Consider the following 57,374-nt stretch of genomic DNA (forward strand, 5'->3'; position numbering starts at 1 on the left):
ACGGCAGTTAAGCTCTTCAGCGCCGATGGTAGTTGGGGGTTTCCCCCTGTGAGAGTAGGACGCCGCCAAGCCATTTTAAAGATCAGCCATCCGGCTGGTCTTTTTTCGTTGAAAAAAAGAAAAACCAGTAGCTATAGTGGGTTTTTCAATTATGGAAACTTTTATAGAGACATACACGTATTGAAAATCTTCATCATACATTGTTAAAAGCAGCCCCGGTTCTCTTAAACTAGTTAAACTAATGTATGCGAACGATGGTTTTTGGGGAGAATGCAGGTATGGAGGTGGAGATGTTGGGAACAACAACAACCAAAACAACGGCAGGGGAATCGTGCGTGGTTTGTGAACAAATAAAAGGGATGGGAATACATCTATATACGACCTTTATTTGTGAAGAATGTGAAAGGGATATGATCGGGACGGATACAAATGATCCCCGGTACAAATATTACTTAAAGCAATTAAGAAAAATCACCAATCCTGAAATATTTTCGTGAAAAAATAGTTTATGGAAAGTTGGAGAGTCAGAGAATGAAGAAATGGATTGTTTCCTCATTCTCTGACTCTTTTTTTGGTTCTTTAGATGAATGCTGCATATCCGGTTTATGTTTTCATATTTTCCCTGCGTAATTGCGTTAAGGACATACATAATGGACTTAATTGCCTTTCTGTCGCCGCAATATGAGATAAATTTGAACTTATTTGATAAAATAATAAAATACTATGATTTGAGGGAAGAGAAAAATGAATCAATCACAGACACCATTGTTTGATGCAATGAGTGATTTTTATAAAAAAAAACCAATATCCCTTCATGTCCCAGGACATAAAAATGGGCAGGTATTCAGTAAAAAGGGCCAATTGCTATATAACCCACTGCTTGGTTTGGATGCTACAGAGATAAGCGGTTTAGATGACCTGCATGCTCCAGAAGGGGCCATTTTAAAGTCTGAGCAACTACTCGCTGATTTATATGGTGTACAGAGGAGTCATTTTCTGGTTAATGGGTCAACCGTAGGTAACATCGCGATGATCCTTGCGGTCTGCCGTGAAGGAGATAAGGTACTCGTCCAAAGAAACTGCCATAAATCGATTTTACATGGTTTGATGTTAGCGAATGTTCAACCGATCTTTTTACGACCGGACTTTTATGAGAAATGGGACATTGCTGGCAGTGTAGGATCAAAGTTAATGGAAGAAGCCTTAGGTGCCCATCCTGATGTAAAAGCTATCATTGTAACCTATCCGAATTATTATGGGCTCGGTGAGGATTTGACCGAAATCGTGAGACTTGCCCATCAAAGGGGAATCCCTGTGCTGGTAGACGAGGCGCATGGCGCTCATTTCCAGTTAGGAAGTCCGTTTCCTAAATCAGCTATATCGGCAGGTGCAGATGCCGTTGTTCATTCAGCACATAAAACATTGCCGGCTATGACGATGGGGTCGTATCTTCATCTAAATTCATCCTTAGTTGCTGCCGATGAAGTATCGTTCTATTTACAAATGCTTCAGTCGAGCAGTCCATCTTACCCAATTATGGGATCGCTCGATTTAGCCAGAGCTTACCTGGCCTCTTTTACATCAGAAGATAAAAATAGCCTAATTAAAAAGATATTAGATTTCAGAGGGGAATTAGCCACTCTACAATCAATAAGAGTATTAGAGGCGCCACCAGGCACTTCAGCAGACCCATTGAAAGTCGTCATGCAGTCAACAAAGGGTTTAAGTGGTTTTGAATTACAGCAGTTGTGTGAAGCCGAAGGGATTTTTACAGAACTGGCTGATCCTAATAATGTGTTAATGATTTTGCCCTTATTAAAGATGGGTACCGATTTTCCTTTTCCTGAAATCGTCCAAAATATAAAAAACGCCACTAAAGACAGAACTGGAAGCTGGAAAGCAAATCAAGTTGTTATCTTGCTTGATGAAAGGAGAATGACGGGGCTTGAAATGCCATACTCCGTCATGAAACAAAAAAAATCGAAACCGGCCGAACTAAGAAGTGCCATAGGTAAGGTATCTGCCGAGATGGTCATTCCTTATCCTCCGGGAATCCCTTTAATTATGTCCGGGGAAATGATTACTGCTGAGCATATAACCAACTTAAGGAGACTGCTTGACATGGGATCCAAATTTCATGGCGGTTCCTCCCTTTCAAACGGAGAATTAATCGTTTATGAAAGCGGTCAGGATGGTTAAAATGATATACTACATACAAAGAACTTTGGAGGTACATCGATGACACGCGGTATTTTTATAACAATGGAAGGGCCTGAGGGTGCTGGGAAAACAACAATCACCCAAATGCTAGGCAAGGCCCTTCAACAAGAAGGCTACCAAGTCCTATTAACACGTGAGCCAGGAGGAGTTCCCATTTCGGAACAAATTAGGGAGGTTATCTTGAATAAAGCGAATACAGCTATGGACTCGAGAACAGAGGCTTTATTATACGCCGCAGCAAGGCGTCAGCATTTAGTGGAAGTCGTCATGCCGGAGTTGGAACGAGGGGGAATAGTCCTCTGTGACCGATTTATAGATAGCTCGTTAGCCTATCAAGGCCATGCAAGGGGATTGGATATAGAAGAGGTTTACAATATCAATAAATTCGCAATTGGAGACATGATGCCGGATGTCACGTTCTTTTTTGACATCAACCCTGAAGAAGGATTGAGGCGCATCCAATCCAATGGAGAACGGGAAGTAAACCGGCTGGACCTTGAAGCACTGGACTTCCATAAAAAAGTATATGACGGGTATCAGTACATTATAAATAGATGGAAGAACCGATTCATTATCGTGGATGCAGGCCGTACAATTGATGAAGTTTTTGAAGAATCGAAAGCCGGCTTGCTAAACATTTTAGAAAAAAAGTTTTAATTACCATATTATTCAACCGGATACTATTCCGGGCATGGACTAGTTGTTATAATAGAGATATGAAAGAATTCAGAGTAACCGGAGGATGATGAGAATGAAAATGATCATTGCTGTCGTTCAAGATAAGGATAGTCATCGGCTGCTGAATGAATTAGTAGAAAATAATTTTGGAACAACCAAGCTTGCCAGCACTGGCGGGTTTTTAAAATCAGGTAATACGACATTTATGATCGGTACAGAGGATGAACGTGTTGACCAAGCTATCCAGATCATCAAACAAAATTGTCAATCACGATCCCAGTTAGTGTCACCTGTTTCACCGATGGGCGGGAATGCCGAGTCCTACGTACCTTACCCAGTGGAGATACAAGTAGGTGGTGCAACCATATTTGTACTACCGGTTGAAAACTTTTTACAATTTTAACGGTTAGCTGCATGGAGGTTCATTATGAAAATCAACCATGATATCCCCATTAAGTTAGATAAAGCGAGACAAGATGCCAAACAGTTCCAAACAGGAAACGGGAGATTTCAACAAATGGTCCAGACACAGGATCAAAAAATGCAAATCCAAACTTTAAACCGTTTGATAGGCGACATTGAAGGGGCTGGCCAGCGTTTAGTTCGGTCACGTACTTTTAGGGAATTGGCAAAATATAAAGCATTAGTGAAACGGTTTGTTAAGGAAGCGGTCGATTATGGACTGGTATTGAAGCAATCGACGAGCTGGAACCAATATGGTCAAAGTCGGCCATTGAAAACCGTGGAAACGATAGATGCAAGACTAGTCGAATTAAGCGAGGAAATTCTTAATAAAGAGAAAAGCTCGCTTGAAATATTAGAAATGATTGGTGAAATTAAAGGGCTTCTGATTAATTTATATACGTAAGTGAGTTGATGGTTTTGGATAAAACATGGCAGGATATGAGTCAAATTCAGCCACAGGTAATGACGATGCTGCAAAATAGCATAACGAAGAACAGAGTCGCTCATGCGTATTTATTTGAAGGGGAAAAAGGGACAGGTAAACAAGATATAAGTAAAACCTTTGCCAAAAGCTTACTATGCGAAGCACCAAAAGCAGGTTATGAGCCATGCGAACTTTGCAGGAATTGCAAGCGGATTTCAAGTGGAAATCATCCTGATGTCCATTTGATAGAAAAGGATGGTCTCTCAATAAAGAAGGAACAAATTAAAGAGCTTCAAGAAGAATTTTCGAAAAAAAGCGTAGAGGCCGATCGAAAGGTTTATATGATTGCCGATGCGGACAAAATGTCGGTTGGGGCAGCCAACAGTCTATTGAAATTTTTAGAGGAGCCCTCGGCCGATACGGTGGCAATATTGATGACCGAACAGCTTCAGAGGATTCTGCCGACTATATTATCAAGGTGCCAGGTGATTTCGTTCAAGCCATTATCCCCGGAGAATGTGAAGCGGAAGCTGGTAGAACAGGATTTAGAGCCACAGCTTGCTGCGGTTATCGCGCATATAACACAGAATGTGGAAGCCGGAATCGAGCTAAGCAATGATGAATGGTTTGTACAAGCTCAAAAAATAGTGGTAAAATTATATGAAGTGTTAAAACTCAATTCATTGAAGGCATTGTTGTACCTTCAGACGGATTGGTTTCCACACTTCAAAGAAAGAGAACAGGTTGACAGAGCTCTTGATTTGTTACTTCTTATATATAAGGATTTATTATACATTCAGTTGGACAAAAAGGACTTCGTTGTGTTCCAGAATAAACTGAAGGAATTTGAAACTCACGCTCTTCATCTTTCCCCAAGACGCCTTGCTGAACATATGGTGTGTATTTTGGAAGCAAAAAGAAAGCTGATGTCCAACACGAATCCACAGCTGTTGATGGAACAGCTTGTGCTGAATTTGCAGGAGGGATCATGATTTGTATGATGTTGTAGGTGTCCGTTTTAAAAAAGCGGGCAAAATATACTACTTTGATCCGGGTGAATTCGCTATTCCTAAGGACGATTTTGTAATAGTGGAGACTGTCCGCGGTGTTGAATTCGGTAGAGTTGTTACAGCCCGTAAACAAGTAGATGAAAACGATGTTGTCCTGCCATTGAAAAAGGTGCTACGGGTCGCTGATGCAAAGGATAAGCTTATTGTTGATGAGAACAAGGCAGCTGCAGAAGAGGCTTACTCTATATGTTGTCAAAAAGTCGTTGAGCATAAGCTGGATATGAAGCTAGTCGATGTGTCATATACTTTTGACAGAAATAAAGTCGTATTTTATTTTACAGCGGATGGTCGCGTGGATTTCCGTGATTTAGTTAAAGATTTAGCTGCCATATTCAGAACTCGGATAGAACTGCGCCAAATTGGGGTAAGGGATGAGGCCAAGATGCTTGGTGGCATTGGACCTTGTGGCAGAATGCTTTGCTGCTCCACATTTCTTGGAGATTTTGAACCCGTTTCCATCAAAATGGCGAAGGATCAAAATTTATCATTAAACCCTACAAAAATCTCAGGGTTATGCGGTCGATTGATGTGCTGTCTGAAATATGAAAATGATGAGTATGAAAGTGCGAAGGAAATGCTTCCTGATTTAGGTGAAATGATTAATACGCCTGGTGGCAAAGGCAAAGTAGTGGGGCTTAATATTCTAGAACGCGTACTTCAGATTGAACTAATCGAGCAGGAAAGAGTATTAGAGTATACTCTAGATGAGATTCTAAAAGAGGGAGCCGTTTCTATTCAAGCCACAGATTATTAAGGTGGTGGGAGAGCGTGGATAAGAAAGATATTTTTGAGTCGGTGACCAATATGGAAACCCAGATAGGCCAATTATATAAGCAGCTTGGAGAATTGAAGCAGAACTTAGCTGAAATTCTTGAGGAAAATCAGTCGCTCAAGCTGGAAAACGAGCACTTGCGTAATCGGTTAGGCCTTGTGGAAGTCGAAACTGCGCCTGCTACAGTAAAGGTTAAACAAAAGGTGAAAAACCGTACTGCTAGTGCGGACAAGGTTATGGATATCGGGGAAGGCTATGATAATTTAGCCCGTATCTATCAAGAAGGCTTCCATATTTGTAATCTGCATTTCGGCAGTTTACGAAAAGAAGGAGATTGCCTGTTCTGTTTATCTTTTTTAAATAAGAAGTGATAATGGAATAATATAAAAGAATGTTCCATCTCTTTTACGTGATAGATAGACCGTTTACAATATATAGTGATTCGGGGTCTGACGCATACTATGAGTCAGGCCCCTTTTTTGTACGATACAAATGTCGAAGCATGGGCCCTAAGCATGCTTTTTCTATACATAAATAGGAGGGTAACAGCAATGGTAGAACTTAAAGGAGACGAACGCCTGGATTATCTATTGGCCGAGAATTTAAGGATCATCCAGAGTCCATCGGTGTTCTCTTTTTCATTAGATGCCGTTTTATTATCGAGGTTCGTGAATGTTCCGATTCAAAAGGGGAAAATCGTGGATCTTTGCTCGGGGAATGGGGTCATACCATTGCTGCTGAGTACAAGAACGAAAGGGACAATTACGGGTGTTGAGATTCAAGAGCGTTTATATGACATGGCCCAGAGGAGCATGGACTATAATGGCGTATCCTCCCAAATCGAGATGGTTCATGGAGATATAAAAGAGATTCCAAAGCAGATTGGGTATAGCAAATATGATGTGGTTACTTGCAATCCACCCTATTTTCCGACGCCATCAATCGAGGAAATAAATAAAAATGAGCATTTTGCAATTGCCCGGCATGAAATCATGTGTAATCTTGAGGACGTCATGCGTGTTTCAAGTCAGTTGCTTCGTCAAGGTGGGAAAGCGGCATTCGTTCATAGACCTGGCCGCCTGATGGATATCCTGCGTTTGATGAGGATGTATAGGATTGAGCCGAAGCGACTGCAATTCGTTTATCCCAAAAGCTCGAAAGAAGCAAATACGATTCTTATTGAAGGGATAAAGGATGGGAACCCTGATTTAAAGATTCTTCCTCCCCTTGTCGTGTATAATGATCAAAATGATTATAATCCTGAAATCAGAAGGATTTTGTATGGAGAGGAATAAGCATTATTTTTATGTTTTGAAATGCAGGGACGGCAGCTATTACGCTGGGTATACAAATAACTTGGATCGTAGAATAGATGCTCATAATCAAGGCAAGGGGGCAAAGTATACGCGAGGGCGGACCCCGGTTGAATTGATTCATCATGAAATATTTGAAACCCAGACATTGGCCATGCAGGCTGAATATCAGTTTAAGCAACTGACAAGAAAACAAAAACAAAAGTGGATGGCAAAGGAGGATACATGATATGTGGCAGCAAAAGAGTTTTGAAAAAGAGGGATTGGAGCCAGCTCTATATCTGGTTCCTACGCCGATAGGAAACCTTGAGGATATGAGCTTTAGGGCTTTAAGAATCTTAAAGGAAGCGGATGTCATTGCTGCTGAGGACACGCGAAACACAAAGAAATTATGTAATTACTTCGAAATTTCGACACCTATCGTCAGTTATCATGAACATAATAAGGAATATAGCGGGAAGCAGATGCTAGAGAGGCTTCGATCAGGAGAGGTCATCGCATTGGTAAGTGATGCTGGTTTGCCGACGATTTCCGATCCGGGATATGAACTGGTTAAGGATGCGATTGCTGAGCAGTTTAAAGTCATACCGTTGCCGGGGGCAAATGCTGCATTAACGGCATTGATTGCATCGGGACTCGCTCCACAGCCTTTTTACTTTTATGGATTTTTACAGCGGGGTGCTAAGGAAAAAAAGCAAGAACTGGAAAAGTTAAAAAAGGTTGAATCGACATGGATCGTTTATGAATCGCCACATCGTTTAAAAGAAACATTGAAACATATGCACGATATTCTAGGTGACCGCCGTATAGTATTATGCCGCGAATTAACTAAGAAATTTGAAGAGTTCATTCGGGGGACGGTAGGTGAAGCATTGACGTGGGCGATGGAATCCGAGATCCGTGGTGAGTTCTGTTTAATAGTAGAAGGTGGGCAATGGTCGGAGGACGAATCAGAAGAAGTATGGTGGATGGCCCTTGATTTAGTCGGTCATGTTGACCATTATGTAGAAAACAAGCAGTTCAGTTCAAAGGATGCAATCAAGCAGGTGGCAAAAGATCGAAATATACAAAAACGTGATGTGTATCAAGCGTATCACATTGATATGGAATAAGGTTTACGATGGTAAATAAGCAAAAAAAACTTCCGAAGTCGGAAGTTTTTTATTTATATCACTTATTTAGAAGTAGCGAAGTTTTGTTGAATTTCTTGGATTAGTAATTCAGCACCTTCACGACTAAGAATCAATTTACCATTAGCAAGTGTAAGGTTGTTATCGGAAACTTCACCTGTAACTTGGCAAGTCATGTTTGGTTTGTATTTTTTCAAGATGATGCGCTCGTCATCAACATAAATTTCAAGAGCGTCTTTCTCAGCAATTCCCAATGTACGACGAAGTTCAATTGGAATAACGACCCGGCCTAACTCATCAACTTTACGAACAATACCTGTAGATTTCATATTGAAAATTCTCCTCTCAGATTACAATCTAGTACCCTATTTCTATTTTTTTCGTCAATATTCGACAAATTTTTTTATAAATATATAATACCAGCCATTCCCAAATACGTCAATGATTTATTTTCATTTTTTTGTAAAAAAAGAGTATGGCTGCATTTCCAAGGAACAAAAAGGGTTATAAAGAAAAAAAAGCGACCATGTCTTTGTAAATTTTAAAAATAATAGGCTACAAAGAACTACTCGCTTCACCACTATTCGACAAACTGTGCATGTAAGAATATCCTTCTCCTACTCTATTATATGACTAAATACAATTTAGTTTCAAAACAAAAGTTCTGAATTAAGGATAATTCTTCAAAAAAGCTATAACTTGTGAGTTGTTGCACAAAAAATGAATTTTAGGTATATTTTGTTGAGGTAAGAGGTAATGCTGACATAAGGGATGTTTACCCTTAAGCTTAATTGAGATTTTTATTCTATTAACATGGTGATTTGATTAGTGATTATTGTCGCATAGAATCGTATATAGCGTTAAAATAGAGATAATAGCTTTAAATATAGACTGAAGGTTTTTGGCCAGTCCTAAAGCCAGTTTTTCAAACGATGAGGAGGGAACGAAGTGCAAGATAAATTAAAAACATTTTATATCACGACACCCATATATTATCCGAGTGGTAATTTACATATAGGGCACGCGTATACGACAGTGGCAGGGGATGCCATGGCTCGTTATAAAAGGATGCGTGGCTTTGATGTCATGTATTTAACGGGCACTGATGAACATGGTCAAAAAATCCAGCGCAAAGCCGCGGAAGAAGGAATCACACCGCAGCAATATGTGGATAATATCGTATCGGGGATTAAAGAGCTCTGGGAAAAGCTTGATATATCTTATGATGATTTCATTAGGACAACAGAAGATCGTCATAAAGAGGTTGTAGCGAAAATCTTCAAAAGGCTATTGGATCAGGGTGATATATACTTGGACCAATATGAAGGGTGGTATTGTACACCTTGTGAATCTTTCTTTACGGAACGTCAGGTGGAAGAAAGCAATGGAAACTGTCCAGATTGCGGCAGACCGGTTGAAAAGGTAAAAGAAGAGTCTTATTTCTTTAAGATGAGTAAATATTCGGATCGATTACTGAAGTTTTATGAGGAAAACCCGGATTTCATTCAACCGGAATCCCGCAAAAACGAAATGATCAATAACTTCATTAAACCTGGACTGGAAGATCTGGCCGTTTCCCGTACGACGTTCGATTGGGGCATCAAGGTGCCAGGTGATCCGAAACATGTCATTTATGTATGGATTGATGCATTGACCAATTATATAACGGCATTAGGATATGGCACGGATAACGATTCTAAATACTTGAATTATTGGCCTGCTGATGTGCATCTGGTCGGAAAGGAAATAGTTCGCTTCCATACTATTTATTGGCCGATCATGTTAATGGCTCTGGATGTACCGCTTCCTAAGAAAGTCTTTGCCCACGGCTGGCTTCTCATGAAAGATGGTAAAATGTCCAAATCAAAAGGAAATGTAGTGGATCCTGTTACATTGATAGATCGATATGGCTTGGATTCTTTACGCTACTACCTATTGCGTGAAGTTCCCTTTGGTTCTGATGGAGTATTTACACCGGAGGGCTTTGTAGAACGAATCAATTTTGACCTGGCAAATGATTTAGGGAATTTATTAAACCGGACAGTGGCAATGGTCAATAAGTACTTTGATGGTGTGATTCCAAGTTACCAAGGATCGAATGGCGAATTCGAAAAGGCTTTGCTTGAAATGAATCAAGATACGGTAGGCAAGTATGAAGAAGCCATGGAAAACATGGAATTTTCAGTTTCGCTAACATCCATTTGGCAACTTGTGAGCAGAACTAACAAATTCATTGATGAAACTCAGCCATGGACTCTTGCTAAAGATGAATCAAGGAAAGAAGAGCTTGCTAGTGTCATGGTGCATTTGGCGGAATCATTACGCAGGACTGCAATTCTTTTGAAGCCTTTCTTGACGCAAACACCTGAAAAAATCTTTGCACAGCTTAACATCAAGGACGATGTTTTAAAATCTTGGGATAGCTTAGCGGAATTCGGTCAAATTCCTGCTGAAACAAAGGTTTTGAAAGGCGAGCCTATCTTCCCTCGTTTGGACATGGAAGAGGAAGTTTTATATATTAAAGAACAAATGCAGGGTGGAGCCCCTAAGGCCGAGGAAAAAGTGGAAGAGACTATTCCAGAGGTTGATGAAATCACTATTGATGACTTTACAAAAGTGGAGCTTCGTGTTGCCCAGGTCATGGAAGTGGAGCCGGTAAAGAAAGCGGATAAGCTTCTTAAACTGCAGCTTGATTTAGGCTATGAGAAACGTCAAGTCGTATCAGGGATTGCACAGCACTATAAACCTGAAGATTTAGTAGGCAAAAAAGTAATTTGTGTAACGAATTTAAAACCTGTTAAGCTGCGTGGCGAGCTCTCTCAAGGAATGATTTTGGCAGGCAGCCAGGATGGAGTACTCTCAGTGGCTACAATTGATTCAGCGATTCCAAATGGTTCAAAGGTGAAATAAACCCATAAAAACATAAAGGTGTTTCATATGAAACATCTTTATGTTTTTTTCTTTATGCTTTTGGATAAAGTACATGATTATAGGTTTGTTTTTTAGGTTTACAGTTACCTGTTGGGCATATAGGCCCTCTGTAATCTTTTTGTTACCTAAATGTGAAACATAAAACTTTCTATTTTTTATAAAATAGTGCTAGAGAGGAAGAAGAATAATGTTATTCGACACACACGTTCATCTAAATGCGGAGCAATTCAACGAGGATCTGGAAGAGGTCATCGAAAGAGCTAAGGAAGCAGGAGTGAATAATATGGTAGTCGTTGGTTTTGACCGGCCTACCATTACAAAGGCGATGGAATTAATAGAAACTTATGATTTCATGTACGCCGCAGTCGGATGGCATCCTGTGGATGCTATAGATATGACAGAAGAGGATTTACTATGGATTGAGGAATTATCCAATCATCCAAAGGTTGTGGCCATTGGTGAGATGGGACTTGACTATCATTGGGATAAATCACCGAAAGATGTTCAAATGGAGGTTTTCAGGAAGCAAATCCGGTTGGCGAAAAAAGTGGGGCTGCCCATCATCATTCATAATCGGGAAGCGACCGCGGATATCGTGAACATATTAAAGGAAGAAGAGGCATCTTTGGTGGGAGGCATCATGCATTGCTTTAGCGGAAGTGCGGAAACAGCCTTGGAATGTATTAATATGAATTTCTATATTTCATTGGGAGGCCCCGTTACCTTTAAAAATGCAAAAAAACCAAAAGAGGTGGCAGCAGCCGTACCTTTAGACCGGTTATTGATTGAAACAGATTGTCCATATTTAGCGCCCCATCCTTATAGAGGGAAACGTAATGAACCTTCCTATGTGAAGCTTGTTGCAGAACAAATTGCTGAAATCAAACAACTCCCGATAGAGGTAATTTCCCAAGCAACAACGGAAAATGCCAAGAAATTATTCGGCATTAACTGACAGTTTTTTTTACAATATCCCCCGGGGTTCGCTAGCTAAAATCGCATTTTTTAAGATTTCTACAAATCTCACACCATTTATAGGGGTATTATGTCGAGAAGTCGCCCTTTCCTTTTCAATGCGGAATATGCATAATAGGTAGTAATTTCCTAAATGAGAAGTGAATGGGTTGACAGCTTGATAACTATGTCTATATAATCACCGGGAGGAAGGAGGAGTTTTTCATTCTATTAAAAACTATGAAAAACCTTATTCCCAAACCTTTTGGGAAGAAGAGAATGGCAATTGCCATATGCAGTGCGATTCTTGTTTCTACAGCATTGGGAATACTAATCTATCAAGGAACAAAGCATACAGTTACAATAATGCTAGACGGAAAAAAACAGGTAGTGCGGACACACGCATCTACTGTAAATGATATGTTGAAAGATTTAGAGATTACCGTTCAAGCCGCAGACTATGTCCACCCATCAAGAGACAGCAAGGTTGATGATAATTTAGAGGTGGTCTGGAAGCCTGCGCAAAAAATCGTCATGGTTGAAGATGGTAAGGCAAAGGAAGTTTGGTCAACTACCGATACGGTAGGCGAACTTTTAAAAGAACAAGATCTTAATATAAAGGATCAGGATAAGATCACGCCTTCCAAAAATACGAAGCTGGAAGCGAATATGGAAGTTGCCATAGATAAAGCCTTTTCACTGAAATTAGTGGTAGGCGGAGACGAAAAACAGGTATGGTCAACTTCGACTACTGTCGCTGACTTTTTAAAGCAACAAGGAGTAAAACTCAATGATTTGGATCGAGTTGAGCCAGAATTAGCCGAAAAAGTTGAAGCGGAGAATACGGTAAACGTAATTCGAATTGAAAAAGTCACCGATGTAGTGGAAGAACCAGTTGACTTTGCTGTCATAACTAAAAAAGATGACTCCTTATCAAAAGGGAAAGAGAAAGTTGTCAAAGAAGGAAAAGACGGACTCATTTCTAAGAAATATGAAGTTATTAAAGAAAATGGCAAAGAGGTCAAAAGAGAATTACTTTCAGAAAAAGTAGTTCATAAAAAGCAGGATAAAGTTGTAACGGTCGGAAATCAAACGACGGTTGCCCAAGCATCACGCGGAGTAACCAACGTTAGTTCTACAAATGGAAAAGAAATATATGTATCATCAACAGCTTATACTGCAAGTTGTAAGGGCTGTTCCGGTGTCACGTCTACAGGCGTGGATCTTAAGAGTAACCCAGGTGCGAAAATCATTGCTGTCGATCCAAGCGTAATTCCTTTGGGGTCGAAAGTCTATGTAGAGGGATATGGCTATGCAGTAGCTGCTGACAAAGGCGGAGCAATAAAGGGAAATAGGATAGATGTCTTCTTTTCCTCAAAAAATGATGCATATCGCTGGGGTGTAAAGAAAGTAAAGGTTCGCGTATTGAACTAATAAGGTTTCTCTCGCAGGAGATGAATTCGTCTCCTGTTTTTTGACGTTTTATTTTCCATTTGTTGAAAAACCCTATGTAAAACTGTTTTAATAGGATAGACGTATCATTATTCCATAAGAGTTCATTATAGGCGTTTGAATTTTCATAAACGATTTTGACTGGATTTACTTACCATCCTACAAGTTTAATAAGAAAAGGGTGGGTATCTTTAGGGGGACCAGTTACATTTATTAAGAGCTAATCAAAGCGCTTGCGCTTTTCTGTATGGAGGAAAATATGAAAAAGATTAAAGAAATTATTGTTGTAGAAGGTAAAGACGATACAGTAGCGATAAAAAGGGCTGTTAATGCTGATACAATAGAAACGAACGGTTCTGCTGTGAATGAATCCTGTATCGAGCAGGTAAGACTTGCACAAGAGACACGAGGAGCCATCATTTTCACAGATCCTGATTTTCCTGGTCAAAAAATCAGGAATATAATTTCAGAACAAGTAAAGGGCTGTAAACACGCCTTTTTAACGAAGAAGGAAGCCCTTCCTAAGTCAGGTAGAGGGATAGGTGTGGAGCATGCTTCCCCCGAGGCCATTCGTAATGCCTTGAAGGACGCACAATTAATGGATGAAGAGGCTGCAGAAGAGATTTCACAGCAGGATTTAATAGATGCAGGTTTAATTGGAGGATCAGGTGCCAAGGAACGAAGGGAAAGACTTGGATCTATTTTGAAAATCGGATTTACGAATGGTAAACAGTTATATAAGAGACTAAAAATGTTCCAAATATCAACTGAGGCTTTTTATGAAGCAATGGTACAGATAAATCAGGAGGAAAAACATGAATAAGGATATTGCAACCCCTGTCAGAACGAAAGATATACTAAAGAAGTACGGATTCTCCTTTAAAAAGAGCTTAGGCCAAAACTTTTTAATTGATACGAATATCTTGAAGCGTATTGTCGAACATGCAAATTTGACAGAGGAAAGCGGCGCCATTGAAATCGGACCTGGGATCGGCGCATTGACGGAACAACTGGCGAAAAGCAGCAAAAAGGTTACGGCCTTTGAGATCGATCAGCGTTTACTGCCCATCTTATCGGATACACTGTCCCCTTATGACAACGTGAACATCATTCACGGAGATGTTCTAAAAGCGGATGTTAAGAAGGTCATTGAGGAGGAATTCGCTGGCTTTTCGGACCTGATGGTTGTTGCAAATCTGCCTTACTATGTCACGACACCCATTATATTAAAGCTATTATCTGAGGATCTTCCCATTAGAGGCATCGTGTGCATGCTGCAAAAGGAAGTCGCCGATCGAATTGCCGCTAAACCTGGGACAAAGGAATACGGTTCTTTATCCATTGCCATTCAATATTATACCGAAGCGGAAACAGTGATGATCGTGCCCAAAACGGTATTCATGCCTCAACCTAATGTCGATTCAGCTGTAATACGCCTTACTAGACGAGTTAAGCCAATCGTTGAAGTCCTGGATGAGGATTTCTTGTTCACTGTGACCCGGGCGAGCTTCGCGCAGCGCCGGAAAACGATTTTAAACAACTTAACCAGTCAGCTGCCAGATGGTAAATCGAAAAAAGAACTCGTACTTGCTGCTCTCGAAGCTTCGGATGTGGATCCATCCAGACGCGGTGAAACACTGAGCATAGAAGAATTTGGCCGCTTAAGTGATGCGTTATTGCCAAATTTTAAATGAAGAAGAAGTAAAAAAGTCAAAGTCGGAACGGGATCACTCCCAGCTTCCGGCTTTTTTTGTTCTGGATATGCCTTTCATGAATGGAATGTAACTAAAAATGTAGTCAATCCCCACCTTTCACCATTCAAGAATGGTTCGCATAACTTAAGAATGAAAATAAACTAGGGCGGGCTGAAAATAAGTCTTCTCATGGGGTGGGGCCATGAATATTCAAATAAACGATATTGTTGGTCGGGTTTCTTATAAATGCGACCTGGTGTTCCGGGTAATTGATATCCGTGATGTAGATGGAAGACGTGAAGCGATTCTTTATGGGGAAGATTTCCGATTGATTGCAGATGCACCTTTTCAAGATTTAATGCTCATAAATGATAATGAAAGAAGTGACCGACAAAGGTCCAATGAGGTATTACAAGAACAATCTTACCGCTTATTAACACAAGATCTTGAGCTGCAACAACAAAAAAACGGATATCAATCCAGTAATGGTTACCGGTATAGCGGTGAATATTTTCAGATACCAGGCAGGGTCCTCCATGTTGATGGGGATGCATCTTACTTAAGGAAATGCCTGGATCTATATCAGAAATTCAGTATTCCAGTCAATGGTGTCTATTGCAGTGAAAAAGAAATGCCGCAAAGAATCGGCGGGCTGTTGGATCATTACAGGCCGGATATCCTTGTTGTCACAGGGCATGATGCCTATTCAAAATCAAAAGGACCAATGTCCGATATCAATGCTTACCGTCACTCTAAGGACTTTGTACAGACAGTTAGAGAAGCGAGAAGGAAGGTTTCACATTTAGACCAATTGATAATATTTGCAGGAGCTTGTCAATCTCATTTTGAGTCGCTTATCCAAGCTGGGGCAAATTTTGCAAGCTCCCCTTCCCGTGTTAATATTCATGCTCTTGATCCAGTATATATTGTCGGAAAGGTAAGCTTTACGCCTTTTACTGAGCATATTCATGTATGGGATGTCCTTCGGAATACATTAACGGGAGAGAAGGGGTTAGGCGGAATTGAGACAAAAGGTGTGTTACGGACCGGGCTGCCTTTCAAGCCATTTCAGGAAGAATGAACGAGCTGCATTTTGAAAGAATGCAGCTTGCTTTTAACATGTCGGAATTCGGATATACTCAAAAAAATCGAGTTTTTTTGAGGAGTAACGACACTAAATGATGTTTTAATTACGAAAATTCAGCTTGATTAAAATGAAATAGTTCGTTTACATAATTTTTCATTTCCCAGGATATAATAAAATTGTTCGCGATTTTGCCGAATTTTAGATAAAAATATATTGACTACATTTTTAAGTGCTGATATAATTTATTATTTTGTTTGCGTATATTTGTGAATTGTGATATACTTAACTTAGTGAGGTGGACCGAAAATGCCAAAAACTCTAGCTGATATTAAAACTGCACTTGATTCAAACCTAGGCAAAAGATTGCTTTTAAAAGCAAACGGTGGAAGAAGAAAGACTGTAGAACGTTTTGGAACTTTGGCGGAAACTTATCCGGCTGTTTTTGTAATTGAGCTCGACCAAGATGAAAATGCGTTTGAAAGAGTATCTTACAGCTATGCGGATGTTTTAACGGAAACCGTGGAACTAACATTTTTAAACAAACAACAAGAGATGTAACTTAGACGAGGCAGTGAACAATTATGTTTGCTGCTTTTTGTTTTGTATAAATTACCTGTGCGGACCAATATAGGCTTAAAAAGGATGTAATGAAATAGCGTATGATGCAAACACTAGGCATGTGACAGCATGTGAAAGGGGTTGTTTCGCTTGAGCAGGAAAAAAGGGATTATGTCAGATGGTCTTAAAGAAGAATTGGCAAAAGAACTTGGATTTTACGATGTTGTCCAAAAAGAAGGCTGGGGAGGAATCCGAGCCAGGGACGCAGGTAACATGGTAAAACTTGCTATCGAAAAAGCACAACGCCAATTGGTGAACAAAGAGTAAGATAACACTTAATTGTATCATGCTGTCCTTGTGAATGAAGCCGGACTCTTTATACAATGTATAGCACTATTCATTTTTGCTTACATTGTAGATAAGGAGTCTGGTTTTTTTATGTATCGGTAAATGCTATATGGGTATGTAGCAGGTCTTTTGGGGTGCAGGAACGAGTGGCTCTCCCATGTACCTACATGTGTCTATTCTCCTCTAAAGGTCAATCTTAGCTTGAATACATTGAAATTACGATGAAAAAACCTTTAGAATATAAACAAATATGATAGAATAGGACAAGAACTTTTAAGAACGTTAAAGTAGGTGGACATATTGAAGCTTATGGAAAAAGCCCCGGCTAAAATTAATTTGGCTTTGGATGTGCTTTTCAAACGGCCTGATGGGTATCACGAAGTGGAAATGATCATGACGACAGTCGACCTTGCCGATAGAATTGAACTAAAGGAAATAAAGGGAAACCAAATTAAAATTCTATCCCATAATCGATTTGTTCCGGATGATCATCGGAATTTAGCTTATCAAGCCGCTTTTATACTAAAGGAACGTTTTGGGATCAATAAAGGTGTTTCTATAACTATAGAGAAAAATATACCCGTAGCAGCGGGACTTGCTGGTGGAAGCAGTGATGCCGCAGCTACCTTGAGAGGCTTAAATAGACTGTGGAAGCTTGGTCTTTCCATGGATGAGCTTGCGGAAATAGGAGCTGAAATTGGCTCGGATGTGTCATTTTGTGTCTACGGAGGAACGGCATTGGCCAGAGGGCGCGGGGAAAAAATTACGCATCTTCCTGCACCGCCAAAATGCTGGGTCATTTTGGCCAAACCGACAATCGGTGTTTCTACGGCCGATATATACAAAAGGCTCCAAGTATCAAAAATGGAGCATCCGGATGTACCTGGAATGATTTCGGCTATTAACGAAAACAGTTACGAGGATGTATGTCAGGGTTTGGGCAATGTTCTAGAGCAAGTGACATTGCAGTTGTACCCGGAAGTTGCGAATATTAAAGATCAAATGAAGACATTTGGAGCAGACTCGGTCTTAATGAGCGGAAGTGGTCCGACCGTGTTTGGTTTAGTGGAACATGATTCGCGCATGCAAAGAATTTATAACGGACTTCGGGGATTCTGTGATCAAGTCTATGCGGTTCGCTTATTAGGTGATCGAAACAACCTTGAATAGATACGTACATTAGTGGTATAGTTGCATTATAATATTCGGAATTCACAAAGGGGGTGTCTCAATGAAATTTCGTCGCAGCGAGAGGCTAGTCGATATGACCAATTATTTATTAGAACATCCAGGGGAACTTGTTTCGCTGACATATTTTGCTGAAAGGTATAGTTCGGCAAAATCATCGATCAGTGAAGATTTGACAATCATCAAAGATACCTTTGAACAACGTGGGATAGGATCTTTAACGACCGTTCCAGGTGCAGCGGGCGGAGTGAAGTATATTGTTTCCATCAAGGAAGATGAAGCCAATGCCTTCATTGACGGATTATGCAAAACAATTGCCAGTCCCGAAAGGTTACTCCCTGGCGGCTATCTATATATGACAGACATATTAGGGCATCCACAAACCGTGAATAAGGTTGGAAGGATAATCGCTTCCATGTATGCCAAAAAGAATGTCTCAGTCATAATGACAATGGCAACTAAAGGTATATCATTAGCATACGCCGTGGCAAATTATTTGAATGTTCCAGTTGTCATTGTAAGAAGGAATAATAAAGTAACGGAAGGTTCCACAGTGAGCATCAATTATGTTTCTGGATCTTCAAAAAGAATTCAGACCATGGTACTCTCTAAAAGAAGTTTGGTTGAGGGTTCGAATGTATTGATTGTAGATGATTTCATGAAAGCTGGGGGTACCATTAATGGTATGGTCAGTTTATTGGATGAATTTAAGGCAACAGTTGCCGGAATTGCGGTTCTGGTCGAATCAGAACATACAGAAGAATGTCTTGTCGAGGACTATGTTTCATTAATCAAGTTGACGCAGGTGGTTGAAAGAGACAAAAAAATCAATGTCAGCCGAGGAAATTACTTTTTGAAAAATGAATAGGGGGAATCATTTCATGAAAACGATACATACGAATGAAGCACCGGCAGCGATAGGCCCATACTCACAAGGCGTGATCGTCGATAAGTTATTTTTCAGTTCAGGACAAATCCCACTTACTGCTTCTGGTGAATTGGTAACGGGCAATGTTAAGGAACAAACACACCAGGTCTTTCAGAATCTCCAAGCTGTATTGAAAGAAGCGGGAGCCTCATTAGAATCGGTTATTAAAGCTACGGTATTCATTAAAAGCATGGATGATTTCGGTTCGATTAATGAAGTTTACGGTGAATATTTTTCTAGTCACAAACCTGCCCGCTCTTGTGTAGAGGTAGCACGACTTCCTAAAGATGTACTAGTGGAAATTGAAGTGATTGCGCTCGTTAAATAAACGGGCGTTTTTTTTGTGCTTTCAGGGGGAATTCATAATGGATGATTTTTCAGTAAAAAAAGGGTGTTTTCTATTATTTTTGAAAACTAGGCTGAATTTTCTAAAAAACTTACAGATAATAGAAGGAGTTCACGTTTTTTTGTTGAATATGTACTTTAAGTTTTAACAACAACAAAAAGGGATGGTGAGCTTAAATGGAAGTAACTGACGTAAGATTACGCCGTGTGAATACGGACGGTCGTATGAGAGCTATCGCATCAATTACACTGGATAATGAATTTGTGGTTCATGATATTCGTGTGATCGACGGAAACAATGGTTTATTTGTAGCAATGCCAAGTAAACGAACTCCAGATGGAGAATTCCGGGATATCGCTCATCCTATCAATTCATCTACACGCGGGAAAATTCAAGAAGCTGTCTTAACAGAATATCATCGATTGGGAGAACTTGAAACTGAACTAGAGGAAGCTGGAGCTGGAGCTTCTTAATTGACTATACTTTCAACCTTTAAATTTATAATTCGTGCACCTAGAGCCTACTTCATAAGTAGTGCTCTTTTTTATTTTATTCGGAAAGGAGCGGTATAGAACATATCACTTTTTTAGACAAGTTACGACTTATTTGGGTTAAAATGTAATATCCGCGATGGTATCTTCAAAAGTTTAAATACCCAATCTTTTTATTTTTCAAACCCTTTTAAACGTCTTGATTTTAAAATCTTTGTAAGTGCGATTACGTGATCAATATTAATGAAGGTCGCCTTATCATCTAGTCATGGAAATAAAGTGGAGAAGCTAACCAGATTTCGGAATGGGGGTTTGCGATGGATGCATTGCTTCTTAATGGTATCCACACAGGGCATTAAGCGATACAAGCAGTGATTTGGAATAGTGGGGGGCACGTTGTTGTAAGGGGGAGAAGGAGGGTTTCTGTAATTATGTTCATACTCGAAAAACATCGCAACAGTCATATAATTATTATTTGAGTGGTTCGTATAATCCTAAGAGTCCCATTAATAATGTTAGTAAGTCTGTTAAAAATGGAAATTTTTTTACCTAAGCTGTTGACAATAATATGTACTTTTAATTGTTACCTTGAAAAGAATCACTATTTGAGATAATATTTTTAGTGGATAAAAAGGTAAATATGGAGGCCTGTTATGAGTAATCGCTATGCAATAGTATTGGCCGCTGGGCAAGGTACTAGGATGAAATCTAAGCTTTATAAGGTTTTGCACCCTGTTTGCGGAAAACCAATGGTACAACATGTTATCGATCAAGTCAAACAACTTCAAATAGAAGATATTGTAACAGTCATCGGCCATGGGGCTGAAAAAGTTCAAGAACAACTTGGTGATTCATGCAAGTATGCCTTACAAGATCAGCAATTGGGTACGGCACATGCTGTCATGCAAGCGGAAAGCGTTTTATCCGAAAAAAGTGGCACAACCCTTGTCATTTGCGGAGATACGCCTTTGATTAAAGCTGAAACGATGGAAGAGCTTATAGCATTGCATGAGCAAAGTCAGGCGAAAGCAACAATCTTAACGGCATATGCAGATGACCCGACTGGCTATGGAAGAATTCTTCGCAGTGAAGACGGCTTTGTAAAAAAAATCGTCGAGCATAAGGATGCCTCTGATGAAGAAAGATATGTTAAGGAAATAAATACCGGTACATATTGCTTCGATAACCAAGCTTTATTTAGCGCGCTGAAAAAAGTTTCAAATGAAAATGTCCAAGGAGAATATTACCTACCGGATGTTATTGAAATTTTAAAACAAGAAGGCGAAATAGTGACGGCCTTCCAATCGAGTGATTTCGAGGAAACGTTAGGCGTAAATGATCGAGTGGCTTTATCACAGGCTGAGCAAATTTTACGGAAACGCATCAATGAATCACATATGAGGAATGGTGTAACGATCATCGACCCGCTTACTACGTACATTGAAGCAGATGTGCAAATAGGACAGGATACGGTCATTAACCCTGGGGCATGCATAAAAGGGAATAGTATTATCGGGCAGGATTGCTTGATTGGTCCGAATTCTGAAATCAGTAATTGTGAAATTGGTGATGGAACGGAAATCCTCCAATCGGTCGTTCATGAAAGCAGTATTGGAAGTTCCGTAAAAATCGGTCCTTTTGCACATGTTAGACCTCATTCTGATATCCGGGATTCCGTAAAAATCGGTAATTTTGTAGAAATTAAAAAGACCATTTTTGGCAAAGGAAGCAAAGCCTCTCATTTAAGTTATATTGGTGACGCAGAGGTTGGAGAGAATGTTAATATAGGCTGCGGATCTATTACCGTAAATTACGACGGGAAAAATAAACATTTGACGAAGATTGAAGACAATGTCTTCATAGGCTGCAATTCTAACCTTGTTGCACCTGTGACGATTGGAGAAGGGGCATATGTAGCTGCAGGGTCAACCATCACACAAGATGTACCTCAGGAAGCTCTATCCGTTGCTCGGGCTCGTCAAGTTAACAAAGAAGATTATGTGAATAAATTGAAATTTAATAAATAACCGACGGAGGTCATCATGTCAAATCAGTATTTAGATCCTAATTTAAAAGTATTCTCTTTAAATTCAAACTTTGGTTTAGCTCAAGAGATTGCTGCTGCAATCGGTGTTGAACTTGGTAAATGTAGCGTAACAAGTTTCAGTGATGGTGAAGTTCAGATTAACATTGAAGAAAGTATTCGTGGTTGTGACGTTTACGTGATCCAATCAACAAGCCAACCAGTCAATGAAAATTTAATGGAACTTTTAATTATGATCGATGCTCTTAAACGTGCTTCAGCTAAAACGATTAATATTGTTATGCCATATTACGGTTATGCCCGCCAAGACCGTAAAGCACGTGCCCGTGAACCAATTACAGCTAAACTTGTTGCAAACCTTTTAGAAACTGCTGGTGCCCACCGTGTCATCACATTAGATCTTCACGCGCCGCAAATTCAAGGTTTCTTCGATATTTTGATCGATCACCTTGTTGCTGTTCCAATTTTAGCGGATTACTTCAAAGAAAAAGATTTAAGTGATATTGTCATCGTTTCTCCTGATCATGGTGGTGTGACGCGTGCCCGTAAAATGGCAGATCGCTTAAAAGCACCGATTGCCATTATCGATAAACGCCGCCCAAGACCGAATGTGGCTGAAGTCATGAACATCATCGGTAATATTGAAGGCAAAACAGCGATCCTGATCGACGACATCATCGATACGGCAGGTACTATTACACTTGCGGCAAATGCACTTGTAGAGAATGGTGCTAAAGCAGTGTATGCTTGTTGTACACACCCAGTCCTTTCAGGTCCTGCCATCGAAAGGATTCAAAATTCAACGATAAAGGAATTGGTCGTGACTAACACGATCGCCCTATCGGAAGACAAGAAAATCGATAAAATCAGTGGACTTTCTGTAGCACCTTTGATTGCAGAGGCAATTATTCGTGTCCATGAGGAACAATCAGTCAGCACATTATTCGATTGATAAAAATTAATAGACTTAACCTTAACATGGCGGGCCTTTGGGCTCGCCATGTTTTTGGTTCAAAGACGCAATATTTTGAAAATATTTAATTCTTAGTTGACAGGTGTGAATACTAATAATAAAATGATGGTACAAATAAATTTCATCTTTATGGAATGAAGAAAACTCTTGGAATTCATACATACTGAACGCCGATCGGTCCACCGAAGGCTCCTTTCACTTACCACTGAACACTAGGCATCTTTTTGCCCTATTGTCCTTTTGGTGAAGAAAAGGAGCTTTTTATTTTTATATAAATTTGAGAAGGGTGTGCAAATATGAAAAAACGAAATGTAGTGCTGTTGTCCATTCTTAGCATCTTCATGCTGATATTAAGTGCATGTGGGCAGGAAAAAAACAGTTCCAAAAGTGTTGACGCAAAGGAATCCGATAAGACGATCCGAATCGGTTATCAAAAATTCGGGACATTAAATATTTTAAAATCAAAAGGAGAGCTGGAAAGCCATTTAAAAGAAGTGGGGTATACGGTCGATTGGACTGAATTCCCTGCAGGCCCTCAACTACTTGAAGCCTTGAATGTCGGCAGCATTGATTTTGGGCACACAGGGGAGGCGCCACCGATATTTGCACAAGCAGCCAATGCACCACTTGTCTATATTGCTAATCAGCCGGCAAACCCTTCGGGAGAGGCTATAGTCGTGCAAAAGGATTCACCCATTAAAAATGTGAAAGATTTAAAAGGTAAGAAGGTTGGCTTGAATAAAGGTTCAAATGTTCATTACCTATTGGTCAAAGCGTTAGAGGAAGCAGGTCTTACTCTTGATGACATTCAGCCAGTCTACTTGCCACCTGCTGATGCGAGGGCTGCTTTTGAAGGAAACCAAATCGATGCCTGGGTAATATGGGATCCATTTTTATCGGCGGCGGAATTGGAACTTAAAACGAAAACGATTCGGGATGGAGAAGGGCTAGTGGCGAATCGTGAATTCTTTTTGGCAACTGATTCATTTGCCGAGAATGAAGAGGCTTTGAAGATCATTAAAGAAGAACTGATAAAAGTTGATAAATGGATTGAAGGAAATCCAACGGATGTCGCTGAGTTTTTATCTCCGGAAATTGGAATAAGTGTGGAGGCATTAGAAAAAACATTAAAAAGAAAAGATTATGGGCTTGAGGAGATTTCCAGTACGGTTTTGGATGATCAACAAAAGATTGCCGATACATTTTTTAATCTTAAATTAATTCCAAGCAAGATTAATGTTCTAGATGCATCTGCAGATGCTAAAAAAAATTAAGGGGGAAAATAATATGAAAGTATTTTGGTTTTTGCCATCACATGGGGAAAGTCGCTATTTAGGATCGACAAAGGGAGGGAGAGCGATTACACTTCCTTATTTAAAACAAATAGCACAGGCAGTCGATCATTTAGGTTTTGAAGGGGCTTTGCTTCCAACAGGTCGTTCCTGTGAGGATGCTTGGGTAGTGGGTTCTTCATTGATTTCTGCAACGGAAAGAATGAAATTTTTAGTTGCGATTCGTCCAGGTTTAATGTCGCCAACCTTAGCTGCACGTATGGCTTCAAGCTTCGACCGGTTGTCGAATGGCCGTCTTTTGATCAATGTTGTAACTGGGGGGGACCCAGTCGAATTGGCAGGGGATGGCGTGTTTCTAAATCATAAGGAACGCTATGAGCAAACAAATGAATTTCTCGATATCTGGAGAAAGGAAATGTCTGGTGAGAGTGTGGACTTTGAAGGGGAGCACTTAAAGGTGGAAGGTGGAAATATTCTGTTGCCACCTGTACAAAAACCGTACCCACCGCTCTATTTCGGAGGTTCATCCGATCCAGCCATCGATATATCGGGTAAACATATTGATGTCTACTTGACTTGGGGTGAGCCGCCGGTGCAAGTGGCTGAAAAAATTGAAAAGGTACGTAAAAAAGCAGCAGAGTATGGACGTGAAGTCAGATTTGGCATTCGCATGCATGTCATTGTAAGAGAAACGGAAGAAGAAGCTTGGGAGGCAGCGGAGGAACTCATTAAATATGTGGATGATAAAATGATTGAAAATTCACAAAAGATTTTTGAACGATTTGATTCAGTGGGACAAAAGAGGATGTCGCAACTTCATAATGGAAACAGGGATTCACTCGAAATCAGTCCAAACTTATGGGCAGGTGTAGGTCTTGTGCGCGGTGGTGCCGGTACAGCACTAGTCGGAAGTGCAGAAAATGTTGCCGCTAGAATGAAGGAATATGAAGAAATCGGAATAGAATCTTTTGTTTTATCCGGGTACCCTCATCTAGAAGAAGCGTACCGTGTGGCGGAATTATTATTCCCTTTGCTCCCTGTCGAACAGCTGGAAGTTCCCGTTTCGAAAGCGACGAGTCCATTCGGGGAAATACTGGCAAATGACCACTACCCTACAAAAGGAAGTGAAAAAGAAGATGCAGGCAAAGTTAAACAAAAAGTTCAATAGGTTTTCCCTCATATCTTGGATCGTACCCATTCTACTCTTGGTAATTTGGCAGCTGCTGTCTTTGTGGGGAATTCTGTCGGAACGGATATTACCCGCCCCGACTGAAGTCTTTCAGGCTGGCGTCGCTTTATTGAAAACAGGGGAACTTATAGATTACATTGGCATCAGTGCCCAGCGGGCCTTCATCGGCTTTTTAATCGGCGGAATTATTGGTTTTGTACTAGGGTTGTTAAATGGGTTATCATCCATTGCCGAAACATTATTCGATACTTCACTTCAAATGTTGCGTAATATACCGCATTTAGCGTTAATACCGCTTGTAATCTTATGGTTTGGTATAGAAGAAGAAGCGAAAATATTCCTTGTCGCCTTAGGAGTTCTATTCCCTATCTATTTAAATACATTTCATGGCGTGAAATCAGTGGATAAAGGTTTAATTGAAGCGGCGAGGGTTTATGGGTTAAATGGTTTTTCTTTATTCTGGAATGTGATTCTCCCTGCTGCCTTTCCATCCATTTTGGTGGGTGTCCGCTTCTCCCTTGGAATCATGTGGGTCACATTAATTGTTGCAGAAACAATATCCGCTAATTCTGGAATTGGATATATGGCTATGAATGCACGGGAATTCATGAGGATGGATATCGTTGTACTCAGCATTCTCTTATATGCTTTATTAGGAAAAGTATCGGATGTTTTTGCCAAAATAGTTGAAAAAAGATGCTTAAAATGGCATCCATCATACCAATGAGGAGGCCTTTATTATGAAAAGTGGAAATTCATTGGAGTTGCAGGGTGTAAAAAAGGACTTTGGGGAATTTGAGGTTTTAAAGGGGATGGACCTTACTTTTAAAAAAGGGGAATTCATAGCGATTGTCGGTAAGAGTGGGTGTGGAAAGAGTACCTTACTACGTCTTGTGGCAGGTCTGGATAAGCCGACAGGCGGGAAGATCCTGGTAAATGGAAAGCCATTAAATGGACTGAATAAATCGTCCCGTACGATGTTTCAGGATGGCAGGCTTTTTCCTTGGAAAAAAATCCTCCAAAATATTGGTGTCGGATTAAAAGGGGATTGGAAGCCGAAAGCTATGGAGTTACTGGAGCAAGTGGGGCTTGCAGATCGAGCAAATGATTGGCCATCCGTTTTATCGGGAGGGCAGAAACAAAGGATAGCCTTAGCGAGGGCATTGGTGAACGAACCTGACATTCTTCTTTTGGATGAGCCGTTAGGGGCATTGGATGCATTGACGAGGATTGGCATGCAAAGGCTTATAGAGGAACTATGGAGGAAAAGGGATTTTACTGCCTTACTCGTTACACATGATGTTGAAGAAGCCGTACTCCTTGCTGACCGTGTCATACTAATCGAAGAAGGTAAAGTCGTCATGAACAAGGAAATCAATCTGCCGAGACCACGGCAAAAGGATAATCTACAATATTCATCATTAGCTGCCCAAATTCTTAACAGAGTCATGCAAGAGGGAAAAGTGGAAAAACAGGCGATTCACGCTTAGGAACAAAAAGAATGAAAAAATTTTTTTCGGTGAAATTCCTTTGTTTACCATATGTTTGCGCTTAGTGAAGCCTCCCGATTTTACCTTTCATGTTTAACGCCCCACTATTTAGGGAAATGTTAAATATAGAGAAACTTGTAATTTAGAATTAGGAAGGCGGAGGATAGTATGAGTAATTTATTAGCTGCAAAGGAACGTACGGATTTAAAACACTCTAATCTAAGGAATTTGAGAGAAAGCGGCGAAATCCCGGCGATAGTATATGGCAATCAAAATGATAGTACCGCCATTTCGGTGAATAATATTGAACTTCAAAAGACGATCAAGGAAATAGGCCGTAATGGTATCATTTCTTTGGAATTGGAAGGCAAGAGTTATAAAGTCATGCTCTCTGACTATCAAAAGGATCCGATAAAGAACTTCATTTATCATGCTGACTTTTTAATTGTGGATATGTCCGCTCAGTTACAGGCACAAGTTCGCATCAATCTTGTGGGTGTCAGTAAAGGAGTGAAAGACGGTGGGGTTCTTCAGCAGTCTCTTCATGAAGTAACGGTCACAGCTAAGCCTAATGATATTCCTGAGTCTATAGATGTTGACGTTACCGAACTTCAGGTAGGTGATACAATCTACATATCCGATATCAAATCGAATGAGCAAGTTACAATCGACAACGATGGTGAAGAAGTAGTTGCATCTGTTTTGGCTCCTCGTCAGGAAGAGGAAATAAGTACGGGTGAACAGCAAGATGGCGGTATCCCCGATAATGAAGAGGGCCGGGAAACCAAGGCTTCACCAGAGTCATGATGCCGGGATTAAACAAGTGAATCATGATATAATAGGCGTAGCTCTTAATGAGTTACGTCTTTTCAATCTCTGGATGTTCTGATTATACAGACCAGACCATTTTTAGGAGTGGAGTTCTTTAATTAGTATTTTTTTCTAATTAGTTCTCCGGTCGCTTGCAGGCCAGCTTGAAATTAGGGTACTATTTTTCTAAGGTCAATGATCTTGGAAAAACTTCGTCCCAACGTAACTCCCTAAATAACCGTAATGACGGAGTGTGAATCATGAAAATTATTGTAGGGTTAGGGAACCCAGGTAAACAATATGAAAAAACCCGGCATAACGTCGGATTTGAAGTAATAGATGAATTATCCAGAAAATGGTCGGTTCCGCTTGATCAAGCTAAACATAAAGGAATATATGGTGTAGGAATGGTAAAGGGAGAAAAAGTTTTATTGCTTAAACCCTTAACCTACATGAATTTATCAGGAGAATCCATTTCTGCTGTCATGCATTTCTTTAAGGTGGATATAGCGGATGTAGTTGTTATATATGATGACCTCGATTTGCCTCCAGGGAAGCTTCGTCTTCGTCAAAAAGGAAGCGCAGGCGGCCATAATGGGATAAAATCTACAATTGCACATTTGGGTACGCAAGAATTCAACCGCATCAGAATAGGCATTGGCCGACCGATTGGCCGTATCCCAGTACCTGATTACGTTTTAGGACGTTTTTCGCCTGAAGAATATGATCATGTAGGGGCGACAATCGAAAAAAGTGCAGCTTCTTGTGAAGCCTGGTTGGAAAAACCATTTATACAGGTCATGAACGAATATAACCAATAAGCTAAGAGTAGATATAAGTAAAGAATAATATCTTCCTGTTTCGCTGAATAATTCCCCCCTACTTTTGTACATACTAACACTATTATAAAATAGGGGGTTACGAAATGGCTCTCCATTATCGATGCCGACATTGCGGAACTAAACTGGGCTCAATCGAGGCACACTCACTGAGTACGGAGCAGTTAGGTTTTAATCAACTTACTGATGAAGAGCGACAAGAGATGATCGTTTATGATTCTGAGGGAGATATGCATATAAGGGCGATATGTGAAGATTGCCATGAATCACTGCAAAGAAACCCTGAATTATATGAAAACGATTATATTATTCATTAGCGGGAGAGGGCTTTGGACAAAATCCAAAGCATTTTTCCGTTTGTCTTGTTTACAGAAGCACATAAAATGAAATTGCCGTCAATTAAAAGAACGCTTGGTTGAATTGGCCAAGTTCAAATACAATGATTTTAGGTTTTCGCACGTTAAAGAGAGGGGGGAAAGAAAATGAATGGATTACAAAACTTGTTCTCCAAACAAGATGATGTTCATTCGTTAATTGCCGGCATTGATGAAGGACTTAAGGAACAAATGGTCTCTGGTTTGACAGGTTCCTCGAGATCACTATTGCTGGCTTCCGTATATGAAAAAACAAATAGGCCGATTTTATTAGTAACCCATAATTTATTGCAGGCTCAAAAATTCCATGAGGACTTATCCAGCTTTATTCCTGAGGAAGAATTATATATATATCCTGCCAATGAATTGATTGCGGCTGATTTAAGTGTAGCCAGTCCAGAATTAAGAGCCCAACGCGTAGAGGCATTGAACTTTTGGGCGGAGGGGAAGAAAGGGATTGTCATTGCGCCAATTCCAGGGGTGCGCCGTGTGCTTCCTTCAAAGGATATCTGGAAGAGGCATCAGCTTACGTTTAATTTAGGGGAAGACATCGAGCTCGAATCAACACTTAATAAATTTATTGCCATGGGCTATAACCGGTCTGAAATGGTTGCCTCCCCAGGGGAATTTAGCATCCGGGGCGGTATAATCGATATTTATCCCATCACGGAACCTAATCCAATACGAATTGAATTATTCGATACGGAAATAGATTCAATAAGGACTTTTTCGAGTGAAGATCAGCGTTCTATCGAGAAACTCAAGAAAGTGATGATCGGTCCCGTTAGTGAGGCTTTGCTAGAAACAGAGCACATCGAAAGAATCATAACAAGGCTTGAAAGCGGTTTAAGTAAAAGCTTGAAGAAACTTAAAGATGAGAAAGCAAAGGAACAACTTGTTCAAACGGTCAGCTATGAACTTGAACAGTTGAAAATGGGGAATAAACCCGACCAAATCTTTAAATACTTAAGCTTAGCTTATGAGAATCCAGCTAGTTTAATAGATTATTTACCTGTAAATGGCTTGGTGTTCTTGGATGAAATCAGTAGAATTCAGGAGATTAATGATTCTCTGGAAAAGGAAGAGGCTGGTTGGTACACGGACCTTTTAAGTCAGGGACAAATTATCCATGACATAAAATTGGCACATCCCATGCAGGAATTAATAATGAAATCTAACAGCCCGTTTGTCTACCTTTCATTGTTTTTACGACATGTACCGCATACGAATCCTCAGAATATCCTGAATTTTGCCAGTAAACAGATGCAAAATTTCCATGGACAGATGAATGTGTTCAAAGCAGAATTAGAACGTTGGAAAAAAGGGAATTTTACTGTCGTCATTCTTGGACAGGATGAGGAACGGGTGAAAAAGCTGCATTCAGTTTTAGCCGATTATGATATAGAGGCGGCAGAACTTTTTGATGCAAATAGCATTCTTCCAGGTAAAGTACAGATTTTACGAGGAAGCCTTAATAGCGGCTTTGAATTACCTATGCAGAAATTCAGTATCATCACGGAAACGGAATTGTTCAATAAGAAGTCCAAGAAATCAATGCGAAGACAGAAACTATCGAATGCGGAGCGCATCAAGAGTTATTCAGAACTAAAAATCGGTGACTACGTCGTTCATGTTAACCATGGTATCGGGAAATATTTAGGAATTGAAACCCTTACGATAAATGGTGTCCATAAAGATTATCTGCATATTCGTTATCAAGCGGATGACAAATTGTATGTTCCTGTTGATCAAATTGATCTTGTTCAAAAGTATGTCGGTTCTGAAGGGAAAGAACCTAAGCTTTATAAGCTTGGCGGAACGGAATGGAAACGTGTCAAAAGTAAAGTACAGTCCTCAGTTGAAAACATAGCTGATGATTTAATCAAGTTATACGCCGAAAGGGAAGCCGCAAAGGGCTATGCTTTTTCGCCTGATGGTGATATGCAGAGAGAATTTGAAACATCTTTCGCTTATAACGAAACAGAAGATCAAATACGTTCTATAGTTGAAATCAAAAAGGATATGGAACGGGAGCGGCCAATGGATCGTTTATTATGCGGTGATGTCGGCTATGGGAAGACAGAGGTAGCCATCCGTGCCGCTTTTAAAGCCATTATGGACGGCAAGCAAGTTGCATTTCTTGTTCCGACCACAATCCTCGCCCAGCAGCATTTTGAAACACTTAGAGAACGTTTTCAGGATTATCCCATTTCGATTGGCCTTATGAGCCGTTTCCGGACAAAAAAACAGCAAACGGAAACGATTAAAGGACTGAAGGCTGGCACGGTGGATATTGTCGTTGGCACGCACAGGATTTTATCCAAAGATTTAGTGTACCGTGATTTGGGTTTGCTGATCATTGATGAAGAACAGCGTTTTGGTGTTACTCATAAGGAGAAGATCAAACGGTTAAAAACCAATGTGGACGTGCTGACTCTGACTGCGACGCCGATTCCGAGGACCCTTCATATGTCCATGCTGGGCGTGAGGGATCTGTCCGTCATCGAAACACCGCCTGAGAACCGTTTCCCAATTCAAACTTATGTCATGGAGTATAATGGCTCGTTGGTAACGGAAGCGATTGAACGAGAATTGGCCAGGGATGGTCAGGTTTATTTTCTATACAATCGGGTAGAGGATATAGCAAGAAAAGCAGAAGAAATTTCCATGTTAGTACCCGATGCCCGTGTTACATATGCTCATGGGCAAATGTCTGAGCAAGAACTAGAAGCCGTTATGTTCGGCTTTTTAGAAGGCGAGTATGATGTTTTGGTAAGTACAACCATTATCGAGACCGGTGTTGATATCCCGAATGTCAATACGCTTATAGTGAATGAAGCGGATAGAATGGGTCTTTCACAGCTCTATCAGCTACGTGGCCGTGTAGGGCGATCTAATCGGGTAGCATATGCTTTCTTCACTTATAGGAAAGATAAAGTGTTGACGGAAGTGGCGGAAAAACGTCTCCAATCTATTAAGGAATTCACAGAATTGGGCTCTGGGTTCAAAATTGCCATGCGTGATTTATCCATCAGGGGAGCTGGAAATATTCTGGGGGCCCAACAACATGGCTTCATCGATTCAGTTGGTTTCGATTTGTACTCACAAATGTTGAAAGAAGCAGTGGATGCAAAACGTAATGACCAACCAGTTGAAGAAAAAAGTACCCTTGAAATTGATGTTGAAGTGGATGCTTATATCCCTGATGCCTACATAATGGATGGACATCAGAAAATAGAAATGTACAAAAGGTTCAGAGGTATCACTTCTCTTGAAGAAGTGGAAGAATTACAAGATGAAATGCTCGACCGGTTCGGGGAGTATCCAGAAGAAGTCTCCTATTTATTCCTGATTGCCGAAATGAAGGTATATGCTGAAAAAGCGGGAATAGAAAGCATTAAACAATTGAAGCAGGAAATTAGCATTCTCCTTAGGGAAAATGTAAGCAGCGATGTGGATGGACAAAAGGTGTTTGAGCTGGGATCGAAGTATGGCCGTATGGTAGGCTTCGGCATGGACGGGAATCGAATGAAGCTAGTCCTGCACATAAAAGGGGTAGAGCAAAGCAAATGGCTTGATATTCTTTTTGAGATGGCTAAGGGCTTACAACATGTAAAAAAGGAAACTCAAGCAACAAAAAATTGAAATAAATGATTGTCCTCTTGAAGATATTATTTTTAAGATACCATGGTAATAAAATGCAACAAAAAGAAAAATTTTTTCAAAGTGCATAGAACTTACCATTAGAAAAATACTATGTACAATAGCTGGTGATGATTTTGCTACAAAAAGAGGATTTATCAAATCAATTAGATGAAAGTGAGGCAACATTAGATGAAAGCAACTGGTATCGTTCGCCGAATTGATGATTTAGGAAGAGTCGTCATCCCGAAAGAAATTCGAAGGACCCTTCGCATTCGTGAAGGGGATCCATTAGAAATTTTTGTCGACAGAGATGGTGAAGTCATTTTAAAGAAATACTCACCTATTAGTGAATTAGGCGATTTCGCAAGAGAATATGCAGAAGCACTTTATGATAGCCTTGGAAATCCAGTTATGATTTGTGATCGGGATACTTACATTGCAGTGGCAGGCGGCTCCAAAAAAGAATACTTAAATAAAAGCGTTAGTGAACTAGTGGAAAAGATCATGGAAGAAAGAAATCCTGTCTTGGAATCTCCAAACGGACAAATTTCCTTCGTTGATTCAAATGATGAAGAGGTCCAATCGTATACAGCAGCTCCAATCATCGCGAGTGGCGACCCGATTGGTGCCGTCCTGATTTTCTCTAAAGAAGGCACTATTGGTGAAGTGGAGCAGAAATCCGTTGAAACAGCAGCAAGTTTCCTAGCTAGACAAATGGAACAGTAACCTTGGACATGCCATTATATTTTTAATGTGAAAAGGTCAGCAATCGCTGTCCTTTTTGCTTTTTCATAAAAGTTAAACCAAATAGAAGAGAGCAAAAAGCGGGGAACCTATTCCGTGATGTTGATATGGAAGTTAATTAACAGTAAGGTTACAAAAGAAAAAAGACCACTTTGATTATGCTATAATAACTACCACATAAGAGTGAAAAGGGGAAAAAGAATGGCTGTAAAGCCTTATAAAACTTCAAATGAACTTTTTCGAGGTGCGCTGATCTTAAGCGTTGCAGCAATCATCGTAAAAGTTTTGAGTGCGGCCTATCGCATACCTTATCAGAACATCGCAGGTGACATCGGGTTTTATATCTATCAGCAGGTATATCCCTTCTACGGTGTTGCTTTAACGTTATCAACACTGGGCTTCCCGGTTGTCATATCCAAACTGATTGCAGAACGGGATTCTGCTAAAAATAATTTTGCGGTCAAGGACATTTTAGTGACATCATTCGTCGTCTTAAGTACGATAGGAATCGTAATGTTTGCTGTACTGTTTATTGGTGCTGATTGGATTGCCGGCTTGATGGAAGATCCGAATTTAGCCAGTCTGCTCAGAATCATTGCCTTTTCCTATTTATTAATGCCGATTTCATCTGTATTAAGAGGCTATTTCCAAGGTATAAACGACATGTTTCCTACGGCAAGTTCGCAGGTCGCTGAACAATGTATCCGGGTATTGACGATATTGGTTCTTTCCACAATATTCGTGCATCAGGGATTTTCTCCTTACGTGGTCGGTAAGGGGGCGGTCTTCGGGTCGATTACGGGCGGTATAACTGGCCTGGTTCTGCTCCTTGCTTTCGTCATTTTAAAAGAAGAATGGAAGCTTTTTATACGCATGGAAATGATGCCGGTAAATTTCATCAAGATTTCCAAAGCTTTGGTTTTTCAAGGGTTGGCGTTTTGCATAACGGGCCTGATCATTATCTTGTTCCAGTTTGTGGATTCACTGCACCTATATTCTCTATTAAGGGAAACGGGGATGGGGGTAAGGGAAGCCAAAGAATGGAAAGGGGTATATGACCGTGGACAGCCTTTGCTTCAGCTAGGAACAGTTGTGGCTAATTCTTTTGCATTGGCGCTTGTACCAGTCATATCTGGATTCGTGCAAAAGAAAAATGAACAAGAATTACTCAATAAGATTAAATTGTCGCTGCGTGTAAGTGCGACGATTGGACTCGCCGCTGCGATTGGGCTGGTAGTCATGATGGAGCCGGTCAATCATATGTTGTTCACAGATGCGAAAGGGACAATTACTTTAGCAATCTTCTCCTTATCGATTTTATTCACATCCCTCATCATGGCAAAAGCGGCGGTTATTCAGAGTTTAGGTTATTCGATTGTACCAGTGATCATTACGATTGTTGGGGTTGGTTGCAAGTGGGCTTTGAACCTTGTTCTAGTGCCCCATTACAAAATTGCGGGAGCAGCCACGGCAACAGTACTTGCCTTTATGATCATGACTGTATTATTTTATATGGTATTGAAAGTACATATAAAAAAAACATTGATGGAAAAGAAATACGTGTTCATTATCTTGAAGAGTACGATCTACATGTGTATGGTGGTTCTTCTATTCAATGCCTTATTCCATGTGATGTTTTCAGGTGAGAGCCGGTTGATGGCTACGATCCAAGCACTGATTGGTGTAACGATCGGTGCCGCTGTATTTGTGATGACCGCCATTAGGGCAGGTTTATTCGGTGAAGAAGAACTTTCACTTATCCCTGCAGGATCTAAGTTTAAACGATTTATAATAACGAATAGGAGTAAATGAAATCATGAATGAAATAACGATAATAGGCCTTGGTGCAGGGGATTTAGATCAGCTTCCACTGGGGATTTATAAAAAGTTAACACAAACCCGACAATGCTTCGTCAGAACGATGGATCATCCGGTAATCGAAGATTTGAAAAGAGAAGGAATCAATTTTACAGCCTTTGACGAGGTATATGAAAAGCACGATCAATTCGAAGCGGTTTATGAAGAAATTGCTGAAACATTATTACAAGAAGCTTTAAATCGTTCCGTTCTATATGCCGTTCCAGGGCATCCAATGGTTGCGGAAAAGACGGTTCAGCTTTTGCTCGAAAAGGGTCCGGCTCTTGGAATGGCGATTAAGCTAGAAGGTGGGCAAAGTTTCCTTGACCCCTTGTTTCAGGCTGTTCGAATCGATCCGATTGAAGGGTTTCAGCTTTTGGATGGAACAAATCTTTCACCAGATGACTTGCACATTACCCAGCATATGATAATTGGACAAGTGTATGATGCATTCAGCGCGTCCAATGTGAAATTGACGCTAATGGAAAAGCTTCCGGATGACTATGAGGTATATATCGTTACAGCAGCAGGCAGCAGCCAGGAAAAAGTGACAAAATGCGCACTGTTCGAGCTCGACCGTCAGATGGAGTTAAGTAACTTGACGAGTGTATATGTTCCGCCTGTGAGAGAAGAAGCGTTACAGTATCGGGAGTTTTCTAAACTGCGGCAGATCATCGCAGACCTTAGAGGGCCTGACGGATGCCCTTGGGATAAAAAACAAACTCATGAAAGCTTGAAAAAATACCTAATAGAAGAAGCATACGAGCTTATTGATTCCATTGATGAGAAGGACGATGAGGGCATGGTTGGTGAACTCGGGGATGTCCTTCTTCAAGTGATGCTTCATTCACAAATCGGCGAAGATGAAGGAATGTTCACGATTGATGATGTGATAGAAGGCATTACTTCAAAAATGATTCGACGCCACCCTCATGTATTCGGAAATGTTGAAGTGAATGGTGAGGAAGAGGTATTAGTGAACTGGCAGAAAATCAAAGAAGAAGAGAAAGGGAGCGAAACAAAGATTCTGAATTCCATCCTGGATGGTATTGAGAAATCGCTGCCAAACTTACTTCGTGCCGAAGAGTACCAGAAAAGGGCAGCGAAGGTTGGATTTGATTGGGATGAGGTTTCCGAAGCGTGGAAGAAGGTTATAGAAGAAGTGCAGGAGTTAGAAGATGAAATAATGAACCCGAAACGGAATATAGACCGGATTAAATCCGAGTTGGGCGACCTCTTTTTTGCGCTTGTCAACATTTCACGTTATTATGACATACAAGCAGAAGAAGCCGTCTACAAAGCAAACCAGAAATTTCACCAGCGTTTTACATATATAGAAGCTTGCATTCAAAAGGTAAACAAGAAGTTTGAGGATTTTACATTAGAGGAACTGGATTCATATTGGGATGAGGCAAAGGCAAAAGGACTTTAATTAAGGGAGAGAATTGTATGTCGATGAGATTAGATAAATTCCTAAAAGTTTCAAGATTGATCAAGCGCCGCACTCTTGCGAAAGAAGTTGCGGATAAAGGGAGAATAACGATTAACGGACAACAGGCAAAAGCAAGTTCGAATGTTAAAGATGGCGATGAATTAACTGTACGATTCGGTCAAAAACTTGTTACTGTACGAGTCGATAAAATTCAGGAAACGACTAAAAAAGAAGCGGCTGCAGATATGTATACAATCGTAAAGGAAGAAAAGCTGGCAGAGGAGTAAGGACAGGCTTGGTTCTAATTCCCTTCTTACGGACATACACTTGTACAAAATCAGTGTTACTGTGAGGGATGAAAAAATGAGCCAATATATTGATCCGAATGCTGGTTACACAAAGGGAACGCCCCAAGAACATGATGTAACGATGAAAGGCCGCCGTTTACTGGATATTACCGGTGTCAAACAAGTGGAAAGCTTTGATAATGAAGAGTTTCTGCTTGAAACGTCAATGGGATTTTTATCGATCCGGGGTCAAAACTTACAAATGAAGAACTTAGACGTTGATAAAGGGATCGTTTCGATTAAGGGTAAGATTTTCGACCTTGTTTATTTAGATGAGCAATCAGGGGAGAAAGCTAAAGGTTTCTTTGGCAAATTGTTCAAATGAACTTAACGATCCAATTTTATACGTTGCTTGCAATGATAGGCATGGGCAGTGCTTTTGGAGCTGCCCTAGATACGTATAGCCGGTTTCTGAAACGTTCAGAAAGGAAAAGGTGGATTGTATTCATCCACGATTTCCTCTTCTGGATCATTCAAGGTCTCCTTATTTTTTATGTTTTGTTTTTAGTGAATGAGGGAGAGTTCCGCCTTTATTTATTTTTGGCCTTATTATGCGGTTTTTCAGCTTATCAAGCACTTTTCAAAGGATTCTATCAACGTTTGTTGGAGTTTTTGATTATACTGGTGATAAAGTTGGCTAGATTTATAACTGCTTCAGTTCACATGCTGGTATTTCTGCCGATAAAATGGGTGATAGTATCTGCCATAGCCATCATCATCGGGATATGTAAGTTCGTTTTGACATTATTAAAATGGGCGGGGAAAATACTCCTCTTTATTTTAAATATTTTCTTGAAGCCATTAAAATGGATTCTGACCTATATATGGAATTTATTGCCGGTTTTTGTTACAAAAAACGTCGGGAAGTTTTATAATAAAGGAAAAGGGATTTTATTGAAAATAAAGAATTCTATAAGTAGAATGCTAAATAGATGGAGAACTAAAAAGAAATGAGGAGCGATAAAACATGAGTAGCCTTCGTAAAAGGAAAGTGGCCAAAATAGAAAATCCCTACGTCGCTCAAGAAGAGAAAAAAGTACAAACCGTAAAAAAAAAGAAGCGTGGTTTAATGCGTAGATTAACTCTTTATTCAGTTTTCGCCGCTCTCTTTTTGATTTTGGCTGTTACCACCCTCATAACGCAAAATGCTGCACTGGATGAGAAAGTTAAACAGAAGGAAGATTTGCATATGAAGTTAGCAAAATTGGAAAAAGACGAGACCCTTCTTAAAGAAGAAATCGTGAAACTTAATGATGACGACTATATTGCAAAAATAGCCAGACGGGATTATTTTTTATCGGACAAAGGTGAAATCATTTTTAACCTTCCAAAAGGGAAGGAAGATAGTGACTAATATTGACACTGTTTTTTTACTTTCGTTATAATATAGTGTGAAGAGATTTTTTAACATTTCTAAGGAGGAACATTTTTTTTATGTCAATCGAAGTAGGCAGCAAGTTACAAGGTAAAGTAACAGGCATAACTAATTTTGGTGCATTTGTAGAGCTCCCTCAAGGTTCAACCGGTCTTGTCCACATCAGTGAAGTGGCTGATAATTATGTGAAAGATATTAATGATCATTTAAAAGTGGGCGATACAGTTGAGGTGAAAGTCATCAATGTAGAAAAAGATGGAAAGATTGGCTTGTCCATAAAAAAAGCGATAGACCGTCCAGAAGGTGAGCAAAAACCTGCATACACACCACGTCCGCGCCAAGGAAGAGGGAATGACAACCGTTCCAAAGACTTCCGCTCAAAAGGAAATAGTTTTCAACCAAAGGAAAACTTTGAGCAAAAAATGGCTAAATTCTTAAAAGATAGCGAAGACCGCTTAACGACCCTTAAACGTAGCACCGAAACGAAACGGGGAGGTCGAGGAGGAAGACGCGGATAAACCTGCTGCTGAAAATAATAGAATAGCAACTTTTCCTGTGAAATTTTCATAGTGTAGATAAAGGCAAGCTTGCTGGCTTGTCTTCTTTTAATTCTATAAGATTTACCCATCATAGTCATTAGCCTTCAACGACAAGAAGAAGCGCCTCTGTACAAAGTGTACAGAGGCGCTTCTTTGGTTTTGGATGACCCGTACGGGATTCGAACCCGTGTTACCGCCGTGAAAGGGCGGTGTCTTAACCGCTTGACCAACGGGCCATGATAAATAGTAAAAGATAGCGGCAGAGGGGATCGAACCCCCGACCTCACGGGTATGAACCGTACGCTCTAGCCAGCTGAGCTACGCCGCCATAATGATAAGTGCTACTGAAGCACAAGTTATATCTTACATTCGTGAGGAAAAAATGTCAACAAAAAAAATAAAGTTTGTCGTTTTCCATTTTTTGAATATTTATTCGTGTTATTTTCCGCAAAAATAACCTAAAAACTTTGCTTTTCCTCAAAAAAAAAAGAACGCCTGTTTCTGTATACGCAAAAATGGTCCAAAAACCTGTATACAAATGATTGTTCAAGAAGAATTTCGTCGAACGTTTTTCTTATCCGCTTTTAAAATTCTGACAAAAAAATGGACATGTCCTCTTTATAATAAAAATCACTAATATGAATGGGGTGTTGAAATGGAAAAAGTAGAAAGACCAATGATGGAACCTCTTGGGGACGTTCAATTAAAAGAAGCGAAGGCAGAAGCGATCAATTGGATCCAACAACTGCAAATGAAAACGGAAGATATATTTATAAAGAAAGGTATCTCTTTAGCCATTATCGGTTTCTTATTAGGACGAGCATTAATTCTTTCACAGTTGGCACCATTTGGACTTCCGTTTTTCGCAGCTGTTTTTCTCATGAGACGTGATAGGGCTCCACTAGCACTATTCGGATTAATTGCAGGCGGCCTGACCGTACATTATTCCAATAGCTTAGTCATCTTTTCATCGGCGTTCCTGCTTCTGTTGTTTCATAAAATCAAGAAGCCCGCCGTGGAAGGACAATTCAAGACGATGTCGATGTACGTCTTTGCCTCACTATTCCTGGTTAACTTGGCCGAGCAATATCTGGTGTTCCGAACGATTCAGCTGTACGACCTTATGATGATTGGAGTAGAGGCAGGACTGGCCATGATATTGACCTTAATCTTCATACAGTCGATTCCGCTTCTCTCAATCCGTACAAAGTCCCAATCATTAAAGACGGAGGAAATCGTAAGCATCATTATCTTACTGGCTTCCGTGATGACAGGAACGATTGGCTGGATGATATATGATCTATCACTCGACCATATATTCTCACGATACTTGGTTCTCCTCTTCGGGCTGGCGGGAGGGGCCGCCATAGGCTCCACTGTAGGAGTGGTTACTGGATTGATATTCAGCCTTGCGAGTATAGCAAGTCTTTATCAAATGAGCCTTCTCGCTTTTTCCGGATTGCTCGGAGGTTTGTTGAAGGAGGGAAAAAAGATAGGGGTCGCTGCAGGCCTCTTAATTGCTACGTTACTGATAGGTTTATATGGTGAGGGTACCAATAATATAATGGTGACCCTTTATGAATCACTTGTAGCTGTGGCGTTATTTATATTAACACCGTCATCGATAATCAATAAAATAGCGAAACATATACCGGGAACTGTTGAGAATTCCGATGAACAGCAGCAGTATGCTCGGAAAGTGAGGGATGTTACCGCTCAAAGGGTGGAACAATTTTCACATGTATTTGAAGCGCTCTCAAACAGCTTTGCCCAAGTGGATGAAAGGGGGAAACTGGAGGAAGATGAGAAAGAGTTCGATTACTTTTTAAGTAAGGTAACTGAAAAGACATGCCAACTCTGTTTTAAAAAGGAACAATGCTGGGCCAAAAACTTTAATACAACCTATGACGGCATGCAGGAGATTATGCTTCAGTTAAGTGAAAATGATGGACAGCTCCCTCAAAAGACTTCCAAAGAGTGGGGGAAATATTGTAGTCGTGGACCGCAGGTCATTGGGGCAATATCACAGGAGCTCACTTATTTTGAGGCAAACCAAAAGTTAAAAAGGCAGGTGAAAGAAAGCCGGAAACTAGTGGCGGATCAATTGCGCGGCGTTTCTGCAGTGATGGATGATTTCGCCAAAGAAATTCAGAGGGAAAGGAAGAATCATCATTTACATGAGGAATCCATTATGGAGGCCATACAGGATTTTGGTCTGCATATAGGCCATGTTGAAATATACAGTCTCGAACAAGGAAATGTTGATATAGAGATGAGTGTTCCATACTGCCAGGGAAGAGGGGAATGTGAAAAGCTGATAGCGCCTATGCTTTCGGACATTTTAGGGGAAACGATAGTCGTCCATTCAGAAGAGTGCGCAACGTATCCAAACGGGCAATGTGAGGTGATATTTAGGTCAGCAAAAAAATTCACGGTCGAAACGGGTGTGGCTCATGCTGCCAAGGGGGGAGGGCTTGTATCAGGAGATAGCTATACGACCATGGAGATTGGTTGCGGTAAATTTGCAATAGCCATTAGCGATGGAATGGGAAATGGGGAAAGGGCCCATTTTGAAAGTACAGAGACATTGAAGCTGCTTCAAAAATTTTTACAATCGGGAATAGAAGAAAAAATAGCCATTAAATCCGTAAACTCCGTATTATCTCTACGCACTACCGATGAAATATTTTCAACTCTTGATTTGGCAATGATTGATCTTCAGGACGCAAGGGCTAAGTTTTTAAAAATCTGTTCGATACCGAGTTTCATTAAAAGGGGTGATAAGATCATAAAAATAGAATCGAGTAACCTGCCTATGGGGATTATCCAGGATTTTGATGTTGATGTTGTATCAGAAGAGCTGAAGGCAGGGGATATATTAATCATGATGAGCGATGGAGTGTTCGATGGTCCATCCCATGTGGAAAATATCGAGTTCTGGCTTAAACGAAAAATCAAGGAAATGGAGACAGACGATCCTCAGGAAATATCCGATTTAATATTGGAAGAAGTCATCCGAACAAAAGGGATCATAGATGATGATATGACAGTGGTAACATCCAAAATTAAACATAATACACCGAAATGGGCATCCATTCCCGTTTCTCCAAAAAGGAAAAAGGCCCAGTAGGAGGCCGTTTATATATATAAAATAAATAATTTCAAAAATGAGGTGGGGGTATTGAAAGACGGGTAAAAGGTAAAAAAGATCAACTTGCGGAAAAATCCGATGACTCCACTGATGGTGACTTGAGTGCGTATGGCTTTGGCGTATAAATTCCCTCCTTTTAGTCAATTATGGTAACAGATTGAAAGGAAGGGAGAGCAAAACATGAAAGCAGGAACATTAAGGCAGATTTTGCTTATTACCGACGGATGTTCAAATCATGGTGAGGAGCCATCTGCCATGGCTGAACTAGCAAGGGAGCAAGGCATAACCATCAATGTCATAGGTGTCATGGAAAATGATGTGATAGATGAAAAGGGACTTAAGGAAATCGAAAAGATTGCTGATTCAGGAGGTGGCGTCAGCCAAATTGTCTATGCTCAGCAGCTGTCACAGACCGTCCAAATGGTGACCCAAAAGGCAATGACTCAAACTATACAGGGAGTTATCAATCGTGAACTTCAACAAATATTAGGGGATTCAAGAACGATGGAGGATCTCCCGCCGGAAAAGCGGGGAGAAGTGATGGAGGTGGTCGATGAGCTTGGGGAAACAAGCAAGCTAGAAGTGCTGATCCTTGTTGATACAAGTGCAAGCATGAAACATAAGCTCCCTACCGTAAAAGATTCATTATTAGACCTTTCCCTTAGTATGAATGCAAGAATGGGTGACAGCCGTTTTTCCGTATTCGTATTTCCTGGGAAAAGAAATGATGTGGAAAAGTTGCTCGATTGGACCCCGAACCTTGAAGCATTGACAGCAACTTTTCCTAAGCTTAGTACAGGGGGACTTACTCCGACAGGTCCAGCCATTCGTGAGGCATTAACATATTTCAATAAAAAACGTTCATTGAGGGGATTGTTATCACATGATGATGAACAATACTTTGAGGAATCAATGTAAACTCCTGGCTGGCAGTCTGATCACTGGAAAGTGGAATAAAAACCAGTACAAAATAATTAAGGAATTGGGGTGTGGAGCGAACGGGATCGTCTACTTGGTGGAAAGAGAAAATCGTCATTATGCTTTAAAGCTCAGTGATAATGGGACGTCCATTATTTCGGAGATGAATATCCTAAAATCCTTTTCAAAGGTCCAGGGGTCTACCCTTGGGCCTTCCTTCTTGGAAGCGGACGATTTCATCAAAACTGGAAAGCAGCTGCCTTTTTATGTCATGGAGTATATCCATGGACACGATTTTTTGCGTTTCATTGAAAAGAAAGGGTCATCGTGGATTGGTGTCTTAATGCTTCAACTATTAACCAGTTTGTCTGCCTTGCATACAAATGGCTGGGTATTCGGCGATTTAAAACCTGAGAATTTGATCGTGACTTCACCAGCCTACAAAGTGCGTTGCGTGGATGTAGGTGGAACGACTTTAATTGGACGATCTGTTAAAGAGTTTACCGAGTTCTTTGACAGAGGATACTGGGGACTTGGATCAAGAAAGGCAGATCCGCAATATGACTTGTTCGCGGTAGGAATGATTATCATCAATTCAGCCTATCCTGGACGTTTTCACAAGAAAGGGGAGGGGTATAGACAGCTTAACGACTTGATTAAGCAAAAAAAGGAATTGCTCCCATATAGAAAGATGTTGGAGAAAGCACTGAAAGGGCAGTATGATTCAGCTATTCAAATGCGGGAGGATTTAGTCACTGTGCTAAGTAAGCAAAATCACTTGAAGAAAAAGGGTACGAGTCAGGCAGCAACTAGGCAGCCTTCAACAAGGCAGCCCACAACAAGACAAGCGAGAAGGTCCCAAAACCATTCTAAAAATAAGAGGGGAGGTTTTTTTGAAACATTTTTGCTTGTTGCCATAATATCGATGCTCTACGTTCTTTACATATATGAACAGTTGTTATGATATAGTTAATACACGAATTCCATGGAATAATTGAAACCATTTCATGTTTGAATCGTATAACTAATAACTGTCCATAAAGAAGGAAGATTGTATGTTAAAGGAAAAAGTTCTGAACACCATTTATCGAAACGAATTAATTCAGGAAAACTCGAAGCTGCTCATAGGTGTTTCCGGTGGACCGGATTCGTTGGTGCTTCTCCATATCCTGAAGGAATTTCAATCCCGTTTTCATTACGAAATGATCGTTGCAAGTGTTGATCATATGTTTCGTGGCGAAGAATCATATGAGGATTATAAATATGTAAAGCAAATTTGTGAACAGTGGGACATCGAGTTTGAAGGAAAAAGGATTGATGTCCCTGCCTGGATGGAACGGACAGGGGAAAGCTCACAAATAACATCAAGAAAGTTACGTTTTGCTTTCTATGAAGAAATGATGGATAAGCATCAAGCCACCACTCTTGTGCTGGGACATCATGGAGATGACCAAATCGAAACGATGCTCATGCGATTAACAAGAGGGGCGACAGGCAAGGCGAGAGCGGGCATTCCCATAAAGAGACGTTTTCACACCGGCCATCTGATCAGGCCCTTCCTTGATATCACGAAAGGCCAAATTATGGAATATGCAGACCTCCATAATATTGAACCAAGGTTTGATCCGAGCAATGAAAAAGATGACTATGTAAGAAATCGGTTTAGACATGTTGTTCTTCCATTTTTAAAGAAGGAAAATGGAAAGGTTCATGAGCATTTTCAACGATTCAGTGAAGAGCTTTATGAAGATGAGGAGTTTTTTCAGACCCTGGTTTCAAGCAAAATGTCCGAGGTTTGGATCCAACAAGATAAAGATCAAGCGGTTATTCAGATTGATAAGGTTCTTGCGATGCCTAAACCTTTACAAAGAAGAGCGATTCAACTAATATTAAACTATCTTTATTTGGAGAAACCGTCATCGCTTTCGGCATTACATATTGATCAACTTTTAGTTTTGTTTTTAAATCCTCAGCCATCTGCAGAATTGCATCTTCCGGAGGGCCTTATTGCGGAAAAATCATATCATATTTGCACCTTTAGATTTTTTCGGCAAAAAAGCCATGAATATTCCTTAAAATTACAAATTCCCGGTGAGACTATTCTTCCGAATGGATATAAGATTAAAGCGCACTATATAAAAGAAGAAATTCCGGAACTTAGAGGAAATCATTCTTTTATACTTCCCGAATCCGCTGTTCAGTTTCCGCTTACAGTCCGAACCAGGAATGAAGGCGAACGGATGGCAGTAAAGGGATTAGGTGGAACGAAAAAGTTGAAGGAGATTTTTATAAATGAAAAAATCCCGATGCTAGAAAGAAATGCGTGGCCGGTAATCGTCGATCAAGCTGGGACTGCCATTTGGCTTCCTGGTTTAAAGAAATCGAATGTTGAGCCGGATATGATTTCTGATGAAACATGTTTAATTTACTTAGAATATAAAAAAGCTTAATTCTTCATGGGGGGCAATTAATTACAATGACCATGCAAAACGATATTGAAAAAGTGTTAATAACCGAGGAAGAACTTCAAAAAAAAATCAGGGAATTGGGTGCGCAGATTGAAGCTGACTATCAAGGTAAGTTTCCGCTCGCTATTGGAGTGTTAAAAGGTGCCATGCCATTCATGTCTGATTTACTGAAACGTGTGGATACACATCTTGAAATGGACTTTATGGATGTTTCAAGCTATGGTAATTCCACTGTTTCTTCCGGTGAAGTAAAAATCATCAAAGATCTTGATGCATCAGTTGAAGGCCGGGATATTTTAATCATCGAAGATATTATCGACAGCGGATTAACGCTTAGCTATCTTGCGGAACTTTTCCGTTATAGAAAAGCAAAATCAATTAAAATCGTTACCTTATTGGATAAACCAACAGGCAGGAAAGCGGATATAACTCCGGACTATGCTGGATTTATCGTTCCGGATGCATTTGTTGTCGGATATGGTCTGGATTTTGCAGAAAAATATCGTAATCTCCCGTATATTGGCATACTGAAGCCGGAAATTTACTCGAATTAATCGTACCTGTTTGAAAGAGAAGACCAGATAAAAACAGCGGTGTTAAATTATTGTAATTCATTAATTTTGTATGATAGTATTTACTATAGTTTGTTTACCCGTGGGAGGAGGTAAGGGATGAATCGGATCTTCCGTAATACGATATTTTATTTACTGATCTTTTTGGTCATCATTGGGATTGTAAGCATCTTTAATAATAACAATGAACCAACAGAGAAAATGACCCAAGATGAATTCTATAAGCATTTGGAGAGTGGGGACGTTACATCACTTACGATGCAGCCCGAAAGCAGTGTATTTGAAATTACAGGGAAGCTCAAAGGTTATGAGGAAAACAAATACTTTGTGACGTACGTACCATTCAGTGAATATTCGCAAAGTCGAATCAATGATGCCGCAAATAAGTTGGGTAAAGACATCATCACTGTTGAACCTCCAGAAAAGACAAGTGGCTGGGTGACATTTTTCACTTCCATCATTCCATTTGTAATCATTTTTATTCTCTTCTTCTTTTTACTTAACCAAGCTCAAGGTGGCGGTGGTGGCCGTGTCATGAACTTCGGGAAAAGTAAGGCGAAATTGTATAATGATGATAAGAAAAAAGTGCGCTTCAATGATGTAGCCGGAGCGGACGAAGAAAAGCAGGAACTTGTCGAGGTCGTTGAATTCTTAAAAGATCCTCGCAAATATGCCGAGCTTGGAGCCCGTATTCCTAAAGGGGTACTTTTAGTTGGGCCCCCTGGTACAGGTAAAACTTTACTTGCAAGGGCAGTAGCTGGTGAAGCCGGTACTCCTTTCTTCTCAATCAGTGGTTCTGATTTTGTTGAAATGTTTGTAGGTGTCGGTGCATCTCGTGTTCGTGATTTGTTTGAAAATGCTAAGAAAAATGCACCATGTATCATCTTTATAGATGAAATTGATGCAGTCGGACGCCAACGTGGCGCAGGTCTTGGTGGCGGGCACGATGAACGTGAACAAACATTGAACCAACTGCTTGTAGAAATGGATGGTTTCGGTGGGAATGAAGGAATCATTATCATTGCTGCAACTAACCGTGCCGATGTATTGGATCCGGCATTATTGCGTCCAGGACGATTTGACCGTCAGATTACGGTAGGCCGCCCTGATGTAAAAGGCCGTGAAGAAGTACTGAAAGTGCATGCGCGTAATAAACCTTTAGCAGAAACTGTCGATTTGAAAGCGATCGCTCAGCGTACACCTGGTTTTTCTGGTGCAGATCTTGAAAACTTACTGAATGAAGCCGCACTTGTAGCTGCCCGTCAAGATAAGAAGAAGATCGACATGTCCGATTTGGATGAAGCTTCAGATCGCGTTATCGCGGGACCTGCTAAGAAAAACCGTGTCATTTCCAAAAAGGAACGGAATATTGTAGCATGGCATGAAGCGGGCCATACCATTATTGGGTTGGTTTTGGATGATGCCGAAGTCGTTCATAAAGTTACGATTGTCCCTCGTGGTCAAGCTGGCGGTTATGCAGTGATGCTGCCTAAAGAAGATCGTTTCTTCATGACGGAGCCTGAACTGAAAGATAAAATCGTAGGACTTTTGGGTGGCCGTGTATCCGAAGAAGTTACGTTCGGAGAAGTGAGTACTGGTGCACATAATGACTTCCAGCGTGCAACGGGCATAGCTCGCAGCATGGTTATGGAATATGGTATGAGTAAGCTTGGACCTCTTCAATTCGGTAATTCCCAAGGTCAGGTTTTCCTAGGCCGCGATTTCAACAATGATCAAAATTATTCAGATGCAATAGCATATGAAATAGATCTTGAAATTCAACGTATCATCAGGGAAGCTTACGAAAGATGTAAGACGATACTTACTGAAAATCGTGAAAAACTTGATTTGGTTGCTAAAACCTTGCTTGAAGTGGAAACACTTGATGCAGAACAAATCAAAAGTTTATTCCATAACGGTAAATTGCCAGAACGTGATTATACCGCTCTGAATGGGAATTTAACCACCGACGAGAATGTTAAGGTGAACATCAATACGAAGAAGGAAGAAAAAGAGGCCCTTTTAGATCCATTGGATAAGAGGGGACCTGAGGACCTTGAAATAACGGAGGAAGGATTGAATACCCCTCCAATCAAAGAAGGTACACCTCAAGATCAGCCGCTTTCCTTCCCGAACGAAGATGACAATAAAAAGTCTTAAGCCGACTAATTCAAAAGGGTATTTCCGCCTCGGAAATACCCTTTTCTTAACCCATAAACGAATTTGGGTACACAAGAAAAGGAGGCTGGGATTTTTTTACCTTTCGAAAAGTGTGACTAATAGCGTGGGAAATACACAGTGTGGTATGATGTTGGAGAATAAATTACCGGAGTGATGAAGCGATGATTTTTGTATTGGATGTTGGGAATACAAATACTGTATTAGGCGTATACGATGAAGATATTTTAAAATATCATTGGCGAATTGAGACCAGCCGTCATAAGACAGAAGATGAGTATGGAATGGTCATAAAGTCTTTGCTACAACATGAAGGTCTTTCTTTTGATCAATTTGATGGAATCATAATTTCTTCGGTAGTTCCGCCAATCATGTTTGCGCTTGAACGCATGTGCAAAAAGTACTTTGGCATAAAACCACTTATCGTGGGACCTGGAATAAAAACTGGATTGAATATTAAATATGAAAATCCCCGTGAAGTGGGGGCTGACCGAATCGTTAATGCTGTTGCGGGCATTCAGGAATATGGAAGCCCTCTCATTATCGTGGATTTTGGCACGGCCACGACATATTGCTATATAAATGAGGATAAACAATACATGGGCGGAGCCATTGCCCCTGGTATTAACATTTCTACAGAAGCCCTTTATTCAAAAGCGGCAAAACTTCCAAGAATAGAAATCAGCAGACCCGAAGGAATCATTGGGAAAAATACGGTATCCGCCATGCAGGCTGGTATTTTGTATGGGTACGTTGGACAAGTGGAAGGAATCGTTAATCGAATTAAGGCGCAAAGTAATCTAGAACCAACGGTAATAGCGACAGGCGGATTAGCAACCTTAATTGCTAATGAGTCTACTGTGATTGACGTTGTTGAACCATTTTTGACATTAAAGGGATTGCAGTTGATTTATAAACGCAATCGTGAGCAAGTGAAGAAGTAAAAAGAAGGAATACACAGCATGGAAGGAGCACAATAAATGAAGGATTATTTAATAAAGGCGTTAGGCTATGAAGGACAGGTTCGGGCATATGCTGTTTCAACAACGGATACCGTAGGAGAAGCCCAGCGTCGCCATTATACATGGCCTACTGCTTCCGCTGCCCTTGGGCGCGCAATGACGGCTGGCGTAATGATGGGCGGCATGTTGAAAGGTGAAGAAAAGCTGACGATTAAAATCGAGGGTGGAGGTCCGATCGGGTCTATCTTGGTCGATAGCAATGCAAAGGGTGAAGTTCGCGGGTATGTCACTCACCCGCAAACCCATTTTGATTTGAATGAACAAGGAAAGTTAGATGTAAGGAAAGCAGTAGGTACTGATGGATTGATGACTGTTGTGAAAGATATTGGTTTACGTGACCACTTTTCAGGACAAGTACCGCTTGTTTCTGGAGAATTAGGAGAAGATTTCACTTATTACTTTGCAACTTCCGAACAGGTGCCTTCTTCAGTGGGAGTTGGGGTCCTCGTGAACCCTGATAACTCGATCCTTGCAGCAGGTGGATTCATCATTCAATTGATGCCTGGTACATCCGATGATACGATTTCGAAAATCGAAAATAGACTAAGCACGATAGCTCCTGTCTCTAAAATGATTCAAAATGGCCTGACTCCTGAGGAAATTTTAACGGAGATTTTAGGTGAGGAAAATGTGAATATTTTAGAAAAAATGGATGTCGAGTTTTCTTGTCAATGCTCAAGGGAGAGAATTGCCAATGCATTGATCAGCCTTGGTCAAGAGGAGATTCGGGATATTATAGAGACAGAGGGACAAGCAGAGGCGCAATGCCATTTTTGTAATGAGACCTACCAATTCTCGAAAGAAGACCTAGAGGAACTAGAAGCGGAAACCAAAAAATAATTGACGGGGGAAAAGGGTTTTGCCTAAACAAAAGCTTCGGGCGATTATTGCCGGCCTTGCCTTCTTGAACCTATTGACTATCATGATCTTTGTCATAAAACCATTAATCATCTCGAAATCCGTTATGGGGGAAGAAACGGCCGCGAAGGTTGGATCCAAGGATATTTCCCGGGAAGCGTGGATTAATGAGCTCGAAAAGAGATATGGGGAAGATGTACTTGAGGATATGGTTGATAAAGAGGTAGTGAAACAGGCAGCAGAAAAATACAAAGTGAAAACTTCAGAAAAAGAGGTTGACCGGGAACTTAAAATGATGAAAACGATGTATGGTACTGCCGGCCAGACTCTTAATAAAAGCGCAGGTCAATTGAGGCAGGAAATTCAGTCGAGCCTCCTGCTCGAGAAGCTCCTTACCAAGGACGTTTCGGTCTCCGATACGGCCATGCAGAAATATTATGATAACAATAAGGATATCTATCGAATCCCTACTACATATCATATTTCCCATATTACCTCGGCTACAAAAAAGCAAGCGGACCAAATCATACGTGAATTGGAGAAGGGTGTCTCCTTTGATGTCTTAGCGATGGAAAAGTCCCTTGATGAATTCACTGCCAATCAGGGAGGCGACATGGGGTATATTTCTCAGGATAACGAGCAAGTCTCCAAGGATTATATTTCAGCTGCTGAAAAATTACAGGTGAACAAGTGGAGTGATCCAGTGCAAACGGATGATGGCTGGGCGGTTCTCTATCTGCATGAGAAAATAGAGGGCAAGCAGTATAAGTATGAAGAAGTTAAAGATAAGATTCAGCGCCAAATAGCTCTTGAACAGATTCAGGCACCGGTATCTGGGAAGATTTTCTGGGACGAATTCGATGTAGAATGGTTTTACGGAATGAAAGAACAAAAATAGGTCATTGGATGTGTGAGAATATTTAGAATATAATAGATAATCATTGACAATGAACTATTAAAACTGGTAACTTTAATTTATAAAACCAATAAACATACTCGGTATTGAAATGATAAGGAGTGGAGAGAATGGCACGTATAGCTAATTCTGTAATTGATTTAATTGGACAAACACCTATCGTGAAGTTAAACAAGCTTCAAAATGAAAACAGCGCAGATATTTATTTGAAACTTGAGTACTTTAACCCGGGGAGCAGTGTAAAAGACCGTATCGCCCTTGCGATGATCGAAGCGGCAGAGAAAAACGGCAACCTTAAGCCGGGAGATACGATCATCGAACCTACAAGCGGAAACACTGGAATAGGACTTGCCATGGTAGCTGCGGCAAAAGGCTACAAATCAATCCTTGTTATGCCTGAGACAATGAGCTTGGAACGCCGTAACTTGCTTCGTGCTTATGGGGCAGAGTTAGTTCTTACACCTGGACCCGAAGGAATGAAAGGTGCAATTGCCAAGGCTACAGAGTTGTCTAAAGAAAAAGGCTACTTTATTCCTCAACAATTCGAGAATGTAGCCAACCCTGAAGTTCATCGGAGCACTACAGGACCTGAAATCGTTGAAGCCTTTGGTGATGAAGGTCTGGATGCATTCGTTGCCGGAATCGGTACCGGCGGAACCATAACAGGTGCTGGTGAAGTCCTGCGTGAAAAATACCCTGACATTAAGATTTACGCTGTTGAGCCTGCGGACTCTCCTGTATTATCGGGTGGGACTCCAGGACCTCATAAAATCCAAGGAATCGGTGCAGGCTTCGTCCCAAGTATTTTAAATACAGATCTCTATGACGAAATCATTCAGGTCAATACAGAGGAATCGTTCGATTACGCACGCCGCGCAGCTAAAGAGGAAGGAATCCTCGGTGGTATTTCTTCTGGAGGTGCGATTGCAGCTGCCATTAAAGTGGCTGACAAACTGGGAAAAGGCAAAAAGGTACTTGCTATCATACCGAGTAATGGTGAGCGTTACTTAAGTACACCATTATATAACTTTGAGTAAGACCATGCTTTAAACGAGAAGCAAAGTCCCTAGGGGCTTTGTTTTTCTTTTTGTAGAAAAGTTTTAAAGAGAGTGTTCCCATTCTTGATGGAGCTTGCACTTAACCTATGTAAATGGGTAAACTCGTATATATAGATTTCTTTAGGAGAAGGAGAACGATGGATGTCATTAGCTGAAGCGTCAAAAATAATATGCGGTTCATTTGAATTGGATTACAGCAAGAAAACATTGATTATGGGGATTTTGAATGTTACTCCGGACTCTTTTTCAGATGGAGGGAAATATAATCGGGTAGATGCTGCTTTGAAGCACGCTGAACGGATGGTCAACGACGGAGCGGATATTTTGGATATAGGCGGAGAGTCGACCCGTCCAAATTATGAGAGGATATCGGATGAGGAGGAAATCGAAAGAGTAGCCCCGATAATTGAAGCGATATCCCGTAATATCGAAATACCAATATCTATCGATACGTATAAATCAAGAGTAGCAGAAGAGGCGGTAAAAGCAGGAGCCCATATATTAAATGATATTTGGGGAGGAAAAGCCGATTCCTTGATGGCTAAGGTTGCAGCGGAATATGGGGTACCGATTATTCTGATGCATAACAGGGATAATATGGAGTACGGACATTTCGTTCGGGATGTACTTCAAGATTTATTCGAAAGCATCTTGTTGGTAAAGGATGCGGGAGTCAAGGATGAAAACATCATTCTCGATCCGGGAATTGGCTTTGCGAAAGATTTAAAGTTAAATTTGGAAATGATGAGGAATCTTGATAAGCTGGTATCATTAGGTTATCCCGTGCTACTTGCTACATCAAGAAAGTCCATGATTGGACATGTCCTTGATTTGCCACCTAATGAGCGGATGGAAGGCACTGCCGCTACAATCTGCCATGGCATTCAACAAGGCTGTCAAATGGTTCGTGTGCATGATGTAAAGGAAATGGCACGGACTGCAAAGATGATGGATGCTCTTTTAGGAAAAGGTGAATGAAATGGATAAGATATTTGTGAATAAAATGGAGTTTTACGGTTATCATGGGGTTTTTCCGGAAGAAACGAAGCTTGGGCAACGGTTTAAAGTGGATCTGATCGTTGAGACTGACTTAGCCAAGGCAGGGAAGAGTGACAAGCTCGAGGACTCCATTAATTATGGCGAGTTATTTGAAGTGTGTAAAAGTGTTGTTGAGGGTCAACCATATAAGTTAGTGGAGGCTGTCGCTGAAAAGATTGCCTCAGAATTACTTAATAAGTATTCTTCAATCGAGAAATGCACCGTGAAGGTTTATAAACCGGATCCTCCTATAGCAGGGCATTATGACTCGGTTGCTATAGAAATTGTAAGGGGACGTTGATTGTGGTAAATATTGCTTACCTTTCAATAGGGTCGAACTTAGGGGATCGCCTTGAAACATTCCAAAGAGCTTTCCGATTATTGTCTGAAAATCCGCATATCAAGTTGGTGTCCTGCTCTTCTTTATATGAAACAGACCCGATAGGATATGAGGATCAGGACTGTTTTTTAAATGCTGTCCTTAAAGTTAAAACCGACTTAGAACCCGAAAAATTACTTCACGCTTGTATGAAAATTGAACAAGAATTAGGGAGAAAAAGGGAAATTAGGTGGGGTCCCCGCACTCTAGACCTTGACATTTTGTTATATAATCATGAAAATATTGAGACAGAGATTCTTTCAGTCCCGCACCCTCGTATGCACGAGAGGGCTTTTGTTATTGTGCCTTTAATGGAAGTGGACCCTGATATATCACTTCCGCAAATGTATGCACCTTTGAGCGACCTGCTTGAACAGATTTCGGATAAAGAAGGAGTTCGATTATGGAAGGTGAAAAATGGGGAAGGCGTATTCGCGCTTTTCGAAAGTTAAAGGGTTATACCCAGGAAGGGTTTGCGAAAGAAATAGGCGTTTCCGTTTCCTTGTTGGGAGAAGTCGAACGAGGGAACCGCAACCCTTCAGAAGCATTTTTACTGGAAGTGGCGGAAATTCTTCATGTTTCCATTGAGGAGCTTCAGCCACCTGAGGATAAATGAAAGAATGTTATAGGAGGCACAACGTGTTAAAAATAGGCGATATAGAAATGAAGAATCCGATAGTGCTAGCACCGATGGCGGGAGTCTGTAACTCTGCATTTCGCTTGACTGTTAAGGAATTTGGTGCTGGCCTTGTTTGTGCGGAGATGGTCAGTGACAAGGGAATCGTTCTTCAAAATGCTAGAACGATGAATATGCTTTATATAGATGAAAGAGAAAAGCCGTTAAGTTTACAAATATTTGGCGGTGAAAAGAAATCTTTGGTGGAGGCTGCACAATTCGTAGATAAAAATACAACTGCTGATATCATTGATATCAACATGGGTTGCCCTGTCCCTAAGATCACTAAATGTGACGCAGGGGCAAAGTGGCTTCTCGATCCGAATAAGATTTATGAAATGGTTTCAGCTGTGGTCGATGCCGTTGAAAAGCCGGTAACGGTGAAAATGCGCATAGGCTGGGATGAAGAGCATGTCTTTGCCATTCAAAATGCCCAGGCTGTTGAACGCGCAGGTGGTAAAGCTGTTTCCATGCATGGCAGAACTCGAGTGCAAATGTATGAAGGAAAGGCTAACTGGGACATCATTCGTGAAGTGAAGAAATCGATCAATATTCCTCTTATCGGGAACGGTGATGTGGAAACTCCACAGGATGCCGAAAGAATGCTGAAAGAAACTGGTGTTGACGGAGTCATGATCGGCCGTGCCGCTCTAGGTAACCCATGGATGATTTACCGGACTGTAAAATATTTGGAAACCGGACAATTGATGGATGAGCCTTCTGTTCGTGAAAAGATGGATGTTTGCGTACTTCACATGGATCGTCTAATTGCGTTGAAGAATGAAAACGTCGCCGTTCGTGAAATGCGTAAGCATGCATCTTGGTATTTAAAAGGTGTTAAAGGGAATGCTCAGGCTCGCAAAGGGATCAATGATTGTGAAACAAGGGAAGATGTTGTAAGTGTTCTTTATGGACTTGTTGATGATATTGAAACGAAGCAACAGAATATCCACATGGTCTGATGTTTGACATTACCTTCCTGTTTTCCTATAATACGCTTATCTTGAACTGCCAGTAATCCTGGCAGTTTTTATATGTACATAAACAAGATTCAAGATAAAAAGCTGTTGAATTCCTTTACTTTATGTAAGAATAAATAAGTATGCAAAAGAATTTTTGATTAATTATATAAGTATTAATAAAGATGGAGATGATTTTCGTGAGTCATGAAGAATTGAATGACCAACTGCAGGTAAGACGCGATAAAATGCAGACCATGATTGATAATGGTCAAGACCCTTTCGGGAGCAGATTCGAGCGTACCCATACAACTAAGGAGATAGTCAGTGCCTATGGGGAATTAGAAAAAGAAGACCTTGAGGAAAAAGAAATTGAGGTTACAATTGCTGGCCGTGTCATGACGAAGCGTGGAAAAGGGAAAGCGGGATTTGCCCATATCCAGGATATTAGCGGTCAAATCCAAATCTACGTCCGTTTAGATAACATAGGAGAAGATTCTTACCAAATTTTCAACCAAACGGATCTTGGCGATATCGTAGGGGTAACTGGCGTTATTTTCAAAACGAAAGTCGGGGAACTTTCCATTAAAGCTAAAGAATATGTGTTCCTTGCTAAAGCGCTTCGCCCGTTGCCTGATAAATTTCATGGCCTGAAGGATGTTGAAGAGCGTTACCGGAAGCGTTATGTAGATTTAATTACAAATGAGGAAAGCAAAAATACATTGATCATGCGCAGTCGTATTGTACAAGCCATGAGACGGTATTTGGACGATCATGGATACCTTGAAGTGGAAACGCCTCTACTGCACTCTGTTGCTGGTGGAGCTGCAGCACGCCCTTTCCTTACTCACCATAATGCCTTGGATATGCCTTTGAATTTAAGGATTGCCATCGAACTTCATCTAAAACGCTTAATTGTCGGCGGATTGGAGAAAGTTTATGAAATTGGCCGGGTTTTCAGAAATGAAGGAGTATCCACAAGACACAATCCTGAATTCACATTAATCGAATTATACGAGGCATATGCGGATTACCAAGATATCATGAGTTTAACGGAAAATCTAATTGCGCATATCGCTCAAGAAGTTCTGGGGACGACTACCATCCAGTATGGGGAGTATGAGATAGAGTTAAAGCCGGAATGGAAACGACTTCACATGGTTGATGCTGTAAAAGAATATACTGGTGTGGACTTCTGGACTCAAATGAGTAAAGAAGAAGCCCAGCAGCTTGCTAAAGAAAATGGGATTGAAGTTAAGGAATCCATGGAGTTCGGCCATATCGTAAATGAGTTCTTTGAACAGAAGGTAGAAGATAAGTTGATTCAACCTACATTCATCTATGGCCATCCAGTGGAAATCTCTCCTTTAGCAAAGAAAAATCCGGAAGATTCCCGTTTCACAGATCGTTTTGAGTTATTCATTGTAGGTAGGGAGCACGCGAATGCCTTCACGGAACTAAACGACCCTATTGATCAACGTCAACGCTTTGAAGCTCAATTAAAAGAACGAGAGCAAGGTAATGATGAAGCCCATGAAATGGATGAAGATTTCTTGGAGGCGTTAGAATATGGAATGCCGCCAACTGGCGGACTTGGAATTGGTGTTGACCGTTTGGTTATGCTTTTGACCAATTCTCCGTCTATACGTGACGTCCTGTTATTCCCGTTGATGAGACATCGCTAATAAGGCAAAATGAATGTTGATTGCAGACCGAATTCGGATGGCTGGGATCATTGGGCGTAGCTCATGATCCTGGTATGTCCCATTCGGTTTTTGTTTTTTTATTATAATTTCATGCCTTTTAATAGAGTGGATTCTAGGGTTTGAAAGAAAAACAACATTATCTCAAAAAAACTTTAAAAAAGGTATTGCGCAGTTAACGTAATGGTGTTATATTTATATCTGTCGTTACGAACGAGTTGCAAACAGATTACAAACTTTTAAAAAGTTTTAAAAAGTTGTTGACTTACAGTAATGAAAATGTTATTATAAATAAGCTGTTCCGAAAGATATTGCTCTTTGAAAACTGAACAAAACAAAGCGCCAACGTTAAATTTTAAGTGAGCACACACTATCAAAAAAGCAAAATGAGCAAGTCAAACATTTCTTCGGAGAGTTTGATCCTGGCTCAGGACGAACGCTGGCGGCGTGCCTAATACATGCAAGTCGAGCGAATCGAT

Annotated in this window: 58 protein-coding genes, 2 tRNA genes and 2 rRNA genes; 59 read left to right on the top strand and 3 right to left on the bottom strand. The window is 40.6% G+C overall.

The window, feature by feature from the left end; genetic code table 11:
- The 12 genes from rrf to rsmI form a co-directional block, all read left to right on the top strand.
- Positions 1-71 (top strand): 5S ribosomal RNA (rrf, locus tag ACQKMH_RS26840); the annotation flags it as partial.
- A 207-nt stretch (positions 72-278) separates the two neighbouring features.
- Positions 279-497 (top strand): sigma factor G inhibitor Gin, encoded by a 219-nt coding sequence (locus tag ACQKMH_RS26845; RefSeq protein WP_427590331.1) that lies wholly within the window; start codon positions 279-281, stop codon positions 495-497.
- A gap of 247 nt (positions 498-744) precedes the next feature.
- Positions 745-2,199 (top strand): aminotransferase class I/II-fold pyridoxal phosphate-dependent enzyme, encoded by a 1,455-nt coding sequence (locus tag ACQKMH_RS26850; protein ID WP_427590332.1) that lies wholly within the window; start codon positions 745-747, stop codon positions 2,197-2,199.
- Between the two features lie 39 nt (positions 2,200-2,238).
- The gene (gene tmk / locus ACQKMH_RS26855; RefSeq protein ID WP_427590333.1) at positions 2,239-2,877 is read left to right on the top strand and encodes a dTMP kinase; all 639 of its coding nucleotides are present in this window, start codon (positions 2,239-2,241) and stop codon (positions 2,875-2,877) included.
- 94 nt (positions 2,878-2,971) lie between these two features.
- Positions 2,972-3,301, top strand: coding sequence for a cyclic-di-AMP receptor (locus ACQKMH_RS26860; protein WP_061440312.1), 330 nt, complete (start codon positions 2,972-2,974; stop codon positions 3,299-3,301).
- Positions 3,302-3,325: 24 nt separating this feature from the next.
- Positions 3,326-3,766 carry a YaaR family protein gene (locus ACQKMH_RS26865; RefSeq protein WP_427590334.1) on the top strand — a complete coding sequence of 147 codons (441 nt, stop codon included), beginning with the start codon at positions 3,326-3,328 and terminating at the stop codon, positions 3,764-3,766.
- A gap of 8 nt (positions 3,767-3,774) precedes the next feature.
- Complete coding sequence (gene holB / locus ACQKMH_RS26870) at positions 3,775-4,779, top strand: DNA polymerase III subunit delta' (protein ID WP_427590335.1); 1,005 nt, start codon at positions 3,775-3,777, stop codon at positions 4,777-4,779.
- Position 4,780: 1 nt separating this feature from the next.
- Entirely contained in the window at positions 4,781-5,611 is an 831-nt protein-coding gene (locus tag ACQKMH_RS26875; protein ID WP_230161986.1) for a PSP1 domain-containing protein, read from the top strand.
- A 14-nt stretch (positions 5,612-5,625) separates the two neighbouring features.
- Positions 5,626-6,000, top strand: coding sequence for a DNA replication initiation control protein YabA (gene yabA / locus ACQKMH_RS26880; RefSeq protein ID WP_230161988.1), 375 nt, complete (start codon positions 5,626-5,628; stop codon positions 5,998-6,000).
- Positions 6,001-6,180: 180 nt separating this feature from the next.
- On the top strand, positions 6,181-6,924 hold the full coding sequence (locus ACQKMH_RS26885; protein ID WP_230161990.1) for a tRNA1(Val) (adenine(37)-N6)-methyltransferase: 744 nt from the start codon (positions 6,181-6,183) through the stop codon (positions 6,922-6,924).
- The gene (locus ACQKMH_RS26890) at positions 6,911-7,171 is read left to right on the top strand and encodes a GIY-YIG nuclease family protein (protein WP_230161992.1); all 261 of its coding nucleotides are present in this window, start codon (positions 6,911-6,913) and stop codon (positions 7,169-7,171) included. The genes ACQKMH_RS26885 and ACQKMH_RS26890 overlap by 14 nt, the downstream gene beginning before the upstream one ends.
- A gap of 1 nt (position 7,172) precedes the next feature.
- Positions 7,173-8,054 carry a 16S rRNA (cytidine(1402)-2'-O)-methyltransferase gene (gene rsmI, locus ACQKMH_RS26895; RefSeq protein ID WP_427590336.1) on the top strand — a complete coding sequence of 294 codons (882 nt, stop codon included), beginning with the start codon at positions 7,173-7,175 and terminating at the stop codon, positions 8,052-8,054.
- A 62-nt stretch (positions 8,055-8,116) separates the two neighbouring features.
- Here rsmI and ACQKMH_RS26900 read toward each other — a convergent pair whose 3' ends face one another.
- Positions 8,117-8,401, bottom strand: a complete 285-nt coding sequence (locus ACQKMH_RS26900) for an AbrB/MazE/SpoVT family DNA-binding domain-containing protein (protein ID WP_230161996.1) — start codon at positions 8,399-8,401, stop codon at positions 8,117-8,119.
- A gap of 619 nt (positions 8,402-9,020) precedes the next feature.
- Between ACQKMH_RS26900 and metG the strand changes: the two genes are divergently transcribed.
- The 30 genes from metG to ACQKMH_RS27050 all read left to right on the top strand — a co-directional run bounded on the left by metG (position 9,021) and on the right by ACQKMH_RS27050 (position 38,978).
- Entirely contained in the window at positions 9,021-10,982 is a 1,962-nt protein-coding gene (gene metG, locus ACQKMH_RS26905) for a methionine--tRNA ligase (RefSeq protein WP_427590337.1), read from the top strand.
- A 208-nt stretch (positions 10,983-11,190) separates the two neighbouring features.
- A complete protein-coding gene (locus ACQKMH_RS26910; protein ID WP_427590338.1) occupies positions 11,191-11,958 on the top strand; it encodes a TatD family hydrolase in 768 nt (255 codons plus the stop codon).
- A 278-nt stretch (positions 11,959-12,236) separates the two neighbouring features.
- On the top strand, positions 12,237-13,391 hold the full coding sequence (locus tag ACQKMH_RS26915; protein ID WP_230162002.1) for a G5 and 3D domain-containing protein: 1,155 nt from the start codon (positions 12,237-12,239) through the stop codon (positions 13,389-13,391).
- 277 nt (positions 13,392-13,668) lie between these two features.
- Positions 13,669-14,232, top strand: a complete 564-nt coding sequence (gene rnmV, locus ACQKMH_RS26920; RefSeq protein WP_427590339.1) for a ribonuclease M5 — start codon at positions 13,669-13,671, stop codon at positions 14,230-14,232.
- Positions 14,225-15,103, top strand: coding sequence for a 16S rRNA (adenine(1518)-N(6)/adenine(1519)-N(6))-dimethyltransferase RsmA (gene rsmA / locus ACQKMH_RS26925; RefSeq protein ID WP_230162006.1), 879 nt, complete (start codon positions 14,225-14,227; stop codon positions 15,101-15,103). The genes rnmV and rsmA overlap by 8 nt, the downstream gene beginning before the upstream one ends.
- Positions 15,104-15,305: 202 nt before the next feature.
- On the top strand, positions 15,306-16,184 hold the full coding sequence (gene yabG, locus ACQKMH_RS26930) for a sporulation peptidase YabG (protein WP_427590340.1): 879 nt from the start codon (positions 15,306-15,308) through the stop codon (positions 16,182-16,184).
- A 312-nt stretch (positions 16,185-16,496) separates the two neighbouring features.
- Positions 16,497-16,748: a biofilm formation stimulator Veg gene (veg, locus tag ACQKMH_RS26935; RefSeq protein WP_034316343.1), complete on the top strand. Its 252-nt coding sequence runs from the start codon at positions 16,497-16,499 to the stop codon at positions 16,746-16,748.
- 150 nt (positions 16,749-16,898) lie between these two features.
- Positions 16,899-17,075, top strand: coding sequence for a small, acid-soluble spore protein, alpha/beta type (locus ACQKMH_RS26940; RefSeq protein ID WP_427590341.1), 177 nt, complete (start codon positions 16,899-16,901; stop codon positions 17,073-17,075).
- 321 nt (positions 17,076-17,396) lie between these two features.
- Complete coding sequence (ispE, locus tag ACQKMH_RS26945; protein ID WP_230162012.1) at positions 17,397-18,266, top strand: 4-(cytidine 5'-diphospho)-2-C-methyl-D-erythritol kinase; 870 nt, start codon at positions 17,397-17,399, stop codon at positions 18,264-18,266.
- A 61-nt stretch (positions 18,267-18,327) separates the two neighbouring features.
- Complete coding sequence (gene purR / locus ACQKMH_RS26950) at positions 18,328-19,152, top strand: pur operon repressor (RefSeq protein WP_230162014.1); 825 nt, start codon at positions 18,328-18,330, stop codon at positions 19,150-19,152.
- Positions 19,153-19,165: 13 nt separating this feature from the next.
- Positions 19,166-19,540 carry a RidA family protein gene (locus tag ACQKMH_RS26955; RefSeq protein ID WP_230162016.1) on the top strand — a complete coding sequence of 125 codons (375 nt, stop codon included), beginning with the start codon at positions 19,166-19,168 and terminating at the stop codon, positions 19,538-19,540.
- A 194-nt stretch (positions 19,541-19,734) separates the two neighbouring features.
- Positions 19,735-20,031 (top strand): septation regulator SpoVG, encoded by a 297-nt coding sequence (spoVG, locus tag ACQKMH_RS26960; protein ID WP_034316332.1) that lies wholly within the window; start codon positions 19,735-19,737, stop codon positions 20,029-20,031.
- A 671-nt stretch (positions 20,032-20,702) separates the two neighbouring features.
- The gene (gene glmU, locus ACQKMH_RS26965) at positions 20,703-22,076 is read left to right on the top strand and encodes a bifunctional UDP-N-acetylglucosamine diphosphorylase/glucosamine-1-phosphate N-acetyltransferase GlmU (protein WP_427590342.1); all 1,374 of its coding nucleotides are present in this window, start codon (positions 20,703-20,705) and stop codon (positions 22,074-22,076) included.
- Between the two features lie 15 nt (positions 22,077-22,091).
- Positions 22,092-23,045: a ribose-phosphate diphosphokinase gene (locus ACQKMH_RS26970; protein WP_230162020.1), complete on the top strand. Its 954-nt coding sequence runs from the start codon at positions 22,092-22,094 to the stop codon at positions 23,043-23,045.
- A gap of 317 nt (positions 23,046-23,362) precedes the next feature.
- Complete coding sequence (locus ACQKMH_RS26975; protein ID WP_427590343.1) at positions 23,363-24,340, top strand: sulfonate ABC transporter substrate-binding protein; 978 nt, start codon at positions 23,363-23,365, stop codon at positions 24,338-24,340.
- A gap of 13 nt (positions 24,341-24,353) precedes the next feature.
- On the top strand, positions 24,354-25,526 hold the full coding sequence (ssuD, locus tag ACQKMH_RS26980) for an FMNH2-dependent alkanesulfonate monooxygenase (protein ID WP_427590344.1): 1,173 nt from the start codon (positions 24,354-24,356) through the stop codon (positions 25,524-25,526).
- Positions 25,495-26,274, top strand: a complete 780-nt coding sequence (ssuC, locus tag ACQKMH_RS26985; RefSeq protein ID WP_427590345.1) for an aliphatic sulfonate ABC transporter permease SsuC — start codon at positions 25,495-25,497, stop codon at positions 26,272-26,274. The genes ssuD and ssuC overlap by 32 nt, the downstream gene beginning before the upstream one ends.
- A gap of 13 nt (positions 26,275-26,287) precedes the next feature.
- Entirely contained in the window at positions 26,288-27,037 is a 750-nt protein-coding gene (locus ACQKMH_RS26990; RefSeq protein WP_427590346.1) for an ATP-binding cassette domain-containing protein, read from the top strand.
- Between the two features lie 168 nt (positions 27,038-27,205).
- Entirely contained in the window at positions 27,206-27,844 is a 639-nt protein-coding gene (locus ACQKMH_RS26995) for a 50S ribosomal protein L25/general stress protein Ctc (RefSeq protein ID WP_427590347.1), read from the top strand.
- 263 nt (positions 27,845-28,107) lie between these two features.
- Positions 28,108-28,668 carry an aminoacyl-tRNA hydrolase gene (gene pth / locus ACQKMH_RS27000; protein WP_427590348.1) on the top strand — a complete coding sequence of 187 codons (561 nt, stop codon included), beginning with the start codon at positions 28,108-28,110 and terminating at the stop codon, positions 28,666-28,668.
- Positions 28,669-28,772: 104 nt separating this feature from the next.
- Positions 28,773-29,003 carry an anti-sigma-F factor Fin gene (locus ACQKMH_RS27005; protein WP_427590349.1) on the top strand — a complete coding sequence of 77 codons (231 nt, stop codon included), beginning with the start codon at positions 28,773-28,775 and terminating at the stop codon, positions 29,001-29,003.
- A 165-nt stretch (positions 29,004-29,168) separates the two neighbouring features.
- Positions 29,169-32,705 (top strand): transcription-repair coupling factor, encoded by a 3,537-nt coding sequence (gene mfd / locus ACQKMH_RS27010; protein WP_427590350.1) that lies wholly within the window; start codon positions 29,169-29,171, stop codon positions 32,703-32,705.
- A gap of 189 nt (positions 32,706-32,894) precedes the next feature.
- Positions 32,895-33,431, top strand: a complete 537-nt coding sequence (gene spoVT, locus ACQKMH_RS27015) for a stage V sporulation protein T (protein WP_061144055.1) — start codon at positions 32,895-32,897, stop codon at positions 33,429-33,431.
- 219 nt (positions 33,432-33,650) lie between these two features.
- A complete protein-coding gene (locus tag ACQKMH_RS27020) occupies positions 33,651-35,261 on the top strand; it encodes a putative polysaccharide biosynthesis protein (RefSeq protein WP_427590351.1) in 1,611 nt (536 codons plus the stop codon).
- Between the two features lies 1 nt (position 35,262).
- Complete coding sequence (mazG, locus tag ACQKMH_RS27025; protein ID WP_427590367.1) at positions 35,263-36,738, top strand: nucleoside triphosphate pyrophosphohydrolase; 1,476 nt, start codon at positions 35,263-35,265, stop codon at positions 36,736-36,738.
- A 23-nt stretch (positions 36,739-36,761) separates the two neighbouring features.
- Positions 36,762-37,025 carry an RNA-binding S4 domain-containing protein gene (locus ACQKMH_RS27030; RefSeq protein ID WP_034316386.1) on the top strand — a complete coding sequence of 88 codons (264 nt, stop codon included), beginning with the start codon at positions 36,762-36,764 and terminating at the stop codon, positions 37,023-37,025.
- A gap of 76 nt (positions 37,026-37,101) precedes the next feature.
- Positions 37,102-37,410: a sporulation protein YabP gene (gene yabP, locus ACQKMH_RS27035; protein ID WP_230162043.1), complete on the top strand. Its 309-nt coding sequence runs from the start codon at positions 37,102-37,104 to the stop codon at positions 37,408-37,410.
- Positions 37,407-38,039, top strand: a complete 633-nt coding sequence (gene yabQ, locus ACQKMH_RS27040; protein WP_427590352.1) for a spore cortex biosynthesis protein YabQ — start codon at positions 37,407-37,409, stop codon at positions 38,037-38,039. The genes yabP and yabQ overlap by 4 nt, the downstream gene beginning before the upstream one ends.
- Before the next feature lie 13 nt (positions 38,040-38,052).
- Positions 38,053-38,439 (top strand): FtsB family cell division protein, encoded by a 387-nt coding sequence (locus ACQKMH_RS27045; protein ID WP_427590353.1) that lies wholly within the window; start codon positions 38,053-38,055, stop codon positions 38,437-38,439.
- 80 nt (positions 38,440-38,519) lie between these two features.
- Positions 38,520-38,978, top strand: a complete 459-nt coding sequence (locus ACQKMH_RS27050) for a S1 domain-containing RNA-binding protein (RefSeq protein WP_057915356.1) — start codon at positions 38,520-38,522, stop codon at positions 38,976-38,978.
- Positions 38,979-39,163: 185 nt separating this feature from the next.
- Here ACQKMH_RS27050 and ACQKMH_RS27055 read toward each other — a convergent pair.
- Both ACQKMH_RS27055 and ACQKMH_RS27060 read right to left on the bottom strand, forming a co-directional pair.
- Positions 39,164-39,235: transfer RNA gene (locus tag ACQKMH_RS27055), tRNA-Glu, on the bottom strand.
- A gap of 18 nt (positions 39,236-39,253) precedes the next feature.
- A tRNA-Met gene (locus ACQKMH_RS27060) sits at positions 39,254-39,327 on the bottom strand.
- Positions 39,328-39,654: 327 nt separating this feature from the next.
- Here ACQKMH_RS27060 and spoIIE point away from each other — a divergent pair.
- The 17 genes from spoIIE to ACQKMH_RS27145 form a co-directional block, all read left to right on the top strand.
- The gene (gene spoIIE / locus ACQKMH_RS27065; protein ID WP_427590354.1) at positions 39,655-42,129 is read left to right on the top strand and encodes a stage II sporulation protein E; all 2,475 of its coding nucleotides are present in this window, start codon (positions 39,655-39,657) and stop codon (positions 42,127-42,129) included.
- Positions 42,130-42,330: 201 nt separating this feature from the next.
- Positions 42,331-43,068, top strand: coding sequence for a VWA domain-containing protein (locus tag ACQKMH_RS27070; RefSeq protein ID WP_427590355.1), 738 nt, complete (start codon positions 42,331-42,333; stop codon positions 43,066-43,068).
- On the top strand, positions 43,034-44,032 hold the full coding sequence (locus ACQKMH_RS27075) for a protein kinase domain-containing protein (protein WP_427590356.1): 999 nt from the start codon (positions 43,034-43,036) through the stop codon (positions 44,030-44,032). The genes ACQKMH_RS27070 and ACQKMH_RS27075 overlap by 35 nt, the downstream gene beginning before the upstream one ends.
- Positions 44,033-44,123: 91 nt before the next feature.
- Positions 44,124-45,518, top strand: coding sequence for a tRNA lysidine(34) synthetase TilS (tilS, locus tag ACQKMH_RS27080; protein WP_427590357.1), 1,395 nt, complete (start codon positions 44,124-44,126; stop codon positions 45,516-45,518).
- A gap of 32 nt (positions 45,519-45,550) precedes the next feature.
- Complete coding sequence (hpt, locus tag ACQKMH_RS27085) at positions 45,551-46,090, top strand: hypoxanthine phosphoribosyltransferase (protein ID WP_427590369.1); 540 nt, start codon at positions 45,551-45,553, stop codon at positions 46,088-46,090.
- A gap of 117 nt (positions 46,091-46,207) precedes the next feature.
- Positions 46,208-48,268, top strand: a complete 2,061-nt coding sequence (gene ftsH / locus ACQKMH_RS27090) for an ATP-dependent zinc metalloprotease FtsH (protein ID WP_427590358.1) — start codon at positions 46,208-46,210, stop codon at positions 48,266-48,268.
- Positions 48,269-48,450: 182 nt separating this feature from the next.
- Positions 48,451-49,230: a type III pantothenate kinase gene (locus ACQKMH_RS27095; RefSeq protein WP_402843172.1), complete on the top strand. Its 780-nt coding sequence runs from the start codon at positions 48,451-48,453 to the stop codon at positions 49,228-49,230.
- A gap of 36 nt (positions 49,231-49,266) precedes the next feature.
- The gene (hslO, locus tag ACQKMH_RS27100) at positions 49,267-50,148 is read left to right on the top strand and encodes an Hsp33 family molecular chaperone HslO (RefSeq protein ID WP_427590359.1); all 882 of its coding nucleotides are present in this window, start codon (positions 49,267-49,269) and stop codon (positions 50,146-50,148) included.
- 19 nt (positions 50,149-50,167) lie between these two features.
- Positions 50,168-51,064 carry a peptidyl-prolyl cis-trans isomerase gene (locus ACQKMH_RS27105; RefSeq protein WP_427590360.1) on the top strand — a complete coding sequence of 299 codons (897 nt, stop codon included), beginning with the start codon at positions 50,168-50,170 and terminating at the stop codon, positions 51,062-51,064.
- A 128-nt stretch (positions 51,065-51,192) separates the two neighbouring features.
- The gene (gene cysK / locus ACQKMH_RS27110; RefSeq protein ID WP_427590361.1) at positions 51,193-52,119 is read left to right on the top strand and encodes a cysteine synthase A; all 927 of its coding nucleotides are present in this window, start codon (positions 51,193-51,195) and stop codon (positions 52,117-52,119) included.
- A 162-nt stretch (positions 52,120-52,281) separates the two neighbouring features.
- Positions 52,282-53,118, top strand: coding sequence for a dihydropteroate synthase (gene folP, locus ACQKMH_RS27115; RefSeq protein WP_427590362.1), 837 nt, complete (start codon positions 52,282-52,284; stop codon positions 53,116-53,118).
- Between the two features lies 1 nt (position 53,119).
- On the top strand, positions 53,120-53,479 hold the full coding sequence (gene folB / locus ACQKMH_RS27120) for a dihydroneopterin aldolase (protein WP_427590363.1): 360 nt from the start codon (positions 53,120-53,122) through the stop codon (positions 53,477-53,479).
- Between the two features lie 2 nt (positions 53,480-53,481).
- Positions 53,482-54,009 (top strand): 2-amino-4-hydroxy-6-hydroxymethyldihydropteridine diphosphokinase, encoded by a 528-nt coding sequence (gene folK / locus ACQKMH_RS27125; RefSeq protein WP_427590364.1) that lies wholly within the window; start codon positions 53,482-53,484, stop codon positions 54,007-54,009.
- Entirely contained in the window at positions 53,961-54,173 is a 213-nt protein-coding gene (locus ACQKMH_RS27130; protein ID WP_063235935.1) for a helix-turn-helix domain-containing protein, read from the top strand. The genes folK and ACQKMH_RS27130 overlap by 49 nt, the downstream gene beginning before the upstream one ends.
- Before the next feature lie 23 nt (positions 54,174-54,196).
- On the top strand, positions 54,197-55,195 hold the full coding sequence (gene dusB, locus ACQKMH_RS27135) for a tRNA dihydrouridine synthase DusB (RefSeq protein WP_427590365.1): 999 nt from the start codon (positions 54,197-54,199) through the stop codon (positions 55,193-55,195).
- 182 nt (positions 55,196-55,377) lie between these two features.
- On the top strand, positions 55,378-56,877 hold the full coding sequence (gene lysS / locus ACQKMH_RS27140) for a lysine--tRNA ligase (protein WP_427590366.1): 1,500 nt from the start codon (positions 55,378-55,380) through the stop codon (positions 56,875-56,877).
- Between the two features lie 422 nt (positions 56,878-57,299).
- Positions 57,300-57,374 (top strand): 16S ribosomal RNA (locus ACQKMH_RS27145); the annotation flags it as partial.

This window comes from Peribacillus sp. NPDC097895, from assembly GCF_050277555.1.
Lineage (GTDB): Bacteria > Bacillota > Bacilli > Bacillales > DSM-1321 > Peribacillus.

Bases quoted from the DNA above. Each gene is read 5' to 3' on its own strand.
- ACQKMH_RS27020 (WP_427590351.1), top strand. From the start codon at position 33,651: ATGGCTGTAAAGCCTTATAAAACTTCAAATGAACTTTTTCGAGGTGCG.
- ACQKMH_RS27070 (WP_427590355.1), top strand. From the start codon at position 42,331: ATGAAAGCAGGAACATTAAGGCAGATTTTGCTTATTACCGACGGATGT.
- ACQKMH_RS26990 (WP_427590346.1), top strand. From the start codon at position 26,288: ATGAAAAGTGGAAATTCATTGGAGTTGCAGGGTGTAAAAAAGGACTTT.
- spoVG (WP_034316332.1), top strand. From the start codon at position 19,735: ATGGAAGTAACTGACGTAAGATTACGCCGTGTGAATACGGACGGTCGT.
- ACQKMH_RS27005 (WP_427590349.1), top strand. From the start codon at position 28,773: ATGGCTCTCCATTATCGATGCCGACATTGCGGAACTAAACTGGGCTCA.
- ACQKMH_RS26850 (WP_427590332.1), top strand. From the start codon at position 745: ATGAATCAATCACAGACACCATTGTTTGATGCAATGAGTGATTTTTAT.
- folP (WP_427590362.1), top strand. From the start codon at position 52,282: ATGTCATTAGCTGAAGCGTCAAAAATAATATGCGGTTCATTTGAATTG.
- ACQKMH_RS27075 (WP_427590356.1), top strand. From the start codon at position 43,034: ATGATGATGAACAATACTTTGAGGAATCAATGTAAACTCCTGGCTGGC.
- ACQKMH_RS26890 (WP_230161992.1), top strand. From the start codon at position 6,911: ATGGAGAGGAATAAGCATTATTTTTATGTTTTGAAATGCAGGGACGGC.
- lysS (WP_427590366.1), top strand. From the start codon at position 55,378: ATGGAGATGATTTTCGTGAGTCATGAAGAATTGAATGACCAACTGCAG.
- yabQ (WP_427590352.1), top strand. From the start codon at position 37,407: ATGAACTTAACGATCCAATTTTATACGTTGCTTGCAATGATAGGCATG.
- ssuC (WP_427590345.1), top strand. From the start codon at position 25,495: ATGCAGGCAAAGTTAAACAAAAAGTTCAATAGGTTTTCCCTCATATCT.
- tilS (WP_427590357.1), top strand. From the start codon at position 44,124: ATGTTAAAGGAAAAAGTTCTGAACACCATTTATCGAAACGAATTAATT.
- ACQKMH_RS26860 (WP_061440312.1), top strand. From the start codon at position 2,972: ATGAAAATGATCATTGCTGTCGTTCAAGATAAGGATAGTCATCGGCTG.
- hslO (WP_427590359.1), top strand. From the start codon at position 49,267: ATGAAGGATTATTTAATAAAGGCGTTAGGCTATGAAGGACAGGTTCGG.
- ACQKMH_RS26970 (WP_230162020.1), top strand. From the start codon at position 22,092: ATGTCAAATCAGTATTTAGATCCTAATTTAAAAGTATTCTCTTTAAAT.
- spoIIE (WP_427590354.1), top strand. From the start codon at position 39,655: ATGGAAAAAGTAGAAAGACCAATGATGGAACCTCTTGGGGACGTTCAA.
- hpt (WP_427590369.1), top strand. From the start codon at position 45,551: ATGCAAAACGATATTGAAAAAGTGTTAATAACCGAGGAAGAACTTCAA.
- ACQKMH_RS26900 (WP_230161996.1), bottom strand. From the start codon at position 8,401: ATGAAATCTACAGGTATTGTTCGTAAAGTTGATGAGTTAGGCCGGGTC.
- rnmV (WP_427590339.1), top strand. From the start codon at position 13,669: ATGAAAAAGATTAAAGAAATTATTGTTGTAGAAGGTAAAGACGATACA.
- yabG (WP_427590340.1), top strand. From the start codon at position 15,306: ATGAATATTCAAATAAACGATATTGTTGGTCGGGTTTCTTATAAATGC.
- rsmA (WP_230162006.1), top strand. From the start codon at position 14,225: ATGAATAAGGATATTGCAACCCCTGTCAGAACGAAAGATATACTAAAG.
- ACQKMH_RS26915 (WP_230162002.1), top strand. From the start codon at position 12,237: ATGGCAATTGCCATATGCAGTGCGATTCTTGTTTCTACAGCATTGGGA.
- pth (WP_427590348.1), top strand. From the start codon at position 28,108: ATGAAAATTATTGTAGGGTTAGGGAACCCAGGTAAACAATATGAAAAA.
- ACQKMH_RS27045 (WP_427590353.1), top strand. From the start codon at position 38,053: ATGAGTAGCCTTCGTAAAAGGAAAGTGGCCAAAATAGAAAATCCCTAC.
- spoVT (WP_061144055.1), top strand. From the start codon at position 32,895: ATGAAAGCAACTGGTATCGTTCGCCGAATTGATGATTTAGGAAGAGTC.
- ssuD (WP_427590344.1), top strand. From the start codon at position 24,354: ATGAAAGTATTTTGGTTTTTGCCATCACATGGGGAAAGTCGCTATTTA.
- ACQKMH_RS27130 (WP_063235935.1), top strand. From the start codon at position 53,961: ATGGAAGGTGAAAAATGGGGAAGGCGTATTCGCGCTTTTCGAAAGTTA.
- yabP (WP_230162043.1), top strand. From the start codon at position 37,102: ATGAGCCAATATATTGATCCGAATGCTGGTTACACAAAGGGAACGCCC.
- ACQKMH_RS26845 (WP_427590331.1), top strand. From the start codon at position 279: ATGGAGGTGGAGATGTTGGGAACAACAACAACCAAAACAACGGCAGGG.
- glmU (WP_427590342.1), top strand. From the start codon at position 20,703: ATGAGTAATCGCTATGCAATAGTATTGGCCGCTGGGCAAGGTACTAGG.
- ACQKMH_RS26995 (WP_427590347.1), top strand. From the start codon at position 27,206: ATGAGTAATTTATTAGCTGCAAAGGAACGTACGGATTTAAAACACTCT.
- ACQKMH_RS27050 (WP_057915356.1), top strand. From the start codon at position 38,520: ATGTCAATCGAAGTAGGCAGCAAGTTACAAGGTAAAGTAACAGGCATA.
- ACQKMH_RS27095 (WP_402843172.1), top strand. From the start codon at position 48,451: ATGATTTTTGTATTGGATGTTGGGAATACAAATACTGTATTAGGCGTA.
- veg (WP_034316343.1), top strand. From the start codon at position 16,497: ATGCCAAAAACTCTAGCTGATATTAAAACTGCACTTGATTCAAACCTA.
- mfd (WP_427590350.1), top strand. From the start codon at position 29,169: ATGAATGGATTACAAAACTTGTTCTCCAAACAAGATGATGTTCATTCG.
- ftsH (WP_427590358.1), top strand. From the start codon at position 46,208: ATGAATCGGATCTTCCGTAATACGATATTTTATTTACTGATCTTTTTG.
- purR (WP_230162014.1), top strand. From the start codon at position 18,328: ATGAAATTTCGTCGCAGCGAGAGGCTAGTCGATATGACCAATTATTTA.
- ACQKMH_RS26910 (WP_427590338.1), top strand. From the start codon at position 11,191: ATGTTATTCGACACACACGTTCATCTAAATGCGGAGCAATTCAACGAG.
- ACQKMH_RS27030 (WP_034316386.1), top strand. From the start codon at position 36,762: ATGAGATTAGATAAATTCCTAAAAGTTTCAAGATTGATCAAGCGCCGC.
- holB (WP_427590335.1), top strand. From the start codon at position 3,775: ATGGTTTTGGATAAAACATGGCAGGATATGAGTCAAATTCAGCCACAG.
- folB (WP_427590363.1), top strand. From the start codon at position 53,120: ATGGATAAGATATTTGTGAATAAAATGGAGTTTTACGGTTATCATGGG.
- ACQKMH_RS26975 (WP_427590343.1), top strand. From the start codon at position 23,363: ATGAAAAAACGAAATGTAGTGCTGTTGTCCATTCTTAGCATCTTCATG.
- rsmI (WP_427590336.1), top strand. From the start codon at position 7,173: ATGTGGCAGCAAAAGAGTTTTGAAAAAGAGGGATTGGAGCCAGCTCTA.
- tmk (WP_427590333.1), top strand. From the start codon at position 2,239: ATGACACGCGGTATTTTTATAACAATGGAAGGGCCTGAGGGTGCTGGG.
- cysK (WP_427590361.1), top strand. From the start codon at position 51,193: ATGGCACGTATAGCTAATTCTGTAATTGATTTAATTGGACAAACACCT.
- ACQKMH_RS26865 (WP_427590334.1), top strand. From the start codon at position 3,326: ATGAAAATCAACCATGATATCCCCATTAAGTTAGATAAAGCGAGACAA.
- ACQKMH_RS26955 (WP_230162016.1), top strand. From the start codon at position 19,166: ATGAAAACGATACATACGAATGAAGCACCGGCAGCGATAGGCCCATAC.
- ACQKMH_RS26885 (WP_230161990.1), top strand. From the start codon at position 6,181: ATGGTAGAACTTAAAGGAGACGAACGCCTGGATTATCTATTGGCCGAG.